Genomic DNA, 57,671 nt, shown 5'->3' with positions numbered 1-57,671 from the left:
TAGGAACGTTCGGAATAGCATTTTTAGCCATGCTTATAAAAGCAGTAACCGGCTATTGCAGTGGACAGCTAACATTTAATAACACCTGTTTTTTTGCCCATACTCAACGGGAGCAATACATCGATGCCACCCAACAACGACTTGATTCGGCTGATTTATGTTATAAAACAAAGTGGAGGTCTCTACTCGATTAACAGGGCAACTTATCAAGCTTCATGCAAAAAATGGTATACACTATTACTACAAGGAATGTGTGATGAGATTAAGGTTATTAACTACGTAGATTTGTGAGCTTTGGTTCTAAATACTTCAGCCCACACCTCTTCCTAAAATCATTATTTATTTCAACCCTCTGCCTGGAAATCACCCTTGGAATAAGATACTGGCATAATACTGCCAATACTAACTGGAATCATGACCCTAGCGTTGTTGATTCATTTTTTGGTAATCCGGGTTCGGTTCTTGACTATAAAAAAGTGAATGCCAATTCAACAGATTTTTTTTTTCAATTTGCACACACCTCGGGATTTTTTGTAATTTTTGTAATTTTTGTAAAAGGATGGTGGCCACAATTCTATCTATAAAGGCAATCTTGAAGATAAAGATTATTTAGCAGGACAAATTAAATTTTTAGATACCACAAGCTCCTTTATTGTTTTACCCTTTAAATGATTTTGACAGTAAATGTTATGGATTTTTGCACAAGTAAGTTACACCTTTGCATAAGGGGAGAGGAAACTAAATTCCTCTCATAACGGCTGCCATTCAGCTTAAGCTAAAGTAATTGCCCCTTCTAGGTATAAACAACACTCTCCTGTTAACAGCACCCTGTCGTTTTTAACCTCGCAGATGAGCTCACCCTGACGCTTTAAGCCTTGTAACGCATGAATTGTTTTCTTGCCTAGACGTTCACTCCAGAAAGGGGCAATGACGCAATGCGCTGAACCTGTTACAGGATCTTCTGGTACATCACAACCAGGATAAAAACAGCGGGAATACACATCAAATTGGGTTGAAGGGGCTGACAAAATTACTCCCCTATTTTGCAACTGGCTGATGGCATTCAAATCCAGTTGTGCCTTTTGGACATCCTTTTCGTCATCACAAATGACTAACAAATCAAAAGTACTTTCATAAACGGCTTTTGGAACTATATTCATTGCAGCTAATAAAGCCGGTGAGGGTTTAATCTCGGTATAGGGAAGTGCAGGGAAATCTAATTGCAACGCAGCGCCTTGTCTTGCCACTCTTAACTCACCACTTAAGCTCTGAAAAACCAAACTATTACCCGGATAGCCTAATTTTTCAAAGATCACATAGGCGCTTGCTAAAGTGGCATGTCCACACAAAGCAACTTCAGAATTGGGCGTAAACCAACGAATATGAAAATGGTCTCCTTCTTTTGTAATGAAGGCTGTTTCAGATAAGTTATTCTCAGTGGCAATGGATTGCATTAATTGCTCATCCAACCATTCTTCCAAGGGACAAACTGCTGCAGGATTGCCTCCAAACAATGTCGTAGTAAACGCATCAACTTGGTACATAGGTTGTTTAGACATAGTTAACTTCCTTAACACAACGAATTATTGCTTACTATACCATAGTATGCTATATATTAGCAATTGATATATCTCCGGAAGAACCGATGTTAACGTCCAGTTTGATTAAAAAAGCCAATCGTTTGCTTATAAAAAAAGCCAATGAATTATTAAAACCTTATGCTATTACACACGCGTATACCTTCTTTTTACTGGAACTTTTTAAACAGGATGCCTTAACGCAGGCTCAAATGTGCAAATTGATAGGTATTGAACAACCCACTGCAGTGAGGACACTGGATCGCATGGAACGTGATGGGTTTATTTACAGAAAACCCGCTGAAAATGACAGGCGTATTTCTATAATCTATCTGACTCAAAAAGCGCTCGATGTTAAAAAAGCCATGAATCGCTGCGCAACAGATTTAAATGACCTTGCGTTATCCGGTTTTAGTAAAGAAGAAAAGGAACAACTTAATCAGTTTATTAAACGAATGAACACCAATTTAGAAAAGGAATAAATTCCTATATGATATGAACTCTAGTCAGGCTAAACATTAAGGACAATTATGAAAGCCATTGGATACTCAAAGTCACTGCCCATTGAAAATCCTGATTCATTAATAGATGTAGAGCTCCCGACACCTAGGGCAAGCGGACGAGATGTATTAGTGGAAATAAAAGCGGTGGCAGTAAACCCGGTAGATTGTAAAGTAAGACTTCGAGAAGAACCGCAGCCCGGAGAATATCGCGTATTAGGTTGGGATGCAGCAGGAATTATCAAAGCAGTTGGTGAACAAGTAACCCTTTTTAAACCTGGTGATGAAGTTTGGTACGCTGGTGATATCACTCGCCCAGGTTGTAATAGTGAGTTTCATTTGGTAGATGAGCGCATTGTTGGCTTAAAACCTAAAAGCCTGTCTTTTGAAAAAGCAGCCGCGCTGCCTCTAACAGCAATTACCGCTTGGGAAATCCTTTTTGATCGCTTGCGTGTTACAGCCAGTGAAAAATCCAGCGTGTTAGTTACGGGAGCTGCCGGTGGTGTAGGCTCCATTTTAGTGCAATTAGCTCGCCAACTTACCTCTTTAACAATAATAGGGACAGCATCACGAGAAGAATCCAAACAGTGGATATTAAATCAGGGGGCACATCATGTCATTGATCATAGTAAACCAATGCAAGAGCAACTAAAGCAGTTAGAGATTTCTGAAGTGGATTATGTCATCAGCCTTACCCATAGCGATGAGCATACCGAAGAGTTGATAAAATGCTTAAAACCACAATCAAAATTTGCCTTAATTGATGATCCGAAGCATCTTAATATTCTTCTTTTCAAGCTTAAAAGTATCTCGGTCCACTGGGAAATGATGTATACACGCTCCATGTTTAAAACTCCCGATATGATTAAGCAGCATCATATTTTAAATGAAATTGCACATCTGGTAGACAAAGACGTTATTAAAACTACTTTTAACCAAAGCTTTGGTGTTATTAATTCCACCAATTTGCGTAAAGCCCATGAGCTTCTGGAAAGCAATCAATCCAGAGGTAAAATTGTACTCTCTGGATTTGCATAACTTGCTGAAATAAAGTTCGGGCTTTGCTAGCCCGGACTATAACTGGAGGAGGTAGGCCAAACCGGTGTTTCATCTACAGAGTTGCATTCATAGAGGTTTTTAGCGTACTTACTTATCTCATCAAGCAACGCAGTACTGGTTTTTTCTTTAACTCCAAATAGAGAAAGAATATAGCTTAAAATATCTTGCCTTCGATTTATAGCGTCATAACGACTATGGCCATCTTGACTATTCTCATGGTAAAAATCTTCAAACACAGCCTGAATCCCTTCCATTGACTTTTGAGCACTTAAAGTTTGAATAAGTTCATTTAAAATGTGGTAATCATTGCGGTTATGAAGTAAACCAAAAAAATGGTTACCTCTATAGTCCTTTAAAAAGTCTCTATAAGCTAATAGTTCTTTAAATACTGGACTCTGAAAAAAAATAGTGGCTGCTGTTGTACGTGCTTCACTTGCTTCATAAACTACACGTGGGGCAGGAATATGAACGTGAAGAAGGTGTTCAGCCCCTTGTTTAAGCGTTGCAATATGATGAGTAAAAAAGGGTTGTTTTTCTTGCTTTTCTTCAGTTGAAGCCCCATTTAGCCAGTGGGCAGCCAAATAAATGGCTTGAGCATATTTTTCGAAATTTTTTTTCGAAGTGGTTTTGCGAAGATCATTATACATTGCTTCAACATAGGCTACATTTCCTTCCCATGTTTCTTCGGGAAACTTTGCGGGTACACCAGTGCGCCCGCAGGCTTCCTCAACATTCCGGGCATACTTTTTTACGTCATTCACATCAATATATTGCATAAACATTCTCCGTACTAAAATTAGAGACTTTTAATACCTTTCCCATTCCATACATACTAAAGCAATGTATCATCACTGGCACTTGTGAGCTGAGATAGTTCTAAAACTTTATTGGGATATAGCAACTTTCATTTTTTTCATAGTTAGCAATCATTCTTGCCAACTGCCCATAAACTGTATGCGTGATATCTGTTCTTAGGCCACTCTTCTCTTCATCCTCTCCATTATACCCTTTATCTCGCAAAATTTTTTTAATACCAGCAATTTTTATTTCATTTGCACAGTTTTGGTTAAGCAAACAATTAATTGCCAGAATGCCTCTGGGGGATAAAGATTCCTCTTGATTTAAAGCATTAAACTCCAATGCATACTCAGGGTTTTTAAAAAAAACCAGTGTTTTTCCAACATTGCGTAGCCAATTAAAACGCACCTCTTTAGTCCAGTCATAACTCCTAACAAGTGCATCTATTTCCTTTAGCAAATCATGGGAATCCATACTTCCTCCATGAGACTGAACAATCTTTGTAACACAATTACACATCTAGTCGCTGATTTCAATTTAATTAAGGCAAAATCATACTTTCTCTAAATTAGAAACAAGGATCTCTTCGTTTAAGAGCGGGATTTTATCTATTAGAGATTCGTCAAGCAGCTGCGCTGCTTTCAGGACGTAAGAAAAACGTCATTCTGAACATAGTGAAGAATTCCAAATTTTACACTGCCTTTCGTCCCTCAGAAGGTCGCTTTGCTCAGAATCACGGTAATTTATGCAAGATGACGCTGTTAAACTAATTCAAAATGGTTTGATATTGCTCTGATTTTTCGCCACGATTTCTTGAACAATTGAAGGGTGTTTAGTAACAGTACCCAAGGGATAAGAAATAGGATAGAAGGAAGGAGTTTTGTCTTTTTAAAGATAACAACAGATAAAAAAAATCCACCCGAAGGTGGAGAGGTTAAACTTAGCTCCCAACAACGTGGGCTCTAATATTCAACCTACACTTTAAGTATAGAAAATATACAGAAACTGTCAAATTTAAAACAGAAAAAATCCCATTCAAAAAGTATAATAACCCCTGAGTTATTTGCAAACACCCTGTGTTACACTGTCTGTCCTTAAATAAGTGATTCTAGAATATGTCTGTTCTTTTTTCCTTGCGATCTTATACAAAAGAAACGTGTAGCCATTCCCATGATTTTTCACAATTAGTTTTACCTCTCAAAGGCCGGCTTGAACTTGAAACTGGTGGAGAAGCTGGGCTTGTTGATGAAGAGACCGCTGCTTATGTTCGAGCCGACACAAGGCACTGTTTTGCTAGCAGCGAAGATAATTTATTCCTGGTTGTTGACCTTCCTGACACTTGTACAGAGTGGAAGACTCACAAACTACCTTCTTTTTTAAATTTAAATCCCGCCTTAAAAAAGTATCTTGAATTTGCCCATTGCTATTTGGAGAATTATTCAAATCATTTGGCAGATTTGTCGCTTTATCAACTTTTGATGAGTCTTCTTCCCGTTGATTGGACAACTGATCGTTCTGTGGTTCTTGCAAAAAGCTGGATGGATAAGCACTTGGCAACACCGGTTGACATTGACCGGTTAGCCAGACACTGTTATTTGAGTAAAAGCCAGCTTCAACGCCGTTTTAAGCTGAATACCGGTTTTACTCTGGCAGAGTATTGGCGGCTAAAAAAATTAGAATACGCGCAGCAATTGCTTATTAATAGCAACCTGTGTATTGAAGAGATTGCTTACCAAGTCGGATATGAAAATTTATCTGCCTTTAGCCGACGCTTTCACCAAATGTATGGCATCTCGCCTACTCAATGGCGAATGATGAACATAAAAGCAAAATCGATGCGTGTTTTAGATAACTAATTCTTATTAATACTTGTTAAAATCTTCTTACTTGAAACACAGAGGTTTGCTTACGATGCAAAAAAGAGCCAATTGGCATAGTGGTTTATTATTTTTAATCCTTGCTCAGGTTATGGTGGGAGTTAATATTGTCTCTTCAAAAATTATATTGTCCTCTACACCTCTATTTTTTCTATTAGCTATGCGTTTTGCTTTAGCGACCTTGATCCTATTTCCCTTACACTGGTTAAGTCCTGCAAAAAAATTATCATTGCGTTATTATTTTTCACTACTTACTCGTCGTGATTGGGTATTTATTGTTGCTCAGGCACTCTCTGCCGGAGTATTGTTTAATTGTTTAATGCTTTTAGGATTACATTACACGGACGCCAATGTAGCAGGTATTATCACCAGCACCCTACCTGCCATTATTGCGATTATGTCCTGGATTATTCTTAAGGAAAAAATTTCAGGCAAGCAAAGTTTTTGTATTGTTTTTGCCACCCTTGGGCTTGTCGTGATTGCTTACGATAAATTGCAAGGGAATCAGGCAATTCATTCGTTTTTAGGAGATTTTATTGTTTTATTCTCCCTTTTACCCGAAGCGACTTATTACGTATTGTGTAAAATTCATCCCAATCGCTTGCCTGTCTTTATTACCTCTGCGGTTATGAATGGTATTAATGCTCTTTTAATATTACCCGTAGGGATTTATTACTATGTTGGCATCCCCACACCCACCCTGAACACTTGGTTAATTTTGTTTATCCTAGGATTAAGCTCGGGTTTATTTTACGTTTTTTGGTATTTTGGCTATCAATTAGTGGACAGTATTATGGCTTCCCTATCCACCGCCATAATGCCTGTAGCTACTGTTTTGCTGGCATGGGCTATTCTTAATGAGCAATTAACCGCATTACAGTGTACAGGAATGGGGTTAGTTTTATTATCAATAGTGATTTATGCCAAAAAATAATTACGTCTAAGAAGTACTTTATTCCAACATCGCCTCAAGCCAATGTTTATGTTTTCTTTCATTTCCCAAACCTTGTTCAAGAACATTGGTGGCGTCTTTCCATTTAGCTTCATGGCAATTTAAACGCTCAAAAGCTGTATTAAGATCTTTCTCATTGAAAAGCATCACTTGAAGAATAGCCTCATCGCCAAAAAGATTAGCAAAAATTACTTTCCCCTGAATTAATAACTTTTTAGCATCCGGTCCAGATGGTGCAACCATGTGATGTTCTTTAAATAAATCCGTAATCTCGTTGATGAGATGTTGATGATTTTTTTTAAACTCTCTAAACCTATTTTTATAGGTAGCATTGTCAAGACGATGGATAGCGGTGTTATAAGCTTCAACCACATCATAGTCCAACTCACATAGCCCATAGAGTGCATCTTCAAATTTTTCCTGGGTTCCTACCATTGTAGCCATCCATTTTCCCTTCCTAAAATTACCTTCTATATAAAGAATAGTCTAATACAACATTTCTGTTTCTAATTGACTCAGGGGGATAACGTTTGCTACGCGAGAGAGCAATTCGAGGCTATTTCTATGAATTTCCTCTGTTGCAGCAGCACACGCCTCTTCAATAATCAATACGTTATAATCTCGATCATGTGCTTCTCTGGCCGTAGAAGTAATTGTCATATTGGTGGCCACACCACTAAGCAATATTGTATTAATCTGGTTAGTACGCAAAAAAACGTCTAACGAGGTGCCATAAAAGGCACTTACCCGGTGTTTGGTAATCACAATATCATGAGGCAATACGGCCAATTCTTCATGGAATGCAGTCCCCCAGGTGCCAAGCTTAAGAGCTTGTGAATCTTTTACTTTTCCGAATACAGGGGAATTTTCCGGGCACTCTCGATAGTCTGTAGAAAACCCTACTTTTATAAATAAAAGTAAAAACTGCTTTTCCCTTGCGATATTAATGAGCTTATTTGCATGTTGAATTGTTTTATTTTTATTAATAAAGGGAGCCGCTGTGGCTATTTTACCATCGGAGTGTGCGATATCATTGATAAAATCAATTACAATTAATCCAGTATTCATAGTTTACCCCTGGAGACACTTGCAGTCTCTTCTTGCAAATTCCATAAGTCGGTAAGTTCTTCACTATTTGTTAAATGAGGGAAATTTTTTATTTTTTCCAACAAAGTATTAGATTTTGACTCATCCATGACCGGTGAAACGCAGTTTTTAAATTTAGATTCGATTTCGGCTATTGATAATCGATTTTGCTGAGTTCCTTTTGCATATTTGATACGCCGTTCAAAGTGCTGTTTACCTTTAGCAATCACTTTAACAATACTTCCCATATTCTCACCTTGTTCTCTGGTTGCTAACGCATCTTCATATAAATGGATTTTACTGGACAATAAACGCACTTCTGGATCGTCTATATTTTCCTCGCTGTAATCATGCATTTGTGGTGGACGCTTTACAAGAGCTAATGCTAATGTAAAAACCATACTGAATTGAGCTTCCATTGCATTCTTTGGATGTCGGATCTTTCCTACATGGTTAAGGGTAAAACGACTAGTCCCCACTTCTATTTTTTCAATTTCACCAATTTCAATTTTGTAGAGCTGGCAAACTTCTAATAAAGCTTCTAGAGCAGCATGAATGCTAAAAGGACAATTATAGTTTTTTATAGCAATTGTTTTTAATAAATATTCTTCACCCAATTCAGTATTCAACTGCTGAGTATGCGATCCATTATCGAATACATGACATACACCAAATTTTCCATCCAAAATAGAATGAGGCCCCGTAATTCCTTGGGCTGCCAGATAAGCTGCCTTAATGCCAGCAGTAGCCGCAATTGCACAGTGCATGCGTTTTGCTGTACCGCCGGTTTGTGTATACTCCCATAACCCACCGGCATAACTCCCTGCAATACTTAATGCATTAAGACATTGCTGATGATTTAAACTGAGTAACAAACTGGCAGTAATAGCTGCTGCAAAAGGTCCTGCTACAGTGGGCGTGTGAAATCCTTTAGCATGACAAGCTGGTATAGAGCACGCAATACGAATCATAATTTCGAGGCCTACGGCTACAGCACGAATAATTTGTTGTGGGGTAGCACCCGATTGGTTAGCAATAGCAAAAGCAGCAGGAATAATGACACCGCCTGGATGAGTAATGGCTTGAAGGTGAGTATCATCAAAATCTTGCGCATGGCCAAAACTTGCATTTATAAACGCCGCCTGTTCAGGAGAAAGTTTATCCCCATAATAAGCTACCCTTGCATTACCTGGTGCAGCAAATTGTGTCGTAGCCTTATAAACGGCTTGACTTGAGAAAAAACACGATCCCCCCAAAATGAGACCAATTTTATCAATTAATAATTCGATAATTTGAGAGCTAAGATCTGCAGAAATGCCCTGCTGATAAATCATTTGTGCAAATTCAGTAAGTTCTTCAGAGACAAATCCTTTCACGTTGCCAATCCTTGTCTTAACATGGATAGTTGACTACATTACATCCATACAATTAGTATATCACCCTCTTTTCCTTATCAGGTGAGACACAAGACTGAAAGTTGTAAGACTATATAGCCCAGGTTGCTGTTCACCTTTCTCTTGATAACATTTCTACCTACGCCCCGCGGCTTGTCAACGAGATCCAGTGTTTTAGCGCAGCATTTTGGATCCCGTGGACAAGCCGGAAAGTAGAACCGGACTGTGTTTTAGAGGATGTAGACGATTCAGTTCCAATTTACCCAGGCTACTTTAAGTGTTATACACTTAATTCAGAGCGTGTAGCTTTTGTTAATCCTAATAAATTCATTTCTTCAGCAATATCTCTTAACAAAGCCCTGTTTGTTTTAGAGGGATGCCATTTTAGCCTTAAACCGCTACTATTCGTTACTGTACTGAGATAAGTTTGCAACGCTTCCAAACAAATCCTCAATTCTTTTTTAGGTACGTCACTAAATTTTTCAACACTAAATAAATTGCAGGTTAATTTAGCCATTGCAGAACGATCTTTAACTGACTCTTCAAACAGATAGCCGTCATTAATCTTGCTAAGATGTAACAAAAAAGCACCCGACAAAGCATTTCTTAAAAACATTCCATACTCTTGTACAGTAGGATTCTCACTTTTTAGGGCTTTTCTAAGAATCTGATAATTAAATTGATTGTTGGAAATATTTCCGCCGAAAGTAGTAATAAATTTAATATCATCCAGACGCATCGGATTTGACGTAGACCCTCGTAAAGAGGAAAAAAAGCGTTTTTTGTCCATCGCCAAACGCTCTTCTTTGTAGGCGGTATCCAAATTTTGGGATTGCAGAATTAATACATCCAAGAGGGGTATAGTAAATGCCATTTTTTTTCTCCATGATTACAAATACTAACAAATACTTCCTTATTGAAACTAATATACTTATTTTTTAATCAATGGAGTAGTTAAATTTACAATTTAAAGATTTCAATACGAATAACAGGGCGAACAGCTAATGTGGAGGATAAACGAATAATAGCGGAAAAACCGCTATTATTCGTTTAATATTATGGGCTTACAGTAAAATAAGTTTCATCATAAGGATAGCAAGTCCATTGAACTTTACTACCACCTACTTCAACATCAATGATTTGGGTATTTAATGAAGCCAAATTAGGTTGTGCTTCCGCATAGCAAACTTTGTTAACCCCGCCTACTGTCACATAGTGGTAAGTTGTACTGGCAGAATAAGTATCCGGTACGTAATAAACATCACCGCGTTGTTCCAGGACTACGGGACTACCACTAATGACTACTTTATCAGCCCAGGAAGGGATGCTAAGAATTAAAAGAAGGAAAGAACAAACACTTAACATTATCGCTTTCATCGTCGTATCTCCAGTGAGGTTTTCTGGCAATAGACAACTACAAAATGTCTACCGTGACAAAAAACTCCTATTAAATGTTAATTAAAGTTTAGCAGTTTTAATGTTCCAAACTGCTTTATTAAGAATAGCAGGCTTTTGCAAATATTCATCTAACATTAATGGATTTTTTTACTTCTGAAATGGCATTACCATCCCAAATGTAATCGTAATGACCAGCTTGCCTAGGAATAGTTAATGCTGGGGGTCTAAAAACTGCCAAACAGCGCGCTTGCAGGGCGGTATTTCTAACACTAGGATAAATCACACCCCATTCATTTTGTCGTTTTATTTCCCGTCCAAGCTCCTGGCTTTTAAAATAAGAGTTAATATCCGGACTTAGGTATTCCTGATACCGATCATCACAAAGATTTATCAGCGTTTTTGTGGCATAAGCTGTGTATTCTCTCATTTGTACAATGCAAGGTGGCTCCTTTGATGCTGCCAAGAAGCGCTCGCGGTGAAACTTGGTTTCTGCAATGGCTGTTTTGACTGAATCCCCTGCATAATAAATTCCATAGGTCGTCCCGTCACTAAATCGTGAAACACCAAAGTGTGTAAAAGCAGCCATTAACGGTGTTGAGCCGGGCCCACCTATCCAATCCTCTTTTGCTACCAGGGAAATATGACCACACTCCGTCGTCAAACGGTCATTGGTTAACCCTTCCAGATGGGCAATCTGCTCAAGCTCTTCTTGTGACTCAGCCCAATCAAATAATGTTATTGGAGGGTAGCGTGAAGGGATAAGGCGGTGTGTTTTTTCCTTAAAATCAGTATGCTTAAACATCCTTTTAATAACCCCTCCAAAAATCCAAAAATCGTCGTATTTCGGCTAGCCTCATAAGGCTTCCCTCCATCAAATAGCTTCTAGGAGTAATGCCATTAAAAGGAGGTAAGGCGTTTTCCCGATTAATCCAGGACATAGCCTGGTTGCTATCCGTAAATAAAATTCGCAAATTTTTATAAATTCCTAATAATAAAGAAATACGCTCTTTTTCATCTCGGGTTAAATTACCATCGAACTTACTGATCCCTTTGTAATAAGAAGAGGCAGGCATATCCCCCATTAAACAAAGTGCTTCTTCCTTCGTAAAATTAAACCTTTCGATCAAATTTTTCAGAGCTTTCCATGCTACCTCATTAGGAACCGCCAACGATACTTGAGCAGAAGTCTTCATGATAGTCTCTTTTTGCCAATTCTATCTTTAACTATATTCTATTTTTAGAATTTTGTCTAATTTTAGAAAAATTATTACCGATATTCTTTTGAAAAGAGATATACACCCCCTATTACTGCCGCAGGCAATACCATAAGATTAAAAAATGGAATAAAACTTAAACTGCTAATCGTCATACCAAATCCTAATGATAAAGCTTTTTTATGATTAATCATTTCACGCATTTTTTTAAAATCAATTAAATTATTATCCATTACAAAATCCTGATATTGGATACTTAAAACCCAGGAATTAAACAAAAACCATAAGAAAGGTAATAAGGGATGTAGGGGCGGAATAAAAAATAATAGACACATCAAGATGAAACGGGGCAAGTAGAAAAGAATAAACTGTCCTTGTCGTTTGATAGATTGGATTATAAGATCTAACCATCTCCGCTCAGGTAAAGATTCATTTTTTATTAATTTTTGAGCGCGCTCAGCCAATAAACCATTAAAAGGCGCTGCACAGATATTCGCTAAAACAGAAAAAGTAGTTAAAAAAAACAGAAAGAATAAAACAAAGAAAAGTATAGTAAAAAGACTACTCAAAAAGCCAAGCCAATCCGGGAGCTTGTCCACATAATGATGAACTAAAGGCGATAAATAATGATAACCTATGTAAGCAATAGCGGTATAAATTAATAAATTAAAAACAATGGGTAAAATTATAAGCGTTCTTAATCCTTGTTGCGTCAGACTTTTAAATCCCAGGATAAAATAATGAATTCCAGAAAAAAAATCCTTCATTGAGATTCCTTAACATTTAAATTTTAAATGGCATGAATTATGTTAAAACTATAATACTAAAACGGCATTGAGCTTAGCCATGAATTCATTAGAAAAAGAATTAGAATTTGCAATCACTCTCGTCCGTGAGGCTGGTTTGCTGGTTCAGACTATTCGAACACAAGGTTATGCGGTTTATGATAAAGGAAAGCATTTGGGGTTAGTAACTGATGCCGATAAGGCGGCGAGTCAATTTTTATTCAACAACTTGCGAAACGCCTTCCCAGCTGATCTGGTCATTTCTGAAGAGGAACCTATCCCCTTAAACCAACAATCAAAAAATCGTATCTGGTTCGTAGATCCAATTGACGGCACAGCAGATTTCGTTGCCGGCAGTGCTCAATGGTCTATTATGCTTGGGCTTTCTATTCACCACGAGGCTTGGCTTGGGGTTGTTTATCAACCCGATACGGATGAACTTTACTATGCTATTAGGAATCAAGGTGCTTTTTATACTACTAGAAATGAGACACTTAATCTTAGGGTGAGGGCAATTTCAAATACTTCGCAAGCCACTTTGATACAATCAAGGACTCATTGGAGTACAAAGGTCGATGAAATTGCCAAGCAATTGGGAATAACCGACATTTACAAATATGGTTCCCTAGGCTTAAAGTTTGGAAAAATTGCTAAAGGAGAGGCTGACCTTTATTTTAATTTTTCAGGCCATTGCCACTTATGGGATCTTTGCGGCCCTGAAGTTATCCTGCAAGAAGCGGGGGGTAAACTTTTATTCGTAGGCACAAACAAATTGCATTATAAGGCAGGAGAAACGCGTGTTAAATATAGATTTTTAGCCGCAGCAAGAGGATTAGCCAATAAAGTTTATTCTGTGCTCATTAAGGACAAATAAATATGGAAATCAAACTATTTGCACTGAACACTTCACTGGATTGGGGTCAAAAAATAGCTGCGCATCTAGCACTCCCTCTCTCTACCCATGAAGAAATAGAATTTGCTGATGGTGAACATAAAATTCGTTCTCTTGAAAATGTAAGGGGGCGAGATGTTTTTTTAATCCAGTCTTTATTTGATGAAGATCAACAAAGCGTACACGACAAACTATGCCGCCTTTTATTTTTTATTGGTAGTTTAAAGGATGCTTCTGCGCAGCAGGTTACAACCGTTATTCCTTATTTTGCTTTTGCCCGCAAAGACAGGAAAACCCAGGCACGTGACCCAGTCACCCTACGATATGTTGCACAATTACTTGAAGCGATAGGTACCGATCGCATCCTTACGTTGGATATTCATAACCTGGCTGCCCTTCAAAATGCTTTTCGCATTCCTACCGAACACTTGGAGGCCCATGTCCTTTTTGCGCCCTACCTTGCCACCCTGATAAAAGATGAAGAAGTTACCATTGTTTCTCCAGACACCGGTGGGCTTAAGCGCGCAGAGCAATTAAGGTCAACGCTGTCTAATTTACTACACAGGGAAATAGGGAAAGCATTTATCGATAAAAAAAGGGATTTGGAAGTCGTTACAAGCAGTCAGGAAATTATTGGTGAACTTAAAAAAGGAGTAGTTATAATTGTTGATGATATGATTAGTTCTGGCACTACTATCAAGCTCGCTGCTGAGATCTTGCATAAAAATGGAGCACAGCGAATTATAGTGTGTGCTACCCACGGTATTTTCGTCAAAGATGCCAATAAAATACTGTCCCTCCCCTACCTTGAAAAAATAATCATCACGAATAGTATTCCTCCATTCAGGGTGCAACAGCAGTTGTTAAACAAGAAAGTGGTGGTGCTCGACGCCACAACTTTATTTGCCCAGGCAATTAAAGCGATTCATGAAAACGGTTCCATTAACGCTTTGCTGCATCTTACCTCCTAACAATTAAGGTTTGGAAACAAAGGGATTATCCTTAATGTAAAACCTTAGCAGTTTATCTGCCCAATGCTTGGCATAATCCACTCCGATTCTTGGTTTTTTTTGAATAACAAAAGAGTGTGCATCCTGCGGTTGCGCAATATAAAAATTATCACTTAATAAATCATGGCCATTTAGACGCTTATCAATTTGCATTGCCTTACAAAGCAAGCCAGGTCCTTTTGTTCGCTCTGTAATATTGCTAACAGGTTCTAACGCACGTAAAAGAACAGCTGTACCCTCGCCTTCTCTTTCAGTAACAGCATTAACGCAGTGATGGATACCGTAAATCAGATAAACGTAAGCATACCCTGGTGGTCCAAACATCGTTTTTGTACGGGGTGTTATCCCTTTAGAGGAATGTGCTGCAAGATCCTGTTGTCCCAAATAGGCTTCCACCTCAACAATTCTGCCAATGCGTTTTAAACCATCGATGTGGTGAACCAAATATTTACCCAAAAGCTCCTGAGCTACAGTAACCGTGTCTCTATCATAAAATTTGCGCAGCAATTTTTGCATGTTTGAATGGTGTTTCCTTGATAATAACGTTTTGTAAACTTAGGTTTTAAATAGAATTAACTCAATCGATTTATGTCAGAAAAAACAGACATAATGAAAAATTTTAGAACAAAACATAAAAAATGTTTAGTGTCTTGAGAAATAAATAAATTTATATTTAGTAAAAATAGCATTTTTTGTCTATTCTTGTAGTGGTAGATGACGATTAAGGGAATAATAAAAATGTCAACAAAATACAAACTCATTATTTCGCTAGGCTTTGGCGCAGTAGTATTACCTTTACAAAGCATAGCTGCATCCCCCACTGAAATGACCAAGGATGATTGGCTAGGAAAATTGAAATCAGTCGCTCCTACCGTTATCTGTCAAGGTTTTTTTGAAGATGCTTCCTTAAAAAACCGCATGGAAGAATTAAAAATCGATAATGCCAAGTGCGTCTCTTTGATTCCAGCAAGCTTCGATAAATGCCAAACTCAATATTATTCAAGCTTGCCCGCAACCATAAATAAAGAAAGTGCCTCTAAATGGGGACATACAATTGGAGAATGTATTGGAACTGATTTTGCAACAAAATATTTGGTAGGGACGCCTCCAGGTAGCCCCGATTCTTCAGCCAGCAATACAACGAGTTCCTCTGCAAATATGTCTAAAGAGACCTGGTTTTCCCAGCTTAAATCGTTGGCTCCTACTATGATCTGTCAGGGTTTTTTCGATGATGCATCCATTAAGAAAAAGCTTGATGATCGTAATATAGATAATGCAAAGTGCATCACCTTAATTGCACCGAGCTTTGACAAATGCCAATCTGAATATTATACCAACTTACCTTCAAGTATTGACAGCGAAGCAGCCAACACTTGGGGGCGCAAGATTGGCGAATGCATTGGAACCGATTTTGCAAAAAAATATTTAGTAAGTGCTCCTTCTGCTGACACAACTTCAGCTACGACAACTACATCTCCCAGCAGAACTTCAGCTCCAGTTTCAACAACACCAAACCAGTAATGTAACAAAGGTTAAAGCTTGATCAAGCTTTAACCTTTGTTTATCCCGGCTCAAGTAATGCGTTTGCTATAGTAAACAATATAGCCTTCCTAAAAAGCGATTATTATGGCTCTTTCAGCAAATCACTTACTTCAAGAACCGAGTCCTTACCTTCAACAACATGCCTATAATCCAGTTGAATGGTATCCTTGGGGGGAAAAAGCAATCAAAAAAGCTCAACGAGAAAATAAACCGATTTTGCTTTCTATTGGTTATGCCGCTTGCCATTGGTGCCACGTGATGGCCCATGAATCATTTGAGGATCAGGAAACGGCTACTTTGATGAATCAACTGTTTGTAAATATCAAAGTTGATAAAGAAGAACGCCCTGACTTAGATAAAATTTATCAAACCTCACATTATTATCTAAGTCAACAAAGTGGCGGTTGGCCACTGACTATTTTTTTAACGCCTGATCTCATTCCATTTTTTAGTGGAACCTATTTCCCCCCTATAGAGCGTTATCAAATGCCCAGTTTTAAAACTGTATTAAAGGTCATTGCAAACTTATACCACACGCAACAAGAAGATATTAAAAAACAAAGTATGGAATTAAAACGTATTTTGCAACAACAAAATAAGACATTTTCTCTTTCATTGAATAACCACCCACTACGTTTTGCTTTGGAGCAACTGGAGCAAAACTATGATAGGCAATATGGCGGTTTTGGAGACGCGCCTAAATTTCCACAAGCAAGCAAGCTTGAGTTTTTGCTAAGAAATAATGCAGCTTTCGTGCTACCCACTTTGAAAAACATCGTATCTGGAGGCATTTATGATCAACTTGACGGTGGTTTTTACCGTTATGCGGTAGATCGCAAATGGCGCATTCCCCATTTTGAAAAAATGCTCTATGACAATGGTCAGCTATTAAGCATTTATTCTTTTGCCATAAAAACGTATGATGACCCTACTTTTAAAGCCATTGTAAAAAAAACTGCAGATTGGGTAATAATGGCTATGCAAGCCCCCGAAGGAGGTTATTACGCAAGCCTCGATGCTGACTCTGATGGAGAAGAAGGTAAATTTTATCGATGGGATAAAAAAGAAGTTCAATCGTTACTCACTCAGGACGAATATGCCGTTATTTCGTTACATTATGGTTTGAACAACGCTCCAAATTTTGAAAACCATTGGCATTTTTATGTAAACGAATCCCCACAGGCTATCAGTAAACTACTGAAAATTCCCCTTTCCAAGGTTAATGCGCTAATTGATTCCGCTACCAATAAATTATTACTAGCACGCAATAAACGTGTACATCCTTTTCGTGATGAAAAAGTTTTGGTCTCCTGGAATGCTCTAATGATTAAGGGTATGTTATTAGCAGGACACTGTTTAAATGAAGAAAAGTATATTATCTCCGCACAAAAAACCCTTCACTTCATCCAAACAACCCTATGGAATAATCGCCAGTTATTTGCTAGTTATAAAAATGGGAAAGCTTATCTGTCGGCCTACCTTGATGACTATGCGTTTCTACTGGATGCTTTACTGACTTCATTAGAAATAGCATGGAATACTGAACATTTATTATTTGCCATTGAACTGGCTGAAACCGTTTTAACTGATTTTCCTGATGAAATAGCCGGTGGCTTCTTTTTTACAGCTGAACAGCATGAAAAATTATTATATCGACCCAAAACAATGACCGATGATGCCATCCCCGCTGGAAATGGAATTTTAGTCCGTGCCCTTCTTACTCTCGGACATTTACTGGGTGAGAAGCGCTACATTAATGCAGCTGAACAAACTTTAAAAGCGGCATGGAATTTATTAATCCGCTACCCGGCAGAACATTGTTCCTTGTTACTTGGCTTAAATGATTATTTAAACCCACCAGAAATTATTGTAATCCGCGGTAAAAATGAAGCAATCAAAACCTGGCAAGGTATTGTTCAAGATATTCATAACCATACCTATGCCATTCCCAAAAATGCAGGAAAACTTCCCGAAGGTTTAGCCTTAAAAGAAGTAAAAGGTGAATGCTGTGCCTACGTTTGTTGCGGACAGCAATGTACTGAAGTGATTCAAGATATTACGACGTTAAAACAATTTACAAACCTTTCTTCCTCACCTAATCCTGGGAAAGCTCATAGTTGAGAGGATAGATATTTCATGGCATTATGCTCTCGTAAAGCCTGTTTTTTTTGCTCTAAATCTAACGCATCAAAAACCGATATACCGAATTTGTGACATTGTTTGAGTACTTGTTGATAGCTTTCTTCATTAGGATACAATTCTTTGAGTCTTTGTATAGACACAACCGCAATTTCACCACGCCGCATTTTTTGGGCAAACTCTTGCCGCTCTTCCATGAGTAAAAGGTTTGCTCTAGCACTTTTTTCATCCTTGAAAAAGCTTTCTTTCAAACCTGGTATTGTTTCAAAATCATCAATGATGTCTTTCAAATTTTGTAAAGCATTATAAATTTCATCGATTACATTCTGAGTTTTTTCATCATTGATGGAATGTCCTTTTTCCCATTCACGGAACGCTTTTTCTAAATGGGCCAATATTTCTGGTATTTCATAAATTGCCTTTCCGTCACGTAGGTCTCGCAATTTATACTTTAATTGCAAGAAATCACGCTGAACTGCATATTTTTGTTTTTCATGTAAAGGGTGTCGCCCCAATAAATCAATTGACGCCAGTAATTCACCCACATATACCGTACTCTTAATTTGTAATAGCTGACGGTAGTGCAGAATATCCTTTTCCTTATTTAATCCATTAAATACTTGACTTATTAGATTTTTTTTATCCAGGTTTAAATAATTAACCAAAAAGAGAATACAACTCCCTTTCTGTTCATGTCCTAACATAGGATATTGTGAAAGAAAATTTTTAATAAGCGTTATCACTTCCTTTTCTTCAATTGAAGAAAGAAAGTGATTAAGAGTAACCTGCCAAGGTTGTTTCTCTAAAAGGTCTACTACTTGTTTAACATAATCTATTTTTTCGGCTGAACTCACTGAGACTATAGGCAAAATTTTAAGACTAGAGCCAACCGTAGCCGCTGAGGGAACTTTTCCAGATTCCAAGGCAGCAAACTCTTCTTGTGAATAAATAAAAGAGTCAAATCCGGAAAAAATTCCTGAATGAGTGATTGATTTATTAAAATAATTTACATAATCATAGAAATTTGGCGTGCTTTTAGCCCGCTCCACCAACCTTCTTAACTCAATCAGTTGAGGATTTACAGGCTTTATGAACGGTAAAAAGCTAAAAAACTGTTTTAATTGAATAGTAAAAAAGCCAGGCAGATACTTATCAAGATAGTCACGAAAAGATGTATATTGAACCATGATTACGTTATTAAGAATAAATACTCAAATATTGTACACATGAATAAATTTTAAAGCAATCCATGTAGTCATTGCGCATGCGATTACAGGTCACTTATCGTTTTGTTTTACTAGTTATTATTTAAAAAGAAAGGTACTAGGTTTACCACTCAGATAATGTTCATGATTCTCTTTTAAAGTAGCTACTAACATGTCTTTGGAACGAAAACCAATGTGATTCATTAGACGTACAGTTTGCCGCATGTCGTAAATTTTTGCCTTGGTGTTTTTGACGGTTATCAACATTTGCTCATTATTTTTTTGTAAACTTTGTTGAAGTAACTCTTTTTTAGAAAAGCCACCAAACTTGTCTTTTTTATCTTCCTTCTCTAATTCGGGAATAAATGGTTTATTTTTTACCAGAACACGTTTGGCATCGTAATAAGTTCCTAACTCTTTCAAGGTAAATGTTGATTCAATGTGATTGTTATAAATATCTAATGCCTGATTTCGAGCTAATTTGGGGTCATGACAAGCAGCCGGCGGTATTTTTTTAGTATCAAAGATAGTGGCAATCATTTTACCTAACGTGAATATTGTATCAATTACCAGAGGAAGAAGGCCAATTGTCAGCAAAAAGGCTGCCGGGAGTATAATACTTGGTAGAAAGATAGCTGAGAAAGTAAATAATAAAATTGATGCTGCGGCTAAAGAGAGCTCAAGTTTATGCGTCACTGCATAATACATGCAAGGACGAACAATATAATGATAAGGTAGTAAGCCTAAATAGTAGACAATTCCGCGGCCAAGGGTATAAAGCCAAAAATTACGATATTGATGCTCCTCATTATCTTTCTCTGTATCCACTCCGATAAATTGGGTTGCAGAAAACCCCGCATAATTAAGGGCATGATCAACTAATTCATTGGGTCCTTGCTTATCTAGGGGAGGAATTACACGAACCACATCCCAATCAGATTTCCATACACCAAATCGAGAAACAGGATCATTACCCTGCTTTTGAATAAGCACGTGCGGCTTGTTAACGAGTCGATCCCAATTATCAAAATGCTTCTTAAACCAAGAATCATACAGTCCTGCAGGATTTAAAGGATAAACGCGAGACAACTTATCCCCTTGATCGATGGCTAAAAGCAATGATAAGGAGCCTCCCAAACTGGTCCCACATACTCGGACCTTTTGGTTTTGGGTAGCAAGCCAGGTCAGCAAACGGTCACGACCGCTCCGATATAGCTTATTGCCAACCGTATCAAATCCTTTTAAATCAGTATTGATCTGCTCAGAAAAACCCTGTCCTGCCGGATAGGTTGTTCCCATAAATATCAGATGAGGTTCCGCCTTTTTATTGGTGATAGGTTCTAAAGCGTAGGCAAATACTCGGTCCTCATCCCGAATGAATAATTTTTTAATTCCCTTTGTTGGAGTCAATTCAATAGGGATAACTTTATAATCAACAAAATGCCATCTATTATCTATCCACTGAGGGATAGCAATAGATTCAAACGGATTGATATCGCTAAAGGGCAGTAATGTGAGGCAGTTACTAATATAGAGCTCCGCTTGTCTGTGTTGCTCAATTGATAATTCATTTTTCGCGTTTAATTGTTCATACACATAGGAGAAACCCTCTTGAAACGCCAGACGCATTCCGCGCATTAATTCCCTGTCCCTACGAATAAGTATTGCTTTAAGAACTTTAACCGACAGAATTTCACGCCAATTATCGCGCCATCCCATCATTAAAATCCGTAGCGCATTTCTGGCAATGGCTGCAGCTTTATCCGAATCCTCGCTTATAGCATCAACGTTTTCAAATTCAGGACTATGAAAAAAATCCAGTTCTAGCCCTCCTGCATAAAACTCATTTTCCCTCATTAAAGTGCCCCCATCTTATGAGCATCCTGCCAGCAAACAAGTCGAAGCAGGTAGTGTGTGGAATGAATTGTAAACACCGACCTACTATTGGATGGTAAAAAAGAGATTATATCAAACTATCGCATTGTATTCATGCTGATCTTATTGCGTTAGTTTTACCCTTAAAGGTTTATTCTTAATAAAAAAATAACCCTTTTATTATCAAGACATTAGCAAAATTTGTGTTTTTGGATGCTTAATTTAATACCTGTCTACAATGCTTAAATGCAGTGAGACCTATTGAATTGTACCTATTACCTGGCACTTCACAGGATTTACCTAATCTATAATTTAACTACACAGGGATTTCGATAGATCTCCAGGGAGTAACCATGAATGCATTATCTGATAGAATTAAACAAGCAATTACGGCAAATCAAATTGTCTCCTTAGAGTTAAATAATGGATTAAAAATAGATCTTAATGCTTCTGAAGATATCATTCGTTTCTTAGAAGGCAATGGAAGCGATTACCTTGAAGTTTCTAATACAAATGGTTCACTTCTCTACAACTTGAATATGACAATTGCTATTAAAATTACTGGCGACCTAGGCAGCGTCCCCTGAAGAATCCAGCGGCAGGTCTCTCCATGCAGCACCAGTGCGAAGCACTCAACATATTGCCTCCATAAATAACCCATCATCTTTACCATGGCAGCCTTTAGGTTGGGGAAGCAATTGTTCTAATCGAGACCACATCTCATCATCAGTGACTATCCGTGACATCCCTCTCCCCAACCCACTCCCCCGAAAAACATCATCATACTATCAAAGCTCCTAGCGCGGGAGAGGGGGCACATCGAGATGAAATTAAAAAGCTGCGCTCAATCCGAGATTAAATGATGTTCAATAAAACTTTAGGGACATTGCCTAGTCTAAGAGCTGATTTTTCAATCCCATTGCTACATCAAATTATTGACTGTCAACCCACTTGCTGTCTGTTCTTTTTCTTTTAAAATGGAACCAACGTTAATTTTTCCTTTTCATCGTGAGAAAAGTAGTGTAAAAAAAAATTTGAAGTAAACATGGAGGAACCAGATCTTTAAAAATTTCAAAAGGAGAAAAATAATGAAAAAATTTTTGACAGTTTTGTCAATTATGTTGTTGCTCAGCAATCCCTTATCCGGTTATTCGCAAACCTTCCAAGAGCTAGCCACATTAAATCCTACAATTGCAGGCAGCCCAGCATTGAAAGATGATTATGGCAATGTAATTCATTATAATAACAACTACCTATTTGTAGCGGCACCAATCGCGCGGCCAGCTGGAAAAACCGCTTCAGGCGCTATCTATATTTATAAAAAAGATGGGGATAACTGGAATTATATCCAAACTATTATCACTGAAGGAACGAGTGATCATCTCGGTGCTAATACTATAAAAGCAATAGATGACTGGTTATTTTTCTCAGCGTCAGGAACTCCAATCGGTCCTATCTCTGATGACATACTACAGAACCAAGATTTTACAGGATCGCTTCAAATTTATAAAAGAAATCCCTCAGGAATATATGAGTTTCATCAAGCAATTGATAAACATACACCTGGTTTGGAAAATCTTTCTATAGCAGATCCAGCAGTAGTCTCTCCTGCTCCTCCAGTCGTATATACTGCTGAACAAGGAGGGGGTTTAGGAATTGGCTTTGATGTGACAAAGAATGGCAAACTTCTTTTGATTGGCGCTGTCACACAACAAAATACTGGTACAGAAAATACCCCACTTATCAATTCTGGGGTAGTGTATGCGTTCAGATATACAAATGGTGAGTGGAAATTATTTCAAACCATCCATAACCCTGAAGAAGTATCAGCCAATGATACTTTCGGCGGCACTATAAAAATTTCTGGAAAATATGCGCTTATTAGCAATGCCTTTTTAAACGTTCCACATTTAAACCAAAATTCAAGTGTTTACTTATATCGTTTTAAACATGGCCTGTGGGAATTTATACAAAAAATTCAAGGCAATCAAACCACGGCTTTGCCTGTTTTTTCCAATTCCTTTGGTGGGAATATTTTATTAGCCGACAACTTTGGTTCTGCCATCGCCTTTAATGGTAACTGGGCTATTATAGGATCACCTTTTGAACATTTAGGCTCAGGCTCTATCAAGGGGGCGGCCTATCTTTATAAACTAGCACATGTTGCAGGCCAAGGAAAACAATTGATCTTTAAGAAAAAAATTGTTTCAGATGCTCCTGAAGCCTTATTAACAGGTATTACTGTTGCTCTAAATAAAAAGACCGCCCTGGTTGCTGATCCTGTTCGTACCGGACCTGAGGGTCAGATTGCGCAAGGCGGAATTATGGTTTATCAACGTCAAGCCCAAGACTGGAATAAGGTAACTAATCTATTTACCAGCTCCGGCATAGCTTTTGACCTATTTTCGAATGGACTAGATGTTAAAGGTAGCTATATTTTTGGTGGTAGCGGCGGCAGTGTGTCCGTCCTGTTTTTACGTCTCTTCTTTTCGCCTCCATTCTTAAATGTACCACTGCCGCTTAACGATCAAAAAGTGGTAATCTGGAAAAAAGCATAACTTGATTATCCTGCGATATTTTTAAAAGTCTCGCAGGATAATTTAATCTCATAACTTTTAGGTATTACGCGATCACCGAAAAACCAAACAATATCCCATGCTGCACAGGAATACTTGAAAAATGCCAGTTATCATTTAAAGAACCTTGGCGAAATTTTGGATTGCCGCCAAAAACACCTTGGTAAAGAAGATTTAAGCTGGTTACTTCAGTCAATGGATAACCAAATCCCGCTTGCACCTCCCCTGCCAATTCTGTCTTATTACTAACAGAATAGGTTTCCATCTGCCATTGACGATAAGCGATACCCCCTTTAATTTGCGTAAAAAGTAAACTCTCACTAATAGGGGTAGTGTTTGCTGTCAAAAGCAAATCCAACATCGGTTTGACTGTCGTTTTAACGACACCACCTAAAATATTCAGGGTGTTAACAGGAACAGCAACACGCATGCGATTGCCATTCTGAACCCCTACTTCCAATCCGAATGCAGTTTGTGAAGTAGTTAGTAACTCTGCTCCTACAGCTAAGCGTCCTAATGGTGTTTGACCATCGTCACTATAGATGTGTTGATACTGCCCGTAGCCCAGGCTCGCCATAATAGACCAGCGATTGCCTTGCGTTTCCTCAAGGGAGATGGCTGGTAAATAACTTTCTCCTGCCGAGGCATTAAGTGATAGAATACACCCCAGCGCGATTATTCGCATTCTACGTGTCATGCGCTCATCCTCTATAAGAATTAAAACCATCGATGCTACGAGATAAGCCTCTTTATACGGTATTTGTAAAATTTTTTCCAGAGGCTCAAGCAGTTTTACTAACTTTATAAATTTTGACTATTATGCTTGATTCAACCTGTAAAATTAACTTAACTGAATCGCTTGTAAAATGCATGGTCGGCATACTGCAATAGTTCCAGATCATGAATACTATCACCATAGGCGTAAATAATATAATCATTACGATTCATATATAATTTTTTAAATTGTTTGACTTTTTCCTGGCCTAGACAATAGGGATTTAACATACGGCCGGTACATTTTTTTGTGAGGGGATCAAACTCTAGCTCTGTACAAATGACTTCATTTATATTGTACTGTTTGGCCCAGGGTTTAAGGTAAACATCCAGGGCACCGCTAACGATCATGCAATTATGACCTTCCTGTTGATGAAAAAATAAACGTTCAAGTGCTTCTTGACGAAGGTAATTTATTAACGTCTTAGCAATGAAATTTTCCGCCTGCCTTTGTAATTCATCCTGGGTAAATCCGGTAAGCAACAAATTATCTAGATAAAATCCTCGCGGATTTTTTTGCAAAAGCCTTATTTTACTCAAACCATGTTGACAATATTCCAGGAAAAGTCCTCTTAAAAGCTTCGAAGAGCCAACTAAATATTTAAAAAACAATAAGCGGCTCGACCTACCGATAGTTAATGTGCCATCAAAATCAAAAATAGCAATGGTTTTTTTTATCATCATTCAAACCCAAACTATACCTAGGTTCGGGCAAAAGCCCTGAGACTATAGCCTTATCCCATATTATTCACATAATACAAGATAGCCTAGATTTCAAAATTCTATTAAAACGGGACTTTAAGCCTAGGATCAATACTTAAAATTAACTCACGAAATAGTAATTGAATTAACTGCAAATTCTTTTCAGTATCTGCTTCAAAGCGGGCTGTAAGGAAGGGTGTAGTATTAGATGCCCTTATTAGTCCCCAGCCATTTGAAAATTTAACCCGTAAACCATCAATATAAATAACTTCTCCTCCGACAAACGGCGCCTGCTCTAGAAGCTGCTCCATAAAGGCATGTTTTTTATGCTCGGCTATGGCTATTTTTAATTCCCCTGTGGAAACTAAAGAGGGAAATTGGTTATAAAATGTGTATGCATCATCAAGTTGTTGACTTAATATTTCCAAAGTACGCGCAGCTGCATAAATTCCATCATCGTGTTCAAACCAACGATCATAAAAATAAAAATGCCCGCAAAACTCCCCCCCAAGCATTGCCTTATGCATGACCATGCTTTCTATAATATGTGCCATACCAGTTTTAGTCATAACAGCTTTACCATGATGCGCTGTAATATAATCAGACAACTGCTGGCTGCATTTAATATCAAATACTACAGCTACATCGGTGCGCTGACTTAATAACGTTGCAGCAAATGCCAATAATACTTTATCAGCATTAATCATTCTTCCTCGGTTATCAACAATCCCTAAACGATCACCATCCCCATCAAAAGCAACCCCCAAATCAGCCTTTCTTTCTTGGACAACACTTGATAAATCTTGTAAATTTTCCTCTAGTGCAGGATCAGGGTGATGGTTAATAAACGTTGTTTTTACATCGCAATACAAAGGAATCACCTCACAGCCTAAGGCCTCCAATAATTGCGGCACCACTTTACCTGCTACAGCATTGCCGCAATCAACCACTACCCGCAATTTTTTTGATAAGTGAACGTCTTTCTTCACCGCTTCAATGTAATGGACAATCATTTCATCAGAATGATAGTTTGTTATTTCATTAGGTTTGCTTTGAATGAGATAGCGCTCTTGAACGATTCGGTGATATAAATTTTCAAGCAGCCCCCCGTGGTAATTAGTCCCTGAAAGAACAATTTTTAATCCATTATAATCAATTGGATTATGACTTGCCGTGACCATCAGTCCCGAGGAACAACCAAGAAAGTTCATTGCGAAATGCAGTAAGGGAGTAGGTAAACAACCGATATTTATAACGCGCACTCCAGCTGAAGATAATCCATAGGATAAGGCTTGTAAAAATCCTTCGCTACTCTCTCGACTATCCCGGCAAACTAGAATACAGTTTTGCCTATACAATTCCTGCAATTCCGTAGCTATTACCAACCCTAAGGTAAAATAAGTGTTTTTATTTAAATGAGCACCAATAACACCACGAATATCATAATCCCTGAAAATATCCCGCGAAGCTGTTTTAATCACTTCTAACTTTTCCATACCCTTATTTCCTCCATTTGAGTAATAAGTTCTTTGCAAGTTATCGTTGGTTTTTTAATGACTTCGTCAAGTACTCTTAGAAACTGTTGGACAAAATCGATGACAGTCTCTGGCTTGTATAAATCACTGCGGTATTTTATATATCCGCTTAAAGTGCCATCATAAGTCCATTTCATGGATAACTTACGTGGATTGCTCCCCCAAAGGGGTAAGACCGATTGTTTCAAAGAAATTGGTTTTATAGTAAAGCCAACATCGAACTGTTGCAGTTTTAAAACCTGAAAATCGAACGACGTATCGGGTGTCGGCAAACCAAGTTCAGCCATTTGTTCAGGCTGAAAATATTGATATTGAAGGGATTGAGTAAAATCATTTTGTAATTGATGTAGAAGTTCAATAAAGCGACATTCAGAACTGTAATGAAGGATGATGGGTACTTCATTGGCAATATTACCTACAGTTGTTTTATATTCCTCTAAATCTCGACCCGAGGTTAAAACGGTAATAAAAGCATGATTAGTTTTTGCCATGTTGGCGAGTAAGAGTGCATAAATAGTCAATAATATGGTGGCAATCGTAGTTTGATTTTGTTTTGCTATTTCCTGTAGAACATGAAGTTGCTCTATCGTCACAGGAATAACTTCTCTTTTACCTGTTCTTGCCGCCATATTAAGTCGTGGCTTATCAACAGGTAAGCAAGGCGCTTCATAATTTTTCAATTTCTTGGACCAAAAATTAGCATTGCAAGAGTAATTATCATTCACAAGCCCTTCCAATTGCCAATTAATAAAGGCTTGATAGGAAACCGCTGGTGGAATTTCTTCATGGCTTTGTTTTTTATTCAATTGGTATAAATGCAATATGTCTTGCAAGATGATAAGACTACTCATCCCGTCAGTAAGCAAATGACTGATACTCATTGTCCAAATGGTTCGTTCATCCGTGCATTTAATCAAAGCGCTTTGAAGTAAAGGTGCTTGTGCCACATCAAACTGTTGTTCACTTGCACGTCTTAATTCCTCATCAATAAACACATCCCTTTGGGTAGAAGATAAACGGCTGACATCTAAACGTATCAGGCTGAAGGGAACTTCTTTATGACAATATTGAACAACATTTCCCAAATACGTATGAAAACTACAACGCAACATATCATGACGGTTAATAACGGCTTGTATACTTTTTTCTAAATTGTCAGCATCAACAGAACCATGGAGCTCAAGGAAACACGTGACGACATAAGCAGGATTATTCGGTTGTTGTTGTAGATGATGCCAAATACGTACTTGCTGAACAGAAAGTGGTATCGGTTGATTATTGGCTGACAGCATTACATTCTTTTCTACTAGTTGCCCATCACTCTCTTTTAGCTGCCTATCACTATCTTTCAGCTTAATCAACTGTTGGTGGATTAGTGTCACTAATTCTTGGAAGGAATGATTTTCAAACAGCAGGACTTGTGCCGTTAGAGTTATTTCTGGTGGAAAGTGGGGTTTTAACTGATGTAATAAATCCACAGCTAATAACGAATCCATTCCCAACGATAACAAGGTATCCTTATCCTGTATTGGCCTTTCTAATCGCAACACTTTTTTTACGGTATTCTGTAATATCTCTTGAATATGAAGTTTTTGCGCTTCTTTTCCTAAGTCTTTTAACTTTTGCCAATGCTTTTGTTTTTCCTCTTTTTCTGGAACATCAGCTTGTACGATTCGGGCCAATAGTTTTTTATGGATCAAAGGAAATGCGACGATATTGTCTCTGGAAATACGATGCGGTAACAAACAAAGCTGTGCGGCTGAAGAAGACATCATCATCACCTCCAGGGCTGCCATACCTGCTTGAGAGGTAATATTTAGGATACCAGCATCCAACCAGCATTGTGTTTGATGCACTGTCATTCCTGTTTGTTCCCAGGGGCCAAAATTAATTGCCAATGCAGGCAGATTCAGTTGGTGGCGATAGTGTGCCAATCCATCAAGAAAGGCATTGGCGGCTGCATAATTAGTTTGTCCTGCCGAACCCAACAGAGAACTGATTGAAGAAAATAAGATGAAATGCTGCAGTTTAAGATCAAGCTCGATACTTAAACGATGTAAATGCCACGATCCAAGCACTTTTGCCTGAAAAACATCCGTAAACTGCTGCCAGGTTAAACTCATCCATAAACCATCCGCCAATATTCCAGCCGTATGAAAAATACCCTTCAGGGGAGGCATTGTCTGCTGGATGGTCAATAATGTATTTTTTAACTGGTCACACTGACTAACATCTGTTTGGAAATAAGCGATGGTAGCCCCTTCCTGGTCCAGAATTTCGAATTGTCCTTTAACCTGGGCCATTTCTCGACGTCCCAGCAATGCAATATGACGTGCTCCACGTTTAATTAACCATTGACTTAAAATAAACCCAATCCCCCCCAACCCGCCCGTAATGAGATAGGTAGCATCGGCTTCGATTTCACAGGGGGCATGCTTTTTGAGAGAAGAGGTTTCAAGGCGTTGGCCGTAATAGTTACCCTGAGAAACAGCAATTATTGTCTCTTCGACATAACTTTCTATTAATTGCAGCAAATGCGTGGTGACTTCATTATCTGGAGCAGCTGTTTCGAAATCGACTAATTGACAGGCAAATTCCGGGTATTCAACACATAATGTTTTGCACATGCCAACCAGCGGTGCCGATAAAGGATTGCGCTCTTTGCTAAACGGAGAAAGAGCAGAATTCGTAACTATCAGAATTTTATCGATATTTTTTTTACTTCCTATTGCTTGTACCAAATAGAGTAAACCGGCGCAGGCCTGTTGAATCAACGTAAACAGTTCTTTATCGCTATTGAAAGGTTTTTTTTGAACCCCCCATGAATAGATAACGTTTACAGGACAATCCACCTTACTAAAAAGACGTGTGAGATGTGTGGGGTCTTTAGGATTTAAAGTAACCATTTGGGGGGTATGATCATAGACTGTACCTGGTTTAATTATTATTACATTTTCGAAGCAACGCCTAAGTGTATTGGCAAAGCCCATACTTTGATCATTAGCAAAAATTAACCAGTTCCCTGATACCATCCCGGTTTTAATCGGCATGAGTGGCAATTTTTCCCAACCAATCTGGTAAATAGCACGTTCTAACAGGTAATCCTCTTCTTTAGGCTTCTCCTCTATGGCTAACCAATATTTTTCCCGCTGGAAAGAATAACTTGGTAAAACTTTGGGGTAAGACTTAATCGCGTAAGGCTTGTCGAAGAAATTCCACTCAATAGGGCCTCCTAACAAATAAATCGACATCAAGGTTTCAGTAAGAACCATCCAGTCATGCTGTTGCCTTTTTAAAGAAGCAAACCAAAGTGCCTCATTGGGATGAGGATGATGGGCCATCGCAAAACTTAGCAGTACAGGTTGAGCCCCCATTTCAAAGAAAATGTGATGCTCTTTTTTCAGTAAGTAATTAATCCCTGCACTAAAATTCACGGTAGCAAAAACATGCTTCGCCCAATAAGTGGCATCGACAGATGCAAGCGCTTTTCCCGTTACATTGGAAATCACCAACATCGTTGGCTTGTGGTAGGTGATTGAGTCTGCCATGTTGGTAAACTGTTCAATCATCGGTTGCAGGAGTTCTGAATGGAACGCATGAGCCACATCAAGTTTGGTTATCTTTATCTGCTGCGATAGACAAAGGATTTCCAAATGCTCAATTGCGCTTGCTTCCCCGGAAAAAACCACTTGCGTTGGACTATTGATCGCTGCTATTGCTAAAATTTTGTCTGGCATTTCTTCCTGAATTGTGGCTAATAAAGTTTTTGCTTTGCCATGATTGACTCCAACAGCCAACATTGAACCGTGGGCCTGCATTTGCATAAGTTTTGCCCGCCAGACGATTAATTTTAGCCCATCTTCCAGGCTCATCATGCCTGCAACTGTTGCAGCTACATACTCGCCTAAACTATGGCCAATGACTGCAGTGGGTTTAATTCCCCAACTTATCCATAATTGCGCTAAAGCATATTCAAGAATAAATAATGCAGGTTGGGCGTATTGAGTCTCCTTAAGCAATTCTTTTTTCTCTGGATTAAACATGACCTCTTGTAAAGGTTCTGGTAACAATTTGCTAACCATTTGACAACAATAATCAATTTCAGCTTTAAACAGAGGATGAGTGTAGTAAAGCTCACTACCCATTTGCGAATATTGCGATCCCATTCCTGTGAACAGGAAAACAATTTTTTTAAAATCATAAGGCCTCATGGGTTCAATGGAGGCTGTTTCCAATTGATTTTTTAATTCTTCTACTGTTCTACAGCATACTGCCAGCTTATAGTCCAATTTACTTCTTTCTGTATTTAAGCTATGACAAAAGCTTGCCAGATCAAGCGTTTCCTCCTGTTCAATAAACCTTAATAATTTATGACGTTGGGCATTTAAAGCCTCAGGGGTATGCGCGGAAAGCGTTAAAATATGGACTGGCCGCCCTATAGTCTCAACTGCAGATGCTTTTTCTGGCATGGGTGCATCTGCCAGTATTACATGTGCATTGGTTCCTGTGAATCCAAAAGAACTAATCCCTGCATAACGTACAAGGTTATTGTCAAAAGTTTCCCAAGGTTCTAAACGTATAGGGACCTGTGCAGGAATATCGTTTAGCTGGATAAGTGGATTTGCTTGCTTAAAATGTAAATTGGCAGGAATTTTTTTATGTTGCAGCATTAAAATGGTTTTAATGAGTCCGGCTATTCCGGCTGCAGCCTCAAGATGACCAAGGTTAGTTTTGACCGAACCTATATACAGGGGTTCTTTCCGTGAGCGGGTAGCAAAAACATCTTTTAACGCATTAAATTCAATGGGATCCCCTAAGCGGGTACCTGTACCATGGGCTTCAACATAACCAATTACATCTGCAGTTAATCCTGCCGAATGAAGTGCTTTTGCTAGTAATTCTTTTTGGGCAAAAGGACTGGGGGCAGTAATTCCATTACTATGACCATCGCTATTAACCACCGCACTTTTGATGACAGCCAGAATTCTATTCCCATCTTGCTCTGCATCACTTAAGCGCTTGAGAATAATAATCCCCCCTCCTTCACCACGGACGTAACCATTTGCCTTTTCATCAAATACCCGGCATTGACCCTCGGGTGAAAGCATCCCCGCTTGGGAAAAACTAATACTTAACGAGGGATCAAGAATAAGATTTACCCCGCCAGCAATGGCTAAATCACAATCTTTGGTTTGTAAATCCTGGCAGGCATTGAAAACAGCCACTAATGAAGAAGAACATGCGGTATCTACAGCCAGTGTCTGACCTCGAGTACCAAAAAAGTAAGCAATTCTACCTGCGGCTGCACTATGGGCATTGCCTAAACCATAAAAGCCATTTGCTTCATCCGGCGAAGGATGCGAACTGAGATGGCTATAGTCATTAGAAGAAATACCAATAAACACGCCACTGTTGGTATTGTGGAGTGATAAAGGGGGTATACCACCGTACTCCAATGCTTCCCAGGTTAACTCAAGAAGCAATCGATGTTGGGGATCCATCGCTGCTGCCTCACTTGGGCTAATGTCAAACAAGGCAGCATCGAATTGATCAATATTAGCAACAAACCCTCCCTTGCGACTTATTATTTTTCCAGGTGTTGTTGGGCGAGAATCATAGTAATCATCAATGTTCCAGCGGTCAGGGGGAACTTCGGTAATACCGTCCTTGGCATTTTCCAATAATTGCCAAAACGCTTCAGGGTTATCAGCCTGGCCTGGAAAACGACAGCTCATCCCAACAATGGCAATCGGTTCAAATAAATGTTCTTGAAACTGCGTGGCCTTTGTTTCACAAACATTTCCCATGAGATGATTGGCAAATTGTTCTACGGTTGAATAAGTCCAAAGTAAGCTTGGATTGATTGTTTGGTTAAGTTTTTCCTCAAGAGCAGCACAGAAGCGCACAGCCCTTAATGAATCAATCCCATAGTGTGCAAAATTAACGTCTGATTTAATCTGATATTCATTAATCTTTAACTCCGAGGCAAGCCAATGTTTCATCCATAATTGTAAATCATCGCTTTGCTCAGAAACGTCCTTTTGTGAAACATTCTCTTTACCTCTTAGCCATTGCGCAACAGTTTTTAACGTCTGATTTTGTAAAGCCTGTTTACAAAAATTTCGCTGGACTTTACCACTGGAAGTTTTGGACAATGTTGATTGTTGGATCAAAACAATTTGTGTAGGTAAGATTGAAAACTCTTCAGAGCAAGACTTTAAAATGGCAGAGAAAATCTCCTCAAAATTTTTGGCATGCCGGTGAACCTCTTGTACAATAACTAACTCATAATCCTTTTCACCCTCTAATGCAAATGCGGCAGTGCCGGCCGGAATTAATTGTGGGTGAGCTTCGGCAACAACCGCCTCAATATCTTGGGGATAAATGTTTTGACCACGAATAATAATTAAATCTTTTAATCGGCCAGTAATAAACAACTCACCGTTTTCATCCATAAAACCTAAATCACCGGTTTTTAAAAAGTGCGTCCCATCTCCATGCAGCGTGAATCTAAACTGTTGTTCTGTTACGTCAGGTTTATTCCAATAACCCTGCGCAACGCTAGGGCCCGCAATAATAATCTCACCCACTTCATAATTACCCAGTATTTCATTTGTTTCTGGGTTAACAATTTTAACTTCATGATTTAAATCAGCACGCCCACAACTGACTAAACTGGCTTTATCTGGATGTGAAGAGTGCACCTTTTTAATTCGATGAAGCTTTAAGGCATTTTTGTCAACGTGTAAAATAACTGTTTTATCCCCTGATTTTTTACCTGAAACCATAAGCGTGGTTTCTGCCATACCATAAGCAGGATAACAGCTTTCCAGTTTGAAACCGCAGTCTGCGAAAACCTGGGCAAATTTTTCAAGTGTTTTGGCATTGACAGGTTCTGCACCATTTAATGCTGTCTGCCAGTGGGTTAAGTCTAACTGCGTTTTTTCTTCATTTGTGACAGTATTAATGCATAATTCATAGGCAAAATTAGGAGCAGGTGAAATATCAACGGCATAATCACTAATTGTTTTTAACCAGAGAAAAGGTTTTCTTAAAAACCGTGCAGGCGGCATTAAAATAGTATGCGCCTTAACAGTAAGCGGGTACAAAATACCTCCAATTAACCCCATGTCATGAAATGGAGGCAACCAGGAGCACACCTTTTTAATATCCCTTTTTAAAAGCTGGCTAATTACTTTCGTGTTGGCAAGAATATTCCCATGACTAACCATTACTCCTTTGGGATTACCAGTTGAACCAGACGTATACTGTAAAAAGGCAAGTTGGTTTTGAGTCACTTTTGGAAATTTTGTTTCATCTATACCCATTAGTTCTAATTGGTCGACTAGAAGTATTCGTAGGTTTTCAAAGGAATACTGTTCAGAAATCTGCGAAGTAGTAATCATTGCCTCAGCCTGCGCATCCTTTATCACGGAAAACAAACGATGGCTATGGCGGGTGTTGGATGGAGGATAGGCAGGGACAGCAACGACTCCTGCCATTAAACAACCTAAAAAGGCAATGATATAATCAAGACTAGGTTGTAATAATAAAACGGCTCTTGAACCGCTGGAGGTTATTAATAATAACTGTGATGCGATTTGCGATACTTTTTGCAAAAGCTCGGCATTGGTTAATGTACTTTGCTCCTTATCACTTAAGAAAGTATAGACAATTTGATTGGGTTCAGTTTCGGCACGATATTTCAGGAAATTTATTAAGGTCACATCAACATCGTCTACTCTCATAGCATGAGATCCTATTTTCATTATCTTGAATAACAATTCTTTATTCAATTCATGAAATATAGACTATTTAAAGAGCACGCGTGTACAAAATATGTGCTAAAAGGTATAAGCAATATATCCTTGCCTTTAACTTTAAGTTATAGATCGTACAAAAAATTAATTAATAATAGCAAGTTAGATACTATTTGGACGTTATTAGAATATTAAGTGCTCATTCTTTATTTTTGACTTACTGTGTGCTTGCACGAGAGCATCTGACCCTGCAAGAAAGATTAGGGTAGAAGAGGCACCTCTGTGGTATTTCCTAATTTTAAAAAAGGGGTAGGCAAAGAACCTGAGCCTAAATCTATCATTTCATTTTCTGTCCTTTGTATTTTCCTTTTTCCTCATCCCAGGTGTTAGGGGCAATACTTGATTTCTCCCCCAAAGGACAACTGTAGGAATCCTCAGAAGTCAACTTTTCTCTGATTAAAGGAAAGTGCGTACGAGCTTCAATAAAATCAATTATTTTAAGGCACTGGTTTTGTTCTGTTTCTTCGGGCCACAATTTTTTTGCCATTTCTTTTAATTCTTTCACACCGTCAATGATAAAATCTTTTCGTCGATGGAATAAACTCCATGAAGCGCTTTTGTTTTCTTGCTTTTGCTTATGGAGGGCAAGTTGTTGATCAGTCATTTGTAAATAACTGCATAAACGTTTAAAGATAAAATAATTCTCGTTAAAACGATCAGGTCCCAACTCAAATTTATTTTGATGCATAAAAATGGTAGCAGTGGTAAGTAACCATTCTAACGCTGAAACTTTTTTTTCAGCATCCTCATCATGGACACTTATTTCTGCCAGTGCAAAGGCCAATCGGAAAGAGGAAATAATACTGTCTACCGCAGATTGATGGGTCGGTAGCATATCCTTTCTGGTATAATTAGGCCCTCCCGGTTCCATATTAATAATGCGAGGAAGCTCTTCTGGCTTTAAATTCTTTTTATGTTGATAAAGTTGATAAAGATCGAGCGCTAACCCTTTCATGCGTACATTATTAATTCTTGCCGTGTCCCCTGCAAACAAAAGAATTTCTTGACGATCTTTGGGGCTGACAGCCCAGCCAGTCACTAGCGATTGATGGGCATCATGACCATGGCGTCCAGAGCGATGATCAGCCGGAACACTGCAAAAAGTTACTTTCTTACCTTTATCAGAAGTGAGTGTAGTTTGCTCATGCCATTCAAAACTGTGTACATTAGTAAATCCTAATGATCTAAAAAAAACGTCATCACCAACTGGAACGAGTAATGTCGGTTGATCCTTTAGTAATTTTTTTAGCGAATCAACATCCACGTGATCCCGATGGTTGTGGGAGATAAGGATGACATCGATGCGCGGTAATTCATTTGCTGTCACATCCCGGGCTAAGCTCTTTGTCATGGCTGGATAAACAATAGGGGCTAAATTCCCAAACACAGGATCCGTCAGTATATTCATTCCTGAGGTTTGAATTAATTGAGTGGCATGGCCTAAATTGTGAATAGTGAATCCATCGTCCACTTCCCCACTGATAGTATGCTGCCCATCTTCTTTATAAATTTTCTTTGGGTCCTTATTTTCTTGTTGATCAAAATAAGCCAGCTTCATTCCTAATTGGCTAACAAAAATCCAGGTGAACAATTTATTAAGTAAGGGAGGTGTTGTGGTAAGCCAGCGCAAAAAACGCTTTATTTGTGTTTCACGAAAAATCCGAAGGTCAATGTATTTATCAAGATTCGCTTCACTGGTTACATAACGGCCATCTGGACGGCGTTTAGGGGACAAAAATTCCTGCATTTGTTCATCATTAAACAATGTCTCAGCGAAATTTATAAAAAGACTAGACGTTATATCTTCTTGAGAATCATTTTTTGATTTCTTTTTTAAGGAACGTTCTCTAATTAGCTTTTTAGTAGCAGGCATTGTTAATAATCAAAAAAAAAAGATAGATGTATTAGTTTACTCTTGGTTTAATATTGCGTCAAAATGACGTAATATAAACAAATCTCTTGATTCCCAACCATCCATGATAAGGTTGGGTGCATCAATCTGAAAGCCCGGCATAAACCTGAATTCCTCCATTACTTAAAAAAATCATTCTTGCGTTCATGGGCTATGCCCAACTCGTGCGGAGGAGTTCTGCGGCTTTTTTTAAAAAAACCGTGCAATAAAATCATATTACTTTTATCCGTAGTAAAAAAAATTCTAGCTGATTTATTCTCAGTCACATTGGAGCGTACTTCCCAGAGTTTTTTTTCTAAATGCTTTACTTTAGGCAACCCTACAGGCCAGTTACACTCTACCTCACTGATGTCTTTGCCAATAATTTTTTTATCTGACTTGGTTAATAATTTTAGCCATTCACGAACAGGTTCAATACCATTCGCTTTACGATAAAAAACAGCAGTAAGAATTTTTCGTAGAGGCATATCGATAATTTCAAAGACAAATAGGGTGAACATTATACAAGAAGAAAGCCAAATTTCATCACCTTTACATTAAAATGATGACACGACACCATATTTTAAATTATTTGACTTCCTTGCACTGATTGAAAGAGGGAGAACTTTTAAATTCCTTTTACTTCCCCATGAGTAAGAATACCCACCACTGTAGGGGTAATGTAAAAAACCAACTTGATCTTAAATGCAATTAAAGCGATCATTTTTCCTTTTGAGTGTAAGGAGTCCGTGTGCAACACGAAACAATGGAATATGATGTAGTCATTGTTGGTGCAGGTCCTGCTGGTTTGTCTGCTGCTATAAAACTTAAGCAACTCGCCGCAAAAGACAATAAAGAAATTAGCGTTTGTATTCTTGAAAAAGGAGCCCAGGTAGGTGCCCATATTCTTTCTGGGGCGGTATTAGAACCAAGCAGCCTAAAAGAATTATTGCCTGACAGTTGGCAAGAAGCCCCTTTGGACACGCCTGTGGCACAAGATGATTTTTATTTTCTTACCCATAAAAGATCCTTTCGCCTTCCTACGCCAAAACCGATGCAAAATCATGGCAATTACATCATTAGCTTAGGTGAGCTTTGTCAGTTTTTGGCAACGCAAGCTGAAATTTTGGGATGTGAAATCTATCCAGGCTTTGCAGCTGCAGAAATCCTTTACAACACCCATGGCCAAGTCATCGGCGTAGCTACCGGTGATGTGGGCATCGATAAAGCGGGGAATAAAACGGCTAATTACCAACCTGGAATGCATCTACATGCCAAACAAACACTTTTTGCAGAGGGATGTCGCGGCCAACTTAGTCAAAATTTAATGCGGCGTTTTCACTTACGCGATGATGTTCAACCTCAAACCTATGGAATTGGTATTAAAGAAGTATGGCAAATTGCTCCTGAAAAACATCAATTAGGAAGAGTAATTCATACTGTAGGTTGGCCTCTTGATAATACCACCTATGGCGGCTCTTTTATTTATCATTTGTCCAAAAATCGAGTTGCGCTTGGTTTTGTCATTGGTTTGGATTATAAAAATCCATGGCTTAATCCCTTTGGCGAATTACAACGTTTTAAAACCCACCCGATGGTTCGAGCGTTGTTGGAAAAAGGCGAGCGGATCAGTTATGGCTCCCGGGCTCTTAATGAAGGCGGGTGGCAAGCTATCCCTAAGCTCACTTTCCCGGGTGGTGCCCTCATTGGCGATGCTGCAGGCTTTCTAAATGTCCCCAAAATTAAAGGTATCCACACAGCTATGAAGTCAGCTATGCTTGCAGCTGAGGCATGTTTTGACGGATTAAGCGAACAAAAAAGTGACGTTCAAGTTGAGTTAAAAACCTATCTTGAAAAAATAAAACAATCATGGCTTGAAAAGGAACTATACCAAGTTAGAAATATTCGCCCTGGATTCCGTTATGGCTTCTGGTTTGGTTTGATCAATGCCGCTTTTGAAACCTATATTACTTCTGGCCGCTCCCCCTGGACTATGAAACATCATGCAGACCACACCACATTAATTCCTGCGGGAAAAGCTAAAAAAATAGACTATCCAAAGCCTGATGGGGTTTTAACGTTTGACAAATTATCATCCGTTTATCTTGCAAATACTTACCATGAAGAAAATCAACCAAGTCATTTAAAATTACGTAATCCTAAATTAGCCATCGAAGTTAACTACAAACTTTACGCTTCCCCTGAGACTCGCTATTGTCCTGCGGCCGTTTATGAAATCATTCAAGAGGACAATGATCCTAAATTACTAATTAATGCCCAAAATTGCATTCATTGTAAAACCTGCGACATTAAAGATCCTCGTCAAAATATAGTTTGGCAGGCGCCTGAAGGCAGTGGTGGTCCAAATTATATAGAGATGTAACTGAATGCCCTTCCTTATGAAGGGCTTACCACCAGAAAATTGACGCATTTTATTTTTTGCATTTTCTTAACAATAAATGCCACGATTCGCATTGTTTCATTTTTTTGACATTGTTATTATTAAATTGTGGTTAGGAAATCTTGCACGGCTAACAAATAATTTATTGAGGTCTAATAAAAATACGGTGAGCCAGCTTAGCAAGACTAAGACGCCTAAAGTATTTTTTGTGACGTCCACTTGAGCAACGAACCGTTGCAAGATCCTAACTTTCAATTGCTCGCGAACTCTCTTCATTACTAGTCAACACACATGCTTTACATCAATTTTCTGTCCATATAAATTTAATTTAGCGATTAAAAAATAAAAACTTCAGGGCATTCCCAAATTATGGTTTTAGAATTTTTAAAATCAGTGTAAGTTAAAAAGAAGTTCTCATTAATAAAAAAAGATGGCTGACTCAATCGATAATGATGAATTAATTTATGCGGTAAATGATAAGCCACCCTTTATCAAGCTTGTACTATTAGGTCTGCAGTATGTGGTTCTAATGTCTGTCTATTTGGTGCTGGTTATTATCGTAGTTCGCGCGGCACACCTCTCCGATGAGGTTGCCTTTGACGCTGTAAGAATGGGAATGATTGCCTTAGGGATCGCCACAATTTTACAAGCGCTACACCCACCTTATGGTTCAGGCTATTTAGCGCCTCCCGTGGTTTCAGCTATCTACTTAAAAGCTTCCTTGTTAGCAGCTGATGCAGGCGGCCTCCCTCTTGTATTAGGAATGACGATTTTTGCCGGACTTGTCGAAGTAATTTTTTCACGTCTGGTTTATCAATTACGGGTAATTTTTCCTCCTGGGATTTCGGGTTTTATCATTGCAATCGTTGGGATTGAATTAGGATTGGAGGGACTTAGCCAATTTTTAGGGGTTGCCCGTTCGGACGTCGCCAATTTTGAACGCCATATCTTCATTGGACTGCTTACCTTAGGAACCATGATTACTATCAGCATTTGGTGGCGTGGTATCGTTAAACTTATTTGTTCTTTTCTGGGCTTAGTAGTAGGTTTTACAGCAGCTTATTTTTTAGGAAGTGTCGATGCCGACAAAGTAGCTCAATTTGAAGCGACCCCATTTTTTGCCCTACCTCACATCCATTTTATTTCCTATGATTTTTCTTTTTCTTTTATCCTGCCATTTTTTGTAGCAAGCGTGGCAGCTGCGCTACGAACCGTAGGTGTGGTCACAACCTGCCAGAAAATCAATGATACCTCATGGAAAAACCCTAGTCTTAAGTCCATAAAAGGTGGGGTTTTTGCCGATGGTCTCGCAGCGATTACAGCAGGTCTTTGTGGCATACCTGGTATTAGTACAGGACCTAGTCTTGTTGGCGTCTCAAAAGCTACCGGCGCTACAAGTCGCTATATTGCATTTTCCACCGCCACTCTTTTGTTTTTATTATCTTTTTTTCCAAAATTTGCTTCACTGCTGCTCATTATGCCTATCGCTGTTATAGGACCCGCCTTAATGTTTACAGGTAGTTTTATGATTGTGGGCGGAATTAGTATCATGACCTCACGTAATATTGATACTCGAATGACTTACGTGGTTGGCTTAGCCTTATTATTTGGGTTAAGTAAAGAAATTTATCCGACATTTTATTCCACCTTACCGCAATTTTTACAGACAATGACTGGCACATCCCTTTCTTTATCAGTGATTATTGCTTTATTGCTACACTTGTTATTTCGAATTGGGATTCAAAAACAAGCCACGCTTACCTTGTCTAATGGAAAAAAACTCTCCAGAGAAAAGTTAAGCGAATTCATTATGAAGACTGCAAAACGCTGGCAAATTAATACAGCCCTGATGGAAAGAATTGCTCAAACAACCCATTCAATCTTGCAACATCTTTATAACAGCCAACTGGCAGAAAGAGAGATTCAAATACTTCTTACTTATGATCAAATAGATATTGCTGTAAAAATCATCTACGAGGGTGATCTGCTTCTGTTACCTTTTGTTAATCAGAAAAAAACAGTTTTTTTAGAGGAAGAGGCTTTTTCGTACGGACTTAGTGATTTTTTAATTGGGGTATATCCTGATAAATACGAACATTTTACTACGAATAAAACAACACATCTTTATCTTTATTTTAATGTTTAAACTGTATATGCGCCCTGGGTCTTCTTTCGTCCCATTTTTTTGTAATGCTGTCAATTTTTATTATTATTAGACAGCAAATTAACCGTTATAGGTTATTCTTTTTTCCCTCCCTTATCTTGTTTGTTTACGGTCCGCCATGCTCTTTCTTCGGCTTCATCTTTTGAAACACCTTCTTTACGGTATTTTTCTTCTATGTGATGAGCTTGACGTTTTTGTTTATCAGTGTAATCAGACTTATCCCCTCTTGGCATAGTGCTACCCTCCTTATATGATTACCAAATAGACTCTTTAATCTGCGCCAATGTTTAACTGCTAGAAATAATTTTTGCTGGGAATACGGTTTATTGGTGTAGATTGTAGTAACACAAACAGCAAGAAATTAATTGTTTGTGATGATTCCCTGGATTCCTTATTCCTACCATTTATTGGCGTTATACTTTAATAAATAGGCCAATATTGGCTGTTCATCAAATGATAAATTTCATCATTCTTCCCTAACCAAATGAATTAAAAGATTATCGTCACAGAGTATTTTTTTATTTACTTCTGTTGTATTCTAATTTGTCTCGGAGACAACTAAATAAGGACATATTATGAACTCAAAATTTATTTTATCAGTAACCTGCAGTGCTATCCTGCTAGCTTCCGGATGCTCATTGAACTCTAACTCAATGAATGATTTCAACAATCCACCTACTAATGTGGTTGTTACACCTGCACAGGCAAAAGTTGATGCTAAAATTTTAGGTGGTTTAATCGTTCTGAACCAAAATGAAATTGCAGCGGCGACAGAAGCACAACGAAAAGCTGCCAATCCAGCTGTTAAAAATTATGCTTCCTGGATGAATAAAGCGCATAGTCAAAATTTACAGGAAACTCAAAACTTAAGCCGCAGAATTGGGGTGGCTCCAGTCAATGGAAATGTTGCTATGATGCTTAAGCAAAAGGGCAGACAAGAGTTAGCGATGCTAAATCGTTTAAACGGTGTTGCTTTTGAAAGGGCCTATATCTCTGCAATGATTAAAGATCATAAAGCTGCATTACAATTGATTGATCACAAGTTACTTAATGAGGCTACAAACCCACTGTTGAGAAGACAACTTGAAATAACCAGAACCCATGTTGCTCATCACCTACAACAAGCTCAGCTTATTCAAAGACAAATCGGGTAATTGGCTTCTCTCCTCTTTTAAGCAGTTAAAAATGGGTTCTTTAAAGAACCCATTTAATCCTTGTCTTCCTTAGTATCCCAACCACATTGTGGCAAACATCAAGACGACCGCCATCCCAAACATAGTGAGGGATTGTAAGTTGCTCTCCTTTGTATCAGATGTCTCACTACGTTCGATATGACGGGCGTCTTGGGAGCATCCTAATCTTCATAGAATATAAGTAGTGCTTAATACCACACTCAATAGATTAAATTTTTACCTCAAAAATTCTTATACTAATAGTAAGGAAATAATCTATAAAACAGTATGAAAAAAACTAATACTTTTATTGCTGATTGCCTTTATAAACTTGCTGACATTTTAGAAGCTGGCGGACATAATCCTTATAGAGCAAGAGCATATCGAAGAGCTGCACGAACACTTACAAATTTAGACAAGGAAGTTACAACACTCCTTCAAACTGATTTTGATATGATGACACTTCCTTGGATAGGCAAGGGTATTGCTTCTACAATTTTATATATTATAAAAACAGGCGAACTCCCCCCAATTAAAGACAAGAATGATAAAGTCTTTAATCAGTTAAACGAGATTCATGGTCTTGGAAAAAAAAGAATAGCCCAACTAGAAAAATTAAATATTTTTACAAAAAAAGAGCTGTTAAATGCAATTGATGCCAAAAAACTCCACCTTTTAAAATGGGTAACACCTCAATTTGAAGAACATTTAAAAAAAGAAATTAATGCGCCAAAATCAAGAAAATTTATTCGTTTACATCATGCTTACCCAATAGTAGAAGTTTTAATTAAAAAATTACAGCAAATTCCAGAAATTATTCGAGTAGAATGTAGTGGCGACTTTCGCAGAAAAAGGGAAATTCTTGACCAAATTGATATACTCGCAGCAACAACAAATTCTTCGCAAATTATTCATCAATTTATTCAATTTAATGAAGTCGTGGATGTAATATCACGCAATGAATATTACATTAGTGTCAACGTATGGACTGGGATTAAAGTTAACTTATTTATTGTCGAAGAAAACCATTTCGGTGCAGCACTACTCTACCATACTGGAAGTAATGAACATTTTACAGCTTTGGCTGAAAGAGCTACTTCGCATCAGTTTCATTTAACGAAAGAGGGAGTTTATAAAAACAGTGAATGTATTGCTAGCAGAAGCGAAAACGAAATCTATCAGCAATTAAAATTATCATTTATAGCCCCTGAGCTTCGGGAAGCGCAAGGAGAAATCGAGGCAGCAAGCCATAATGCATTACCAAAACTGATTACTTTAGACGACATTAAGGGTGACTTACATTCTCATACCAATGAGACTGATGGAAAGGAAAGACTGGAAACTATGGTTAAAGCGGCCATCGACAAAGGCTATGAATATCTTGCTATTACCGATCACTCCAAACGGTTAGCAATAACGAATGGGCTTGATGAGAAACGCTTGTTGAAACAAATTAAAGAAATTGATCGTTTAAATTCCAAACTAGATGATTTCCGGGTTTTAAAATCCATTGAGGTGGATATCTTGGAAGATGGCTCGCTTGATTTATCCAATGAGGTGTTAAAAGAATTGGATATTGTGGTTTGTTCTATCCATTCCCAATTTAAAATACCTAAAGAAAAACAAACAGAACGTATTTTAAGGGCAATGGATAATCCCTACTTTAATATTCTTGGGCATGCTACAGGGCGTCTAATCAAATCAAGACCCCCTTATCCTGTTGATATAAAAAAAATATTTAATGAAGCCAAGGATAGAAATTGTATTGTTGAACTAAATGCTCAACCTTATCGCCTTGATATTAATGACATTTATTGCAAATTAGCGAAAGATATGGGAGTAAAAATTGCCATTTCCAGCGATGCACACAGTATACGCGAATTAAGTTATATGCAATTTGGCATCTTTCAAGCGCGTAGAGGCTGGATTGAGAAAGAAAACGTAATTAATACCTATCATTGGCATGATTTAAAAAAGTTAATTAAAAGGCATTAATCAATAAACACGCTTAGATTTCCGCGCATAAACGTAGACATGTGGTTGTTCTCTTGCGATTAGCCATTTTTTAAACATTTATGCCATAATTAACAATGAAACACACTCGCTGCTAGTAATGAATGGGCGATTAAAATCTAACTCAGTTAAAAAGGAATTATCATGAGCACACTAGGTTTAATATTATTAATAATTATTCTATTAGCAGTCTTGCCGACATGGCCATATAGTAGTGGCTGGGGTTACTACCCTAGTGGATTAGTAGGCTTGATATTAATCATTGTCATTGTCTTAATGTTAACAAGGGCCGGTTAACACATTCGCGCGCAAAAGTTACCTCCTGTAGCTTTTGCGCGGTAAATAGCCTTAAGGATAATGTATGAAAGGAAGCTCGCTATGGGAAAAAATTAGCTCTCAGGACACCAATTACCCTACTCTTTCAAAAAATACTGAAGTAGATGTTGCGATTATTGGTGGGGGGATTACGGGTATCACTGCTGCTGCCATTTTATTACAGGCGGGGAAAAAAGTTGCCCTTTTGGAAGCGCATCGAATTGGCGGAATGACTACGCGTAATTCAACAGGAAATCTGTATATTCCAGTTCAACCTTATTATCACACGATTGTTTCAAATTTTGATTTAGCTACAGCAAAACAAGTAGCTGACTCACGTCAATTTGCCATTGATTATATAGAAAAAAATGTACTTCACTACACTATCGATTGCCAATTTCATCGTCGGCCTTGGTATGCATATACCACTTCTGAGGAAAAACAACCGCTACTGCAGAAAGAGGTCGAAACACTAAAGCAAATTGGTGTAGAAATAGATTACACATCCAACATACCTTTTGATTTGAAATTTAAAAAAGCTGCTGTAGTACCCAATCAAGCTCGTTTTAATCCGCTGCAATATGTCCAAGCATTGGCAAAAGTTTTGGCTGAAAAAGGATGTTTTATCTTCGAAAATACCCAGGTTATTGGAATAAAGGAAACGGACAAATGCCATGTATTGACAAACCAGGCAGAAATATCTGCCGGGGAAGTGTTTATGGCAACACACACACCATTGGATATTAACCCCACACATATGTTCACTGCACCTTATCGTAGCTATGTCGTTGGAGCTTATCTGGAAAATGGTCATTATCCCGAAGGGCATTTATGGAAATTGGACAGTCCTTCTCCTATTTTAAGTACACACGCCTTGAAAGAATCTCACCCCGAAATTCTTCTTATATCCGGCAATCATCATAAAACCGGACAAGGAAAAGATATGAAAAAGCATTTTTCTAAATTGGAAAGTTTTTTGCGTGATCATTTCAAGGTGTCAGAAATAGCATTTCATTGGTCTGCTCAACATTTTCCATCCGCCGATAAACTCCCGTATATCGGGCTTGCAAATCGCTCGACTAAAAATATTTATATGGCTACCGGCTATTTTGCAGACGGCTTAACCTATGGGACTCTGGCAGGTCTGCTTGTTGCTTACCTCATTTTAAATAAAACAAATCCTTTTTCAGCAACCTATAACGCAAATCGTTTTACCCCACTTTCTTCAATTGCTTTCATCACTAAAGAAAACTTAAATGTGTTAACGCAATATGCCAAAGACCTTCCTTTAGGTATTAAAGATAACTTTGAAAACCTGCAAATCGGGGAAGGTAAAATTGTAGAAATTAATCGTGAAAAATGGGCTGTATCGAGAGATAAGTCGAGCAAATTGCAAGCTGTGTCTGCAGTTTGTACCCATATGAAATGTATTGTAAACTGGAATAATGCCGAACAAACCTGGGATTGCCCATGTCATGGTAGCCGTTTTGCACCCAACGGTGAAGTACTTGAAGGGCCTGCAACTTGCAATTTGAAGAAAAAAGAGCTTCCAGGGAAGTAAAATTTAAGGAGATTTCATGTTATTGCTCTTGGCTATCATTTTTTTCAGTTTGGCTGCTATTTTAGGCATTTATCTATTAAGTTATGTATTAACAGAGAAAAACACACCCAAAGGGGTCGCCCTTATTCACGGCGCAGCCGCTAGTGTGGGCTTGGTATTGCTAATTATTTATTCCCTACTTTACCAAACGCCAGTAGCAAGTCTTTTAGTATTTATCTTAGCCGCGTTAGGTGGATTATATCTCTTTTACCGGGATATCACAGGAAAAGAAATTCCTAAATTTTTAGCCATCGGCCATGGTTCTATTGCCGTTATTGGCTTTATTCTTTTACTTATCTTTGCGTTTTACTTTTAGGTCAAAGGATGGAAAATAAAAAAACACCATGTCAATTTCTTTCATGGACTGCTATCTTCTCAGCAGCAATCATCGGCGTCGGATTAAATTTTCTATTGAATTTATTATCACTTGGCCTTGGCATCTCGAGCTTCTCTATTGACATGCAAGGAAAAACAAGTCTTTCTTTTGCAGGATTTATTTGCTTTTGTATTTCATCCATTGTTGCCATGTTTTTTACTGGCTGGTTTGCTGGCAGGCTTTCTCCTCCCTTTCTTCAAGGAAAACTTTGGGGTGCTTTTTATGGTTTTTTAGCCTGGTCATTATTACTGATAATTACAGTCATCCTTATAACTAACATGATTCAATTCCTGGCATTTCATTCCAATTTTACGGCTAATCTGGTGAGTATTAAACTCACCCACAGTTCTCCTATGTTAACAGAAACGACAGCCCATCTTACAAAAAAATCACCGTTGAGTTTTAACATTGAAACAACCCAAAAGGTATTGACATTAAATGCAATGTTAACCTTTATTTTATTTTTTTTAGGCGCTTTATCCAGTTGCATCGGTGGTTTTTTAGGTTATAAGAGTTGCCTAAAAAACAGTACATTGAATGAATGAGTTATTCAATGGACGTATCTTTATATTCTGCGGAAGAATGTGAAAGAATTGCAAGGGAAGCTTCTTTACGCTACGTAAATGATTCTCAACCTGGAATTTCCCGCAAGCGTTCTGGCAAAGGATTCAGTTATTATTATCCAAATGGAAAACGGATCATTGAGCAGAACGAACTGGAACGTATACGCGCGTTAGCGATTCCTCCCGCTTACCATGATGTATGGATTTGTCCTTTTTCTAATGGTCACATCCAAGCGACTGCTCGAGACAATAAAAATCGAAAACAATACCGTTACCATCCTCTTTGGCAAAAAATACGTCAGCAACAGAAATTTTACATGATGCTAGCTTTTGGTAAAGCACTTCCAGTCATAAGAGCGCATATTAATCAAGTGCTTAACAAACCTGCATCGCTAGACAAGTCACAAATTATTTGTGCGATTATTTACTTACTGGATAAATCCTGCATGCGGATTGGAAACACTGTTTATGCTAAAAAAAATAAGTCCTATGGTTTAACAACTTTACGTAAAAAACATCTATCCATTGCAAAAAATCAAGCATCGCTGGATTTTGAAGGCAAAAATTCGACGTTGTGGCATATTGACTTAAAAGATAAAAAAATTGTTAAGGTGCTTAAAAAATGCGAAGAAATACCTGGTTATGAAATATTCAAATATCGCGATGAAAATGGAAGTCTTAAAGTGATAACGTCGCAAGAAATAAATGGTTATTTACAATCTTTAACCAAGCAACCTTTCACCGCCAAAGACTTTCGAACATGGTTTGCCTGCCGGGAAACGTTTTGTCGTTTAATCAATTTAACTAAAAAGAAAGCCAAACCCTCTGCAAAATTACTCAATAAAGTCCTTAAAAAAGTGGCCACCTTATTGGGGCATACGCCCGCTGTTTGTCAAAAAAACTATATCCATCCTCAAATATTACACTGGTGGCAACAGGGATTATTGCACCCATGGGTTATTAAAAATCAAGCACATATTAACGCTTTAGATGAAGATGAATTGCTGCTATATTGGTTAAAAAAACAAAATAATCATTAAATTACAATAAAAAATTATGGGATTCTTCCTAAAAAACAGAAAATACACAGGGGTTATTAATTTATAAAAATTTAGTTCTGCTCTTATTACTGGGTTAATGCCGATTATCCTCTAGAGACGTACGTCATGTCGAACGTAGTGAGCTCCTGATACAAAGGATCCCTCATTACGTTCCGGAATGACGGTCGTTTTTTGATATTTGTCACAGTGTGGTTGGGATACTCAGGAATAGCAAACCTACTCACAAAGAAATTAAATGAAGAAAATAAGCAATATTTTGGCCTTCTTAAAGGAACAGGATTTAATTTTAACTACTGCTGAGTCTTGCACCGCAGGAAGAATTATCCATTTGCTCGCTAAAATTTCAGGAAGCGGCGAATGTCTTGATGCCGGCTATGTGGTTTATTCAGTCGAGGCTAAAAAAAGATTACTTGGCGTAAAACAACAAACCATTGATCGTTTTACTTTAACAAGCGAAGAAGTGGCTAAAGAAATGGTTGAGGGAGCTTTAAAAGATAGTGTGGCCAATGTAGTAGTAGCCACTACAGGCATTGCGGGCCCAGAATCAATTGACGGAATTCCTAAAGGTACCATTTGTTTTGGCTGGGGATTTAAACAGTCAAAACACTTGGTGGTTTATACTGAAACAAAACATTTTAAGGGTAACCGTACACAAGTTTTGGCTAAAGCTGCTCAGTATGCACTTACCCGCATACCAGCGCTGCACAAACAATTAGTTAACAAAAAGAAGGGCTTAAATAATTCTCAATAACAACTCAGAGCTTATTTACCCTACTCTTTTCCTTTAACTTGCCTCATATATCACATTTAACGATATTACATGTCAATGCTATTGTCCTTTTCAAAACCATCATTGCCTTTTTTACCATAATAAAACATATACTTTTTAATTCTAAATTGTAATTAAACCCGTTTACTACGCTTGCGGACAAAAACTAATCATATAATTGACTTGATTAATAGTTTGGCTATTCAGTTTTTGACAAGTAAATGTACTGCTCGCATCATCGTAAGGATAAACATAAGTATTCGAACAGGATTCTTTAAGCCACTCTAACTTAGGTTGTGAAACGATTACCCAGTTGTCTGTTTTTATTCCTTTACAGGACTGGGTTATGGGTGGTGCAGGAACATTAATACCCAGTGTGTTCCAATCCACACAACCACAACAAGCACCGGAAACAGCACCTACAGAATAACAAGAATTCTTAAAGATACCTGTGGAACAACCATACAACTGCGCTTGTGTATATTGACCATCGGGTGAGGCTAGATGCGCACTACAATCAATACTTATCCTACTATCCTCAAAGGAAGCGTCTTTGGCACAAAAAGCATCTGCCGTCCAATAACCTAGCGCTGCTCCGCATACGTTTTTGATGACATGCCCCCCACTCCCAGGGTTAAAAGCCGCCCCACATTGCTTATTTGAAGGGCAATTGGTGTTAAGACATTCATTCTCCATTGCCCCATTTGTATACTTCACCCATCTGTAGGCTTTAATGTCTGGGGGATTAAAACTATTCCAATCACAAGCTGCGGAAGATTTTGTATTAGTGGCAGCTCCAGGGACTCCACAAGTGTAGGGTTTTTGTCGTCCTCCCCAAACACCATTCACAGGGGTCATACTAATTGGGGTAGAAATCCCATTAATGATAGTAACATCGTAGGTGTCAGCATCTGAATTACCTTGAGGTGTATTACTGTACACGAGTGGCAGTGCACCCAACAAAGTAAATTCAGCCGTAGAAACTGGGGCATTAAAACCAGTAGCAACCTTACAAACACCATTATGGCCACTGGTTGCACCTCCATTGCAGTCCCCAGTATCACAAGAAGTACTTGTGCAATTGGTACGCCCAGCCACCCCCCCACTCCATTGGGCGTCAATACCATTATCATAGACCGGGAAAATTACTGTCGCACTACTATTTTTGGCTAATTCATAGGTACCCCCATTGGGTACAGGGTTCTTCCAAAAACAATGGTTAACGCCTCCTCCAACCGCGACACATATTGAGCCCGGGTAACAATCCGAAGAGTGAATCGTGTCTTTGCAACTTTGCAAATCTTTCGCAATGGCAGGTTTAATACTATCAGTTGCTCCACCCGAAACTCCTAACCAAACATTGTAATTGCAATAATTTTTAAACGTAAACGTCCTGAAAGCGGTAGGAATACTTGCTCCGGTCGCAAAGCTAAAAACCATTGGTGCACTGTTCATGCCAGTCCCACGGCCATTCCCATAGGTAAAGGATAAATGATAAGCAGTCTCAGGCAAAGCTGCATGGCTCGGATATTGGATTCCTGTCACTTCAAGAAGTGCATTTACGGTACAAACACCGCTTGGGCCTTGCGGCGGCAAGACACCACGACACGTATTAGTGAGGTTTTTAAGAAGGATACGATTGTTGGGTTTGGCAGAACTGAAAGCAAATTTACTTAAGGTTTGCGATTTACCAGGTAAATTACTGACGATTGTATATTGCAATTGTAATAAGTGATGGGTGGCACCATAACTAATTTTGTATTTTTGTGGATAAGTTGCAATGAATAGAGACGTATTCGCCATTGCCCAAGCGCTAGTAAGAAAAAGACCAATTAAGCTGCCTATTGCGGTAAAAACTTTCATGCTATTTCTTCCCTGTTACATCCATTGATACCCAATACCAAATAGTGCAGTATGTAGTCTGAGATCAATAGGAAGTGGTTGTTGAATGACAAGATCATTGTCATAAGGCCCAGCGTGAATTGTTCCAAAATCAGTAAAATTATAGGAAAATGACACTACCCAATTCGGTGACAACTGTTTTTTAATACCAGCCCCCAAAGAATAAACAAACTGATGGTTCGTGCGACTCGAAAAAATTAAATTTCCATCAAATACACCCGCTTCAACCATAGGTTGCTCCCAATATTGGCTCCGAATAGCACTGGCCCCAATACCCGCTTCCACATAAGGATGAATCGTTTTCCAGAAGGGAAATAATTCTACCTGTCCATTTAACAATAATCGATCTGTTTTTAGTGACAACTGGTACTGATAATTGGCAAATTGAGGCAGACCATAAAGCCATACTACCCCTTCAGGCTCTGTATCAAAGTGAAAATAATTAAGGCCGATAAGAAGGCTACTTATGAGCCAGAAACCGTTTTTTTGATTACAATCCAGCTGCCAACTTAACCCTGCCCCAATGGTTCCTTCATTTTCATTCTTAGTATGTAAACTATCCGCCTCTTCATTTGAGATATGTAAAGTACCTAAATCCACCGCAGTTCTGCTTATACCTCCGTAAAGAGTGACCTGTAACGCATGTGCATGACAGCAAACTAACATTGCTAATGCTAATCCAATCCTTTTGTTCATTTACATCCTTGATTTGAGATAAAGCGGGGTAACCCTTAGACGTTCTAGGAGCTATTTTTCTTGAACCTTTTGAAATTCAGGAAAACTCATCTTTAAACCGACCATGAATAGATTAGCCTGTGGCTTGTATCGTCCACTCACCAACTCCCCCGATAGAGGTTCAACATTTGTCCAACTAACTCCTTCGTACTGGGTAAACTGGTAAGTCAACAAAATTTCAGCATTGGAAGTAAGTGCCGTAGCAACCCCTGCTTTTAGTCCCCAACCAGTAAGCCATTTATCATAATTACCAGTAACCCCCACATTGCCAGCAGTATTACCAGAATTAATTTCAAACTTACTGCTTGAAATGCCAGGACCTACAAAAAAATGCACTTTTTCATTGTAGTAATATTCAGGCAAGGCGAATAGACTAAAACCATACTTTAATTTTTCTTCAGTTTGTGCAGCAGTGGAAAAAAACCAATTATCAATTGTATGGTCAGCTTCCCCAGTAAATAAATCCGCATTGCCTTCAACACTTAAGCCTAGTTGTTCAGTAAATAAGAAAGTATAACCTGCCATTAATTGACCATGGAAACCCGTATATCCACTATTGAAATCTTGGGAAGTTATCAAGAGGTCCCCAAGAGGATAGGTGATTTTCTTGTCAACATTTACAGTATTAACCCCAAGGTTAATACCACCATACCAACTTGCATTAGCATTAAATGACAATAAACTTAGGCCAACAACAAGTACACAATAATTATTCATGTTTAACCTCATTTTATAAAATACTGGGAATGGTGATGACGTTGGAGGTTTCATTGACACCGTTACCCTGCCTCACTAAAGTGACAGAGATATCAACTTTACGAGGAGTAGTAATATTTTTAACTATAAAGCGTTGATTCGCTTCATCTAACACCAATGACGCACCCGATAAACCGTTGAGGATATAGTGAGTAACAAATTGCTTATCCAATCCTGTATAACTAAGGTAGGCCTCTTTTAGATTCATTGGATTACGATCTGCCTGAGTTAAGAATAAGTGAGCGACAATTGAGAAGTTTTTTGTAGAAATTGCAAAGAAGGTACCGCTTGAGGCACGCACCATAATACGGGCCTTCGAGGTAGACAAACTTGGGACAATAACATTTGCAAAGCCAACATTGGGCACGCCACGCACAAGAACATGAGGATAAGTTAGACCTCCATCTGTTGATAAAAGAATATCTACTGAATGGGCATTAATGGGTGCCAGATTCGTATTGGCCACCTGCCATCTCACAGTTCTTAAAACCCCTGCTGGCCAGGTTATTCCGGTGGTGGTAGGATAACTCACTACAAAGGGACCTGCTCGATTGACGGTTACCACTGTAACATTTTTAAAAGCATTACATGAGCCACCCGGCGTATTTGCCCTTACCGTAACTCTAAATTTTAAATTCCGCGATACTGAAGGCAATACTTCCCAGGTAAATGGACCATTATTTGCCAAGGCCTTAAGATTAGGTAAAAAGCGCGAAGCCTGCGCAGTGGGGCTGAAACTTCTAAAGTTAGGCCCTCCTCTGGAGGTACTTTTAGGGGGCTGGGGAGAAACTTCGTTATTCATTTGCTCCCAAGTATAGGTCAATACACTTCCTGCCGCGTTATTCGCTGAAGCAGTCAAAATAAAAGGGGTACTTATAGGGATATAGATGACCTCATTTGTCACTGTAATCTTGGGAGCGGAGGAAACTGGCGTTTTCACCGGACAGGAATGTGAAGCCCCAGAAATAAACGTCCCTATTTCTTGCAGGCTAATGCCATTAAAGTAGGCATCCGAATGAGCCTGCACATTGGGGGGGCAAATACCGGCATACCCCATTATAGTACTACCACTACCAGGTTCCACAGCTGTCGCATCATTGCGTTGACAGTCGTTATTTTGGACGTGATTGGCTCCAAATTGATGCCCTATTTCATGCGCTACATAGTCCACATCAAAAGGATCCCCTACAGGACGCGGTTGTCCGGTAGCGCCTTTGGCTTTTTCAGCCGCATCACATACGCTGCCAACGCTGGCCAAACCACTACCTGCCGAATCAACGACATGGCCAATATCATAATTTGCTGTCCCAATTACATTATCAAGATTGGTTTGATTCTCTTCAGTTAAGGCCTCTGGATTCCCATGGGTATAGGGATCCGTGGAAGGATTTGTATAAATAATAGCAACTTCATTGGCAATCAGTTGCATCGTTATCGCAATGTCTCGTTCATAAATGCCATTAACACGATTCACTGTCGTCACTATAGCCGCAAGCGCCATAGGGACAGTGCCTCCATGAAAAGCCGTGTATTCTGCTGTAGCCGCCATGGCAAGACGATATCTTCTTAGTTCGCAGGAAGCAAAGTTAACGAAATGCTTGACGTGGCTAAAATTATTAACCAGCGGAGTTTGACCAGAGACGCCGCATTTAAATGTTTTTGACGTAGTAAAATGCTTTTGATAATAGACCATATAATATTGTGTATTATCCTTTTCCAGGGGATCAATAAAAATAGTAGCATCAGGCAGCATAATCATGGCATGGAATCCCTGAGGAGTAATATCAAATTTTACAAACTCCTCTTTTTCCCCTACCCCATAAGCATCGAAGGTTTTAATTTCTGGATACTGGGCTGCCAATTCCGGTGCCATGGTGCTATTTTCTAACACCTCATATTGGTGCATTGTCCCATCTGGATGGGGTAATTCGATGAAAAGAGGTGTGCCTGAGGTTAAGCTGTCTCGATGAGGAACCTGCTCTAATTCTGAATAGAGGCGATTGATGTCAATCTCAACAATACGATAATGTTTGGCCTGAATAAGACGCTGGTTGTTTATAGATATTGAGGAAGGATCTACCTCTTTTATCAGTTGTACAACAGGTTGTGCAAGTAGTACTGAAGAACTTAAGAATAGTAAAGCGGTAATAAACGTCCGTATCATTATTGTACTCACATCCAATGTGTTTTTCTCGCCGTTACTATATCAAGCTAAGTCTTTATTCTCAAATAAAAAATTGTAGACAATTAATAAGATAGAGAGAGGGTAAATGGTTTTTACAGTAACACTGTCAAGATTACACAATTGTTTGCGAGTCTATATTTTCTCCTTGCATTTATGTGTATTATTCTGCGCTAATCTGCAGTTATTTTAATAAGAAGGGGTTTTTATGAAGCATCTGGTCAATAATGCCTTACGTACAAAGAATATGATTGAATTGTTGCAAGCAATGGGACTTAACCTGGTTATGAACCAGGTTAACTGTATAGATGAACGTGTCATTTTTAAAGGAGTAACTTCAAAAGAGGCTGACAATCTGATAAAAGATTTACAAGCGCTTTTAGAAAATAATTCCGTGCAACCTGCAATAAATCGTGTAACACTTGCGGAATTAATTATCGATAATATTGCCAATGCAACCTGTTCTGACAGTTCAATGCTCGAAACACATCGCAAATCCTGTCTTGCGGTGTTTAATGTTTTGCAAATGGCAGGCATTGATTATGCAATCGAAGAAGAATACCTTGAAATTCAACTTCCATCTCCCGCCTATGGGCCTTTATTTAGCTCCCTGACTTACAAATATATGAGCATTGAAGAGGGAAAAATAAGGTTCAATATCAAAGAATTTCTCAAAGAGCATAAACAAGAACTTATTTTCATTGATGGAAAGTACCCATTAGTATTAGCCCACTCCAACTTATTTGAAAATAAAAAAATTTTCTATGCACAAAAGAAGTTAGACGAGGAGACCGTGGAAGTTACTCCTTACTTTTTTGTTCCTAACGCGCTTACTCCGCCTACATATCATTTTGTGCTGGATACTAGTGGCAGTATGGAGGGAGAACTACCTAAAGTACAAAAGAGCGTCATTCAATTCGCTGAGGCCTTGTTTCAATTTCAACCCCAAGCTGTCGTTCATGTTACGCAATTTGCTAACAATACAAAAAAATTGGGCAGTTACCGAAAAGATAATTTTGAGCAGCTAAGTAGTGAGGTGAATAGTTTAAAAGCTTACGGAGGGACTGAACTTTTTACAACCGCCCTCAAACAATTGTCTTTTATAATGCAATCAACGCAACACAATAATGTATTGTTATTCACTGATGGCCAAGATGAAGGATTGAATCAAAATTACAGCCTGGAAGCATTGGAAAAAATGATCGCAACCTTGCAGCAAGGCTCCCCTTTAATTCCTGCCCGAAATAAATTTTTCATTATCAGTTACCACACCTCTCAACCTGAGATTTTGGCGCAACTGGCTAAAGCATTTAATTCTCCAATTATAGAGACAGATACGCCTGATTTTGCGGCGGCTTTGTCTGAAAAAGGTAAATTGCAAGAATGGGCCGCAGCCAGAGAATTGTTTACTTGTCGGCTCGATATTACTGGCAAATCTAGTGCAGAGACTAAGTCAGAAGAATATGTTTGTTCGTATGATATGTCTGGTCAATTTACTCCTTTAGCACCGAAACAGTGTAAGAATAATGAAACGCTGCATTTAACCATCACAGATGGTCATGGGCAAACGTTATTGGACGATAAAAAGTCACTTACCAAAAATACAGTCGTCTCAACTTTGTTGCCTGGTACAGTAGATGCAGCACTGCAACATGGTATGTTTACACCTCTAAGTCCTACCCAGGTTGCACACACATCAACCACTCCTACTCTGCTTTAATTAGGCCCCCTGGTTGGCGCGTTTGTGCCAACCAGGTATATATTGAAATTATCTTTCCTTATGCTGCATTCGTCGCGGCGCAAATTTAAAAGAGATATTGACCTCTAAGAAAACCGCCACTCCTACACAGAGATAAACCATCCAGCTAAAGGAATGAACTGATTATTTTTCAAACGTTATAACAAATATCTGCTAAATTATAATTATCGCTTTTATTTCTGCCTATTAGTATGCCTCACCCTGAATTATCACAGTCTGCAAAAAGACACATAGCTATGCCCATATTGGCATCGTTAGAGCCTAGGCTTGCAGATGGCGGAAAAATTAATCTCGCTAATTGGCGAGTTACGGATAATAGCCTGCTTTCTCCTACTTTCGATGTGACAACTGCAATTAGTGTAATGAATCAACTAAAAGAAAAATTAGGTCTCCAAAATACAGAGGGAATGAGCTTTCATGCAAGCCAAAGCGAAGGGGGAAAATTGCGTATCGTGATACCCGATGAAATTATTAACAAAAAAATTTTTAATGCAGATGCGTTAGTTCCTCTTCTAAAAGATGAGGTGTTACCTCAAATATTTCCTCAAATGTCTGGTGAGAAAAGCTCCTTTGAATTCGATGCGTTTAGCTCGGCTGTGATAACTGGGGATGTCATTTCTTCTTCCCAGAAACAATTTAACGAGAGACTTAAAGACATCTTTACCTACCCCAATGAATGGCAAGAGGTGTCCAAATTCTTATCCGTATACAATAAGCATTCCACGAGATCGTATGTTTATGATTCAAACATTGATGGATGTGGCTTGAGAGTCACTGATCCAAACTCACTCATCAATGCCAGTCCTAGCTTGCAAATTGCTGTGGGTGAAGCCTTCGCCGCTAAGTTTAAATTGGATCAACAAAAGTCAATGACGCTATACAATTCTTCGTGGGAGAATCTCACCCCCGCTAAGGACTTCCACAGAGCCATCCTCTTCTCTGAGGGGCGTTTAGCAACTCAAATACCTTTCAAGGAAATGTTCTATGATTCAAAAAACGATCTTTATCATTTTTATTTTACTCAACCACGCGCTACGAATTTTAGTAACAATTTGAGTAAAAATTTGAATCAACAACCCTTCTCCATGCAATCAGGCCAGGACAAGGAAGGCAATCCAATCACAATAGTTTCACTAACGTCTAACCAGTATTCCCAACTTCAGGCTAGTAATTCCTCACTACCCAGGCCTCAGTCAGAAAAACATCAACTGAAAGAATCTCAAAGCACCCCAAAAATTGACACTCCAAAGTCAATGACACAACACGATTCTTCGTGGGAAAATCTCACCCCCGCTAAGGATC

Annotated in this window: 48 protein-coding genes (1 of these 48 only partly in view); 23 read left to right on the top strand and 25 right to left on the bottom strand. The window is 38.5% G+C overall.

Features of this window, described 5'->3' with window-relative positions; all coding sequences use genetic code 11:
* Positions 1 to 194 carry the end of a PDDEXK family nuclease gene (locus Ljam_RS02650; RefSeq protein ID WP_058448584.1) on the top strand. Its footprint begins 2,488 nt before the window's first position, so 194 of the gene's 2,682 nt are visible here — the last part of the coding sequence; its start codon lies beyond the left edge, outside the window; the stop codon is at positions 192 to 194.
* A gap of 576 nt (positions 195 to 770) precedes the next feature.
* Here the strand turns inward: Ljam_RS02650 and Ljam_RS02645 are convergent.
* The gene (locus tag Ljam_RS02645; protein WP_058448583.1) at positions 771 to 1,559 is read right to left on the bottom strand and encodes a PhzF family phenazine biosynthesis protein; all 789 of its coding nucleotides are present in this window, start codon (positions 1,557 to 1,559) and stop codon (positions 771 to 773) included.
* Between the two features lie 86 nt (positions 1,560 to 1,645).
* On the opposite strand from Ljam_RS02645, the gene Ljam_RS02640 reads away from it, so the two are divergent.
* Both Ljam_RS02640 and Ljam_RS02635 read left to right on the top strand, forming a co-directional pair.
* Positions 1,646 to 2,059, top strand: coding sequence for a MarR family winged helix-turn-helix transcriptional regulator (locus Ljam_RS02640; protein WP_058448582.1), 414 nt, complete (start codon positions 1,646 to 1,648; stop codon positions 2,057 to 2,059).
* Between the two features lie 48 nt (positions 2,060 to 2,107).
* Complete coding sequence (locus Ljam_RS02635; protein WP_058448581.1) at positions 2,108 to 3,115, top strand: zinc-binding alcohol dehydrogenase family protein; 1,008 nt, start codon at positions 2,108 to 2,110, stop codon at positions 3,113 to 3,115.
* Between the two features lie 26 nt (positions 3,116 to 3,141).
* Here Ljam_RS02635 and Ljam_RS02630 read toward each other — a convergent pair whose 3' ends face one another.
* On the bottom strand, positions 3,142 to 3,912 hold the full coding sequence (locus Ljam_RS02630; RefSeq protein WP_058448580.1) for a hypothetical protein: 771 nt from the start codon (positions 3,910 to 3,912) through the stop codon (positions 3,142 to 3,144).
* 100 nt (positions 3,913 to 4,012) lie between these two features.
* The gene (locus tag Ljam_RS02625) at positions 4,013 to 4,408 is read right to left on the bottom strand and encodes a hypothetical protein (RefSeq protein ID WP_058448579.1); all 396 of its coding nucleotides are present in this window, start codon (positions 4,406 to 4,408) and stop codon (positions 4,013 to 4,015) included.
* 641 nt (positions 4,409 to 5,049) lie between these two features.
* Between Ljam_RS02625 and Ljam_RS02620 the strand changes: the two genes are divergently transcribed.
* Together Ljam_RS02620 and Ljam_RS02615 are read left to right on the top strand one after the other, a co-directional pair.
* Positions 5,050 to 5,790 carry a helix-turn-helix domain-containing protein gene (locus tag Ljam_RS02620; RefSeq protein ID WP_058448578.1) on the top strand — a complete coding sequence of 247 codons (741 nt, stop codon included), beginning with the start codon at positions 5,050 to 5,052 and terminating at the stop codon, positions 5,788 to 5,790.
* A 55-nt stretch (positions 5,791 to 5,845) separates the two neighbouring features.
* Positions 5,846 to 6,745, top strand: coding sequence for a DMT family transporter (locus Ljam_RS02615; RefSeq protein ID WP_065235512.1), 900 nt, complete (start codon positions 5,846 to 5,848; stop codon positions 6,743 to 6,745).
* A gap of 18 nt (positions 6,746 to 6,763) precedes the next feature.
* Here the strand turns inward: Ljam_RS02615 and Ljam_RS02610 are convergent, their stop codons facing one another.
* The 8 genes from Ljam_RS02610 to cysZ form a co-directional block, all read right to left on the bottom strand.
* Positions 6,764 to 7,207, bottom strand: coding sequence for a hypothetical protein (locus Ljam_RS02610; protein ID WP_074881664.1), 444 nt, complete (start codon positions 7,205 to 7,207; stop codon positions 6,764 to 6,766).
* A 42-nt stretch (positions 7,208 to 7,249) separates the two neighbouring features.
* Positions 7,250 to 7,831 carry a cysteine hydrolase family protein gene (locus tag Ljam_RS02605; RefSeq protein ID WP_058448577.1) on the bottom strand — a complete coding sequence of 194 codons (582 nt, stop codon included), beginning with the start codon at positions 7,829 to 7,831 and terminating at the stop codon, positions 7,250 to 7,252.
* Entirely contained in the window at positions 7,828 to 9,225 is a 1,398-nt protein-coding gene (locus tag Ljam_RS02600) for an MmgE/PrpD family protein (protein ID WP_058448576.1), read from the bottom strand. The genes Ljam_RS02605 and Ljam_RS02600 overlap by 4 nt, the downstream gene beginning before the upstream one ends.
* A 298-nt stretch (positions 9,226 to 9,523) precedes the next feature.
* Positions 9,524 to 10,117: a hypothetical protein gene (locus tag Ljam_RS02595; protein WP_058448575.1), complete on the bottom strand. Its 594-nt coding sequence runs from the start codon at positions 10,115 to 10,117 to the stop codon at positions 9,524 to 9,526.
* Positions 10,118 to 10,299: 182 nt separating this feature from the next.
* The gene (locus Ljam_RS02590; protein WP_058448574.1) at positions 10,300 to 10,620 is read right to left on the bottom strand and encodes a hypothetical protein; all 321 of its coding nucleotides are present in this window, start codon (positions 10,618 to 10,620) and stop codon (positions 10,300 to 10,302) included.
* Between the two features lie 145 nt (positions 10,621 to 10,765).
* Positions 10,766 to 11,443 (bottom strand): RES family NAD+ phosphorylase, encoded by a 678-nt coding sequence (locus Ljam_RS02585; RefSeq protein WP_058448573.1) that lies wholly within the window; start codon positions 11,441 to 11,443, stop codon positions 10,766 to 10,768.
* 4 nt (positions 11,444 to 11,447) lie between these two features.
* Positions 11,448 to 11,834 carry an antitoxin Xre-like helix-turn-helix domain-containing protein gene (locus tag Ljam_RS02580; RefSeq protein ID WP_058448572.1) on the bottom strand — a complete coding sequence of 129 codons (387 nt, stop codon included), beginning with the start codon at positions 11,832 to 11,834 and terminating at the stop codon, positions 11,448 to 11,450.
* Positions 11,835 to 11,908: 74 nt separating this feature from the next.
* Entirely contained in the window at positions 11,909 to 12,622 is a 714-nt protein-coding gene (cysZ, locus tag Ljam_RS02575; protein WP_058448571.1) for a sulfate transporter CysZ, read from the bottom strand.
* A gap of 79 nt (positions 12,623 to 12,701) precedes the next feature.
* Between cysZ and Ljam_RS02570 the strand changes: the two genes are divergently transcribed.
* Entirely contained in the window at positions 12,702 to 13,514 is an 813-nt protein-coding gene (locus Ljam_RS02570; protein ID WP_058448570.1) for a 3'(2'),5'-bisphosphate nucleotidase CysQ family protein, read from the top strand.
* A gap of 2 nt (positions 13,515 to 13,516) precedes the next feature.
* Entirely contained in the window at positions 13,517 to 14,503 is a 987-nt protein-coding gene (locus tag Ljam_RS02565) for a ribose-phosphate diphosphokinase (RefSeq protein ID WP_058448569.1), read from the top strand.
* 3 nt (positions 14,504 to 14,506) lie between these two features.
* On the opposite strand, the gene Ljam_RS02560 is transcribed toward Ljam_RS02565, so the two are convergent.
* On the bottom strand, positions 14,507 to 15,058 hold the full coding sequence (locus Ljam_RS02560; protein WP_058448568.1) for a DNA-3-methyladenine glycosylase: 552 nt from the start codon (positions 15,056 to 15,058) through the stop codon (positions 14,507 to 14,509).
* A gap of 222 nt (positions 15,059 to 15,280) precedes the next feature.
* Here Ljam_RS02560 and Ljam_RS15395 point away from each other — a divergent pair, with 222 nt between their 5' ends.
* Together Ljam_RS15395 and Ljam_RS02550 are read left to right on the top strand one after the other, a co-directional pair.
* Positions 15,281 to 16,063, top strand: a complete 783-nt coding sequence (locus Ljam_RS15395) for a hypothetical protein (protein WP_058448567.1) — start codon at positions 15,281 to 15,283, stop codon at positions 16,061 to 16,063.
* Between the two features lie 105 nt (positions 16,064 to 16,168).
* On the top strand, positions 16,169 to 18,205 hold the full coding sequence (locus tag Ljam_RS02550) for a thioredoxin domain-containing protein (RefSeq protein WP_058448566.1): 2,037 nt from the start codon (positions 16,169 to 16,171) through the stop codon (positions 18,203 to 18,205).
* Here Ljam_RS02550 and Ljam_RS02545 read toward each other — a convergent pair.
* Both Ljam_RS02545 and Ljam_RS02540 read right to left on the bottom strand, forming a co-directional pair.
* A complete protein-coding gene (locus Ljam_RS02545; RefSeq protein ID WP_058448565.1) occupies positions 18,196 to 19,410 on the bottom strand; it encodes a hypothetical protein in 1,215 nt (404 codons plus the stop codon). The genes Ljam_RS02550 and Ljam_RS02545 overlap by 10 nt on opposite strands.
* A gap of 117 nt (positions 19,411 to 19,527) precedes the next feature.
* On the bottom strand, positions 19,528 to 21,285 hold the full coding sequence (locus Ljam_RS02540; protein WP_058448564.1) for a hypothetical protein: 1,758 nt from the start codon (positions 21,283 to 21,285) through the stop codon (positions 19,528 to 19,530).
* A 371-nt stretch (positions 21,286 to 21,656) separates the two neighbouring features.
* Here Ljam_RS02540 and Ljam_RS02535 point away from each other — a divergent pair, with 371 nt between their 5' ends.
* Both Ljam_RS02535 and Ljam_RS02530 read left to right on the top strand, forming a co-directional pair.
* Positions 21,657 to 21,890 (top strand): hypothetical protein, encoded by a 234-nt coding sequence (locus Ljam_RS02535; RefSeq protein ID WP_058448563.1) that lies wholly within the window; start codon positions 21,657 to 21,659, stop codon positions 21,888 to 21,890.
* Positions 21,891 to 22,391: 501 nt separating this feature from the next.
* The gene (locus Ljam_RS02530; RefSeq protein WP_058448562.1) at positions 22,392 to 23,861 is read left to right on the top strand and encodes a hypothetical protein; all 1,470 of its coding nucleotides are present in this window, start codon (positions 22,392 to 22,394) and stop codon (positions 23,859 to 23,861) included.
* 64 nt (positions 23,862 to 23,925) lie between these two features.
* Here Ljam_RS02530 and Ljam_RS02525 read toward each other — a convergent pair whose 3' ends face one another.
* The 6 genes from Ljam_RS02525 to Ljam_RS02500 all read right to left on the bottom strand — a co-directional run bounded on the left by Ljam_RS02525 (position 23,926) and on the right by Ljam_RS02500 (position 37,089).
* Positions 23,926 to 24,576, bottom strand: a complete 651-nt coding sequence (locus Ljam_RS02525; RefSeq protein ID WP_058448677.1) for a hypothetical protein — start codon at positions 24,574 to 24,576, stop codon at positions 23,926 to 23,928.
* A 149-nt stretch (positions 24,577 to 24,725) separates the two neighbouring features.
* Complete coding sequence (locus tag Ljam_RS02520) at positions 24,726 to 25,337, bottom strand: HAD-IB family hydrolase (protein ID WP_065235511.1); 612 nt, start codon at positions 25,335 to 25,337, stop codon at positions 24,726 to 24,728.
* A gap of 101 nt (positions 25,338 to 25,438) precedes the next feature.
* Positions 25,439 to 26,851 (bottom strand): phosphomannomutase/phosphoglucomutase, encoded by a 1,413-nt coding sequence (locus tag Ljam_RS02515; RefSeq protein ID WP_058448560.1) that lies wholly within the window; start codon positions 26,849 to 26,851, stop codon positions 25,439 to 25,441.
* On the bottom strand, positions 26,839 to 34,638 hold the full coding sequence (locus tag Ljam_RS02510; protein ID WP_058448559.1) for a type I polyketide synthase: 7,800 nt from the start codon (positions 34,636 to 34,638) through the stop codon (positions 26,839 to 26,841). The genes Ljam_RS02515 and Ljam_RS02510 overlap by 13 nt, the downstream gene beginning before the upstream one ends.
* A 349-nt stretch (positions 34,639 to 34,987) precedes the next feature.
* Positions 34,988 to 36,583 carry an MBL fold metallo-hydrolase gene (locus Ljam_RS02505; RefSeq protein WP_058448558.1) on the bottom strand — a complete coding sequence of 532 codons (1,596 nt, stop codon included), beginning with the start codon at positions 36,581 to 36,583 and terminating at the stop codon, positions 34,988 to 34,990.
* Between the two features lie 158 nt (positions 36,584 to 36,741).
* Positions 36,742 to 37,089: a type II toxin-antitoxin system RelE/ParE family toxin gene (locus Ljam_RS02500; protein WP_058448676.1), complete on the bottom strand. Its 348-nt coding sequence runs from the start codon at positions 37,087 to 37,089 to the stop codon at positions 36,742 to 36,744.
* A 263-nt stretch (positions 37,090 to 37,352) separates the two neighbouring features.
* Between Ljam_RS02500 and Ljam_RS02495 the strand changes: the two genes are divergently transcribed.
* The gene (locus Ljam_RS02495; protein WP_058448557.1) at positions 37,353 to 38,984 is read left to right on the top strand and encodes an electron transfer flavoprotein-ubiquinone oxidoreductase; all 1,632 of its coding nucleotides are present in this window, start codon (positions 37,353 to 37,355) and stop codon (positions 38,982 to 38,984) included.
* Positions 38,985 to 39,432: 448 nt separating this feature from the next.
* Positions 39,433 to 41,148: a uracil-xanthine permease family protein gene (locus tag Ljam_RS02490; RefSeq protein ID WP_238583678.1), complete on the top strand. Its 1,716-nt coding sequence runs from the start codon at positions 39,433 to 39,435 to the stop codon at positions 41,146 to 41,148.
* 92 nt (positions 41,149 to 41,240) lie between these two features.
* Here Ljam_RS02490 and Ljam_RS15345 read toward each other — a convergent pair whose 3' ends face one another.
* The gene (locus Ljam_RS15345) at positions 41,241 to 41,399 is read right to left on the bottom strand and encodes a hypothetical protein (RefSeq protein WP_058448556.1); all 159 of its coding nucleotides are present in this window, start codon (positions 41,397 to 41,399) and stop codon (positions 41,241 to 41,243) included.
* 342 nt (positions 41,400 to 41,741) lie between these two features.
* On the opposite strand from Ljam_RS15345, the gene Ljam_RS02480 reads away from it, so the two are divergent.
* From Ljam_RS02480 to Ljam_RS02445, 8 genes are all read left to right on the top strand, one after another.
* Positions 41,742 to 42,320, top strand: a complete 579-nt coding sequence (locus Ljam_RS02480) for a DUF4142 domain-containing protein (protein WP_058448555.1) — start codon at positions 41,742 to 41,744, stop codon at positions 42,318 to 42,320.
* A gap of 306 nt (positions 42,321 to 42,626) precedes the next feature.
* A complete protein-coding gene (polX, locus tag Ljam_RS02475) occupies positions 42,627 to 44,333 on the top strand; it encodes a DNA polymerase/3'-5' exonuclease PolX (RefSeq protein WP_058448554.1) in 1,707 nt (568 codons plus the stop codon).
* Between the two features lie 162 nt (positions 44,334 to 44,495).
* Entirely contained in the window at positions 44,496 to 44,648 is a 153-nt protein-coding gene (locus tag Ljam_RS14855) for a DUF3309 family protein (protein WP_074881669.1), read from the top strand.
* A gap of 64 nt (positions 44,649 to 44,712) precedes the next feature.
* On the top strand, positions 44,713 to 46,227 hold the full coding sequence (locus tag Ljam_RS02470; protein WP_058448553.1) for an FAD-dependent oxidoreductase: 1,515 nt from the start codon (positions 44,713 to 44,715) through the stop codon (positions 46,225 to 46,227).
* Between the two features lie 16 nt (positions 46,228 to 46,243).
* Positions 46,244 to 46,582, top strand: coding sequence for a hypothetical protein (locus Ljam_RS02465; protein ID WP_058448552.1), 339 nt, complete (start codon positions 46,244 to 46,246; stop codon positions 46,580 to 46,582).
* An 8-nt stretch (positions 46,583 to 46,590) separates the two neighbouring features.
* On the top strand, positions 46,591 to 47,187 hold the full coding sequence (locus Ljam_RS02455; RefSeq protein WP_131762298.1) for a hypothetical protein: 597 nt from the start codon (positions 46,591 to 46,593) through the stop codon (positions 47,185 to 47,187).
* Between the two features lie 8 nt (positions 47,188 to 47,195).
* Entirely contained in the window at positions 47,196 to 48,245 is a 1,050-nt protein-coding gene (locus Ljam_RS02450) for a DNA topoisomerase IB (RefSeq protein ID WP_082651558.1), read from the top strand.
* 256 nt (positions 48,246 to 48,501) lie between these two features.
* Positions 48,502 to 49,017 carry a CinA family protein gene (locus Ljam_RS02445; protein WP_058448549.1) on the top strand — a complete coding sequence of 172 codons (516 nt, stop codon included), beginning with the start codon at positions 48,502 to 48,504 and terminating at the stop codon, positions 49,015 to 49,017.
* Positions 49,018 to 49,182: 165 nt separating this feature from the next.
* Here Ljam_RS02445 and Ljam_RS02440 read toward each other — a convergent pair whose 3' ends face one another.
* From Ljam_RS02440 to Ljam_RS02425, 4 genes are read right to left on the bottom strand one after another with little or no spacing between them, the layout of a single operon-like run.
* Positions 49,183 to 50,898 carry a thaumatin family protein gene (locus Ljam_RS02440; protein WP_058448548.1) on the bottom strand — a complete coding sequence of 572 codons (1,716 nt, stop codon included), beginning with the start codon at positions 50,896 to 50,898 and terminating at the stop codon, positions 49,183 to 49,185.
* A gap of 15 nt (positions 50,899 to 50,913) precedes the next feature.
* The gene (locus Ljam_RS02435) at positions 50,914 to 51,633 is read right to left on the bottom strand and encodes an outer membrane protein (protein ID WP_058448547.1); all 720 of its coding nucleotides are present in this window, start codon (positions 51,631 to 51,633) and stop codon (positions 50,914 to 50,916) included.
* Positions 51,634 to 51,684: 51 nt separating this feature from the next.
* Positions 51,685 to 52,389: an outer membrane protein gene (locus Ljam_RS14745; protein WP_065235510.1), complete on the bottom strand. Its 705-nt coding sequence runs from the start codon at positions 52,387 to 52,389 to the stop codon at positions 51,685 to 51,687.
* Between the two features lie 13 nt (positions 52,390 to 52,402).
* A complete protein-coding gene (locus tag Ljam_RS02425) occupies positions 52,403 to 54,592 on the bottom strand; it encodes a reprolysin-like metallopeptidase (RefSeq protein WP_058448546.1) in 2,190 nt (729 codons plus the stop codon).
* 226 nt (positions 54,593 to 54,818) lie between these two features.
* Between Ljam_RS02425 and Ljam_RS02420 the strand changes: the two genes are divergently transcribed.
* Both Ljam_RS02420 and Ljam_RS02415 read left to right on the top strand, forming a co-directional pair.
* Positions 54,819 to 56,330, top strand: a complete 1,512-nt coding sequence (locus Ljam_RS02420) for a VWA domain-containing protein (RefSeq protein ID WP_058448545.1) — start codon at positions 54,819 to 54,821, stop codon at positions 56,328 to 56,330.
* A 275-nt stretch (positions 56,331 to 56,605) separates the two neighbouring features.
* The coding region (locus Ljam_RS02415; protein WP_193786978.1) for a hypothetical protein at positions 56,606 to 57,671 on the top strand (1,066 nt) is incomplete at its 3' end.

Origin of the sequence: Legionella jamestowniensis (genome assembly GCF_001467745.1) — a bacterium.
GTDB lineage: Bacteria > Pseudomonadota > Gammaproteobacteria > Legionellales > Legionellaceae > Tatlockia > Tatlockia jamestowniensis.
The sequence above is the reverse complement of the archived record's forward strand: the minus strand, read 5'-3'. Positions and strand labels throughout refer to the sequence as shown.

Excerpts from the sequence above, each read along its gene's own strand:
- Ljam_RS02645 (WP_058448583.1), bottom strand. The coding sequence starts at position 1,559 with ATGTCTAAACAACCTATGTACCAAGTTGATGCGTTTACTACGACATTG.
- Ljam_RS02640 (WP_058448582.1), top strand. The coding sequence starts at position 1,646 with ATGTTAACGTCCAGTTTGATTAAAAAAGCCAATCGTTTGCTTATAAAA.
- Ljam_RS02635 (WP_058448581.1), top strand. The coding sequence starts at position 2,108 with ATGAAAGCCATTGGATACTCAAAGTCACTGCCCATTGAAAATCCTGAT.
- Ljam_RS02630 (WP_058448580.1), bottom strand. The coding sequence starts at position 3,912 with ATGCAATATATTGATGTGAATGACGTAAAAAAGTATGCCCGGAATGTT.
- Ljam_RS02625 (WP_058448579.1), bottom strand. The coding sequence starts at position 4,408 with ATGGATTCCCATGATTTGCTAAAGGAAATAGATGCACTTGTTAGGAGT.
- Ljam_RS02620 (WP_058448578.1), top strand. The coding sequence starts at position 5,050 with ATGTCTGTTCTTTTTTCCTTGCGATCTTATACAAAAGAAACGTGTAGC.
- Ljam_RS02615 (WP_065235512.1), top strand. The coding sequence starts at position 5,846 with ATGCAAAAAAGAGCCAATTGGCATAGTGGTTTATTATTTTTAATCCTT.
- Ljam_RS02610 (WP_074881664.1), bottom strand. The coding sequence starts at position 7,207 with ATGGCTACAATGGTAGGAACCCAGGAAAAATTTGAAGATGCACTCTAT.
- Ljam_RS02605 (WP_058448577.1), bottom strand. The coding sequence starts at position 7,831 with ATGAATACTGGATTAATTGTAATTGATTTTATCAATGATATCGCACAC.
- Ljam_RS02595 (WP_058448575.1), bottom strand. The coding sequence starts at position 10,117 with ATGGCATTTACTATACCCCTCTTGGATGTATTAATTCTGCAATCCCAA.
- Ljam_RS02590 (WP_058448574.1), bottom strand. The coding sequence starts at position 10,620 with ATGAAAGCGATAATGTTAAGTGTTTGTTCTTTCCTTCTTTTAATTCTT.
- Ljam_RS02585 (WP_058448573.1), bottom strand. The coding sequence starts at position 11,443 with ATGTTTAAGCATACTGATTTTAAGGAAAAAACACACCGCCTTATCCCT.
- Ljam_RS02580 (WP_058448572.1), bottom strand. The coding sequence starts at position 11,834 with ATGAAGACTTCTGCTCAAGTATCGTTGGCGGTTCCTAATGAGGTAGCA.
- cysZ (WP_058448571.1), bottom strand. The coding sequence starts at position 12,622 with ATGAAGGATTTTTTTTCTGGAATTCATTATTTTATCCTGGGATTTAAA.
- Ljam_RS02570 (WP_058448570.1), top strand. The coding sequence starts at position 12,702 with ATGAATTCATTAGAAAAAGAATTAGAATTTGCAATCACTCTCGTCCGT.
- Ljam_RS02565 (WP_058448569.1), top strand. The coding sequence starts at position 13,517 with ATGGAAATCAAACTATTTGCACTGAACACTTCACTGGATTGGGGTCAA.
- Ljam_RS02560 (WP_058448568.1), bottom strand. The coding sequence starts at position 15,058 with ATGCAAAAATTGCTGCGCAAATTTTATGATAGAGACACGGTTACTGTA.
- Ljam_RS15395 (WP_058448567.1), top strand. The coding sequence starts at position 15,281 with ATGTCAACAAAATACAAACTCATTATTTCGCTAGGCTTTGGCGCAGTA.
- Ljam_RS02550 (WP_058448566.1), top strand. The coding sequence starts at position 16,169 with ATGGCTCTTTCAGCAAATCACTTACTTCAAGAACCGAGTCCTTACCTT.
- Ljam_RS02545 (WP_058448565.1), bottom strand. The coding sequence starts at position 19,410 with ATGGTTCAATATACATCTTTTCGTGACTATCTTGATAAGTATCTGCCT.
- Ljam_RS02540 (WP_058448564.1), bottom strand. The coding sequence starts at position 21,285 with ATGAGGGAAAATGAGTTTTATGCAGGAGGGCTAGAACTGGATTTTTTT.
- Ljam_RS02535 (WP_058448563.1), top strand. The coding sequence starts at position 21,657 with ATGAATGCATTATCTGATAGAATTAAACAAGCAATTACGGCAAATCAA.
- Ljam_RS02530 (WP_058448562.1), top strand. The coding sequence starts at position 22,392 with ATGAAAAAATTTTTGACAGTTTTGTCAATTATGTTGTTGCTCAGCAAT.
- Ljam_RS02525 (WP_058448677.1), bottom strand. The coding sequence starts at position 24,576 with ATGACACGTAGAATGCGAATAATCGCGCTGGGGTGTATTCTATCACTT.
- Ljam_RS02520 (WP_065235511.1), bottom strand. The coding sequence starts at position 25,337 with ATGATGATAAAAAAAACCATTGCTATTTTTGATTTTGATGGCACATTA.
- Ljam_RS02515 (WP_058448560.1), bottom strand. The coding sequence starts at position 26,851 with ATGGAAAAGTTAGAAGTGATTAAAACAGCTTCGCGGGATATTTTCAGG.
- Ljam_RS02510 (WP_058448559.1), bottom strand. The coding sequence starts at position 34,638 with ATGAGAGTAGACGATGTTGATGTGACCTTAATAAATTTCCTGAAATAT.
- Ljam_RS02505 (WP_058448558.1), bottom strand. The coding sequence starts at position 36,583 with ATGCCTGCTACTAAAAAGCTAATTAGAGAACGTTCCTTAAAAAAGAAA.
- Ljam_RS02500 (WP_058448676.1), bottom strand. The coding sequence starts at position 37,089 with ATGCCTCTACGAAAAATTCTTACTGCTGTTTTTTATCGTAAAGCGAAT.
- Ljam_RS02490 (WP_238583678.1), top strand. The coding sequence starts at position 39,433 with ATGGCTGACTCAATCGATAATGATGAATTAATTTATGCGGTAAATGAT.
- Ljam_RS15345 (WP_058448556.1), bottom strand. The coding sequence starts at position 41,399 with ATGCCAAGAGGGGATAAGTCTGATTACACTGATAAACAAAAACGTCAA.
- Ljam_RS02480 (WP_058448555.1), top strand. The coding sequence starts at position 41,742 with ATGAACTCAAAATTTATTTTATCAGTAACCTGCAGTGCTATCCTGCTA.
- polX (WP_058448554.1), top strand. The coding sequence starts at position 42,627 with ATGAAAAAAACTAATACTTTTATTGCTGATTGCCTTTATAAACTTGCT.
- Ljam_RS14855 (WP_074881669.1), top strand. The coding sequence starts at position 44,496 with ATGAGCACACTAGGTTTAATATTATTAATAATTATTCTATTAGCAGTC.
- Ljam_RS02470 (WP_058448553.1), top strand. The coding sequence starts at position 44,713 with ATGAAAGGAAGCTCGCTATGGGAAAAAATTAGCTCTCAGGACACCAAT.
- Ljam_RS02465 (WP_058448552.1), top strand. The coding sequence starts at position 46,244 with ATGTTATTGCTCTTGGCTATCATTTTTTTCAGTTTGGCTGCTATTTTA.
- Ljam_RS02455 (WP_131762298.1), top strand. The coding sequence starts at position 46,591 with ATGGAAAATAAAAAAACACCATGTCAATTTCTTTCATGGACTGCTATC.
- Ljam_RS02450 (WP_082651558.1), top strand. The coding sequence starts at position 47,196 with ATGGACGTATCTTTATATTCTGCGGAAGAATGTGAAAGAATTGCAAGG.
- Ljam_RS02445 (WP_058448549.1), top strand. The coding sequence starts at position 48,502 with ATGAAGAAAATAAGCAATATTTTGGCCTTCTTAAAGGAACAGGATTTA.
- Ljam_RS02440 (WP_058448548.1), bottom strand. The coding sequence starts at position 50,898 with ATGAAAGTTTTTACCGCAATAGGCAGCTTAATTGGTCTTTTTCTTACT.
- Ljam_RS02435 (WP_058448547.1), bottom strand. The coding sequence starts at position 51,633 with ATGAACAAAAGGATTGGATTAGCATTAGCAATGTTAGTTTGCTGTCAT.
- Ljam_RS14745 (WP_065235510.1), bottom strand. The coding sequence starts at position 52,389 with ATGAATAATTATTGTGTACTTGTTGTTGGCCTAAGTTTATTGTCATTT.
- Ljam_RS02425 (WP_058448546.1), bottom strand. The coding sequence starts at position 54,592 with ATGATACGGACGTTTATTACCGCTTTACTATTCTTAAGTTCTTCAGTA.
- Ljam_RS02420 (WP_058448545.1), top strand. The coding sequence starts at position 54,819 with ATGAAGCATCTGGTCAATAATGCCTTACGTACAAAGAATATGATTGAA.